57 protein-coding genes, 1 pseudogene and 2 riboswitches (2 of these 60 running past the window's edge) are annotated in these 57,179 nt (G+C 51.5%); of the genes and pseudogenes, 29 read left to right on the top strand and 29 right to left on the bottom strand.

From position 1 onward, the window contains the following. On the bottom strand, positions 1-177 hold the 5' end (the start) of the coding sequence (locus tag QNH46_RS07600) for a glycosyltransferase family 2 protein (protein WP_155609375.1). 1,062 nt of this gene lie to the left of the window's left edge; the window shows 177 of its 1,239 coding nt (coding positions 1-177); it begins with the start codon at positions 175-177; its stop codon lies off the left edge, out of view. A 559-nt stretch (positions 178-736) separates the two neighbouring features. On the opposite strand from QNH46_RS07600, the gene QNH46_RS07595 reads away from it, so the two are divergent. Continuing rightward, the gene (locus tag QNH46_RS07595) at positions 737-1,264 is read left to right on the top strand and encodes a phosphatase PAP2 family protein (protein WP_283927571.1); all 528 of its coding nucleotides are present in this window, start codon (positions 737-739) and stop codon (positions 1,262-1,264) included. 51 nt (positions 1,265-1,315) lie between these two features. Continuing rightward, positions 1,316-2,449, top strand: a complete 1,134-nt coding sequence (locus QNH46_RS07590; RefSeq protein WP_283927570.1) for an MGDG synthase family glycosyltransferase — start codon at positions 1,316-1,318, stop codon at positions 2,447-2,449. A gap of 122 nt (positions 2,450-2,571) precedes the next feature. Here the strand turns inward: QNH46_RS07590 and trmB are convergent, their stop codons facing one another. Continuing rightward, on the bottom strand, positions 2,572-3,282 hold the full coding sequence (gene trmB, locus QNH46_RS07585; RefSeq protein ID WP_283927569.1) for a tRNA (guanosine(46)-N7)-methyltransferase TrmB: 711 nt from the start codon (positions 3,280-3,282) through the stop codon (positions 2,572-2,574). A gap of 384 nt (positions 3,283-3,666) precedes the next feature. Here trmB and mnmL point away from each other — a divergent pair, with 384 nt between their 5' ends. From mnmL to QNH46_RS07565, 4 genes are all read left to right on the top strand, one after another. After that, the gene (gene mnmL, locus QNH46_RS07580; protein WP_283928381.1) at positions 3,667-4,617 is read left to right on the top strand and encodes a tRNA modification radical SAM protein MnmL/YtqA; all 951 of its coding nucleotides are present in this window, start codon (positions 3,667-3,669) and stop codon (positions 4,615-4,617) included. Between the two features lie 2 nt (positions 4,618-4,619). Continuing rightward, positions 4,620-5,201 carry a tRNA 5-(aminomethyl)-2-thiouridylate-methyltransferase MnmM gene (gene mnmM, locus QNH46_RS07575; RefSeq protein WP_283927568.1) on the top strand — a complete coding sequence of 194 codons (582 nt, stop codon included), beginning with the start codon at positions 4,620-4,622 and terminating at the stop codon, positions 5,199-5,201. A 124-nt stretch (positions 5,202-5,325) separates the two neighbouring features. Continuing rightward, entirely contained in the window at positions 5,326-5,724 is a 399-nt protein-coding gene (locus tag QNH46_RS07570; RefSeq protein WP_283927567.1) for a VOC family protein, read from the top strand. 28 nt (positions 5,725-5,752) lie between these two features. Continuing rightward, positions 5,753-6,736 (top strand): alpha/beta hydrolase, encoded by a 984-nt coding sequence (locus QNH46_RS07565; RefSeq protein ID WP_283927566.1) that lies wholly within the window; start codon positions 5,753-5,755, stop codon positions 6,734-6,736. A gap of 736 nt (positions 6,737-7,472) precedes the next feature. Here QNH46_RS07565 and QNH46_RS07560 read toward each other — a convergent pair. Both QNH46_RS07560 and recQ read right to left on the bottom strand, forming a co-directional pair. Then, a complete protein-coding gene (locus QNH46_RS07560) occupies positions 7,473-9,377 on the bottom strand; it encodes a B12-binding domain-containing radical SAM protein (RefSeq protein ID WP_283927565.1) in 1,905 nt (634 codons plus the stop codon). A 12-nt stretch (positions 9,378-9,389) separates the two neighbouring features. Further along, on the bottom strand, positions 9,390-11,225 hold the full coding sequence (recQ, locus tag QNH46_RS07555; protein ID WP_283927564.1) for a DNA helicase RecQ: 1,836 nt from the start codon (positions 11,223-11,225) through the stop codon (positions 9,390-9,392). A 218-nt stretch (positions 11,226-11,443) separates the two neighbouring features. Here recQ and rlmD point away from each other — a divergent pair, with 218 nt between their 5' ends. Together rlmD and QNH46_RS07545 are read left to right on the top strand one after the other, a co-directional pair. Then, positions 11,444-13,222 carry a 23S rRNA (uracil(1939)-C(5))-methyltransferase RlmD gene (rlmD, locus tag QNH46_RS07550; RefSeq protein ID WP_347342963.1) on the top strand — a complete coding sequence of 593 codons (1,779 nt, stop codon included), beginning with the start codon at positions 11,444-11,446 and terminating at the stop codon, positions 13,220-13,222. Between the two features lie 357 nt (positions 13,223-13,579). Continuing rightward, positions 13,580-14,161: a DUF4256 domain-containing protein gene (locus QNH46_RS07545; protein WP_283927563.1), complete on the top strand. Its 582-nt coding sequence runs from the start codon at positions 13,580-13,582 to the stop codon at positions 14,159-14,161. A 194-nt stretch (positions 14,162-14,355) separates the two neighbouring features. Here the strand turns inward: QNH46_RS07545 and QNH46_RS07540 are convergent, their stop codons facing one another. From QNH46_RS07540 to QNH46_RS07530, 3 genes are all read right to left on the bottom strand, one after another. Continuing rightward, positions 14,356-15,105, bottom strand: a complete 750-nt coding sequence (locus QNH46_RS07540) for a metal-binding protein ZinT (protein ID WP_283927562.1) — start codon at positions 15,103-15,105, stop codon at positions 14,356-14,358. A 384-nt stretch (positions 15,106-15,489) separates the two neighbouring features. Continuing rightward, entirely contained in the window at positions 15,490-15,915 is a 426-nt protein-coding gene (locus QNH46_RS07535; protein ID WP_283927561.1) for an exosporium protein C, read from the bottom strand. A gap of 105 nt (positions 15,916-16,020) precedes the next feature. Further along, positions 16,021-16,455 (bottom strand): ferritin-like domain-containing protein, encoded by a 435-nt coding sequence (locus QNH46_RS07530; protein WP_283927560.1) that lies wholly within the window; start codon positions 16,453-16,455, stop codon positions 16,021-16,023. Positions 16,456-16,594: 139 nt separating this feature from the next. Further along, positions 16,595-16,677: riboswitch (ZMP/ZTP riboswitch) on the top strand. Between the two features lie 57 nt (positions 16,678-16,734). Between QNH46_RS07530 and QNH46_RS07525 the strand changes: the two genes are divergently transcribed. Further along, on the top strand, positions 16,735-17,307 hold the full coding sequence (locus QNH46_RS07525; RefSeq protein ID WP_283927559.1) for a DJ-1/PfpI family protein: 573 nt from the start codon (positions 16,735-16,737) through the stop codon (positions 17,305-17,307). Positions 17,308-17,389: 82 nt separating this feature from the next. Here the strand turns inward: QNH46_RS07525 and QNH46_RS07520 are convergent. Then, a pseudogene (locus tag QNH46_RS07520) lies at positions 17,390-17,617 on the bottom strand (VOC family protein); the annotation flags it as partial. A gap of 39 nt (positions 17,618-17,656) precedes the next feature. Here QNH46_RS07520 and QNH46_RS07515 point away from each other — a divergent pair. The 5 genes from QNH46_RS07515 (at position 17,657) to QNH46_RS07495 (ending at position 20,584) form a co-directional block, all read left to right on the top strand. Continuing rightward, the gene (locus QNH46_RS07515) at positions 17,657-18,190 is read left to right on the top strand and encodes a DUF4269 domain-containing protein (protein WP_283928379.1); all 534 of its coding nucleotides are present in this window, start codon (positions 17,657-17,659) and stop codon (positions 18,188-18,190) included. Between the two features lie 136 nt (positions 18,191-18,326). Further along, positions 18,327-18,755: a MarR family winged helix-turn-helix transcriptional regulator gene (locus QNH46_RS07510; protein WP_283927558.1), complete on the top strand. Its 429-nt coding sequence runs from the start codon at positions 18,327-18,329 to the stop codon at positions 18,753-18,755. Between the two features lie 20 nt (positions 18,756-18,775). Beyond that, positions 18,776-19,411 (top strand): nitroreductase family protein, encoded by a 636-nt coding sequence (locus tag QNH46_RS07505; RefSeq protein ID WP_213589113.1) that lies wholly within the window; start codon positions 18,776-18,778, stop codon positions 19,409-19,411. A 25-nt stretch (positions 19,412-19,436) separates the two neighbouring features. Next, a complete protein-coding gene (locus QNH46_RS07500; protein WP_283928553.1) occupies positions 19,437-19,592 on the top strand; it encodes an NAD(P)-dependent oxidoreductase in 156 nt (51 codons plus the stop codon). 392 nt (positions 19,593-19,984) lie between these two features. Then, a complete protein-coding gene (locus QNH46_RS07495; RefSeq protein WP_283927557.1) occupies positions 19,985-20,584 on the top strand; it encodes a DUF2087 domain-containing protein in 600 nt (199 codons plus the stop codon). 411 nt (positions 20,585-20,995) lie between these two features. Here QNH46_RS07495 and QNH46_RS07490 read toward each other — a convergent pair whose 3' ends face one another. Beyond that, on the bottom strand, positions 20,996-21,913 hold the full coding sequence (locus QNH46_RS07490; protein ID WP_283927556.1) for an aldo/keto reductase: 918 nt from the start codon (positions 21,911-21,913) through the stop codon (positions 20,996-20,998). 125 nt (positions 21,914-22,038) lie between these two features. Between QNH46_RS07490 and QNH46_RS07485 the strand changes: the two genes are divergently transcribed. The 3 genes from QNH46_RS07485 (at position 22,039) to QNH46_RS07475 (ending at position 25,502) form a co-directional block, all read left to right on the top strand. Continuing rightward, positions 22,039-22,419: a MerR family transcriptional regulator gene (locus QNH46_RS07485; protein ID WP_283927555.1), complete on the top strand. Its 381-nt coding sequence runs from the start codon at positions 22,039-22,041 to the stop codon at positions 22,417-22,419. A gap of 79 nt (positions 22,420-22,498) precedes the next feature. Further along, entirely contained in the window at positions 22,499-23,017 is a 519-nt protein-coding gene (locus QNH46_RS07480; RefSeq protein ID WP_347342962.1) for an ankyrin repeat domain-containing protein, read from the top strand. Positions 23,018-23,426: 409 nt separating this feature from the next. Beyond that, the gene (locus QNH46_RS07475) at positions 23,427-25,502 is read left to right on the top strand and encodes a glycosyl hydrolase family 18 protein (protein WP_430691891.1); all 2,076 of its coding nucleotides are present in this window, start codon (positions 23,427-23,429) and stop codon (positions 25,500-25,502) included. 60 nt (positions 25,503-25,562) lie between these two features. On the opposite strand, the gene QNH46_RS07470 is transcribed toward QNH46_RS07475, so the two are convergent. The 3 genes from QNH46_RS07470 to QNH46_RS07460 form a co-directional block, all read right to left on the bottom strand. Continuing rightward, positions 25,563-26,555: a zinc-dependent alcohol dehydrogenase family protein gene (locus tag QNH46_RS07470; RefSeq protein WP_283927553.1), complete on the bottom strand. Its 993-nt coding sequence runs from the start codon at positions 26,553-26,555 to the stop codon at positions 25,563-25,565. 88 nt (positions 26,556-26,643) lie between these two features. Further along, positions 26,644-28,455 (bottom strand): serine hydrolase domain-containing protein, encoded by a 1,812-nt coding sequence (locus QNH46_RS07465; protein WP_283927552.1) that lies wholly within the window; start codon positions 28,453-28,455, stop codon positions 26,644-26,646. 201 nt (positions 28,456-28,656) lie between these two features. Then, positions 28,657-29,235 carry a TetR/AcrR family transcriptional regulator gene (locus tag QNH46_RS07460; protein WP_283927551.1) on the bottom strand — a complete coding sequence of 193 codons (579 nt, stop codon included), beginning with the start codon at positions 29,233-29,235 and terminating at the stop codon, positions 28,657-28,659. A 399-nt stretch (positions 29,236-29,634) separates the two neighbouring features. Between QNH46_RS07460 and QNH46_RS07455 the strand changes: the two genes are divergently transcribed. Further along, a complete protein-coding gene (locus QNH46_RS07455) occupies positions 29,635-30,228 on the top strand; it encodes a 50S ribosomal protein L25 (protein ID WP_283927550.1) in 594 nt (197 codons plus the stop codon). A 59-nt stretch (positions 30,229-30,287) separates the two neighbouring features. Here QNH46_RS07455 and QNH46_RS07450 read toward each other — a convergent pair whose 3' ends face one another. Further along, entirely contained in the window at positions 30,288-30,737 is a 450-nt protein-coding gene (locus QNH46_RS07450; RefSeq protein ID WP_283927549.1) for a GNAT family N-acetyltransferase, read from the bottom strand. Between the two features lie 124 nt (positions 30,738-30,861). On the opposite strand from QNH46_RS07450, the gene speD reads away from it, so the two are divergent. Continuing rightward, the gene (gene speD / locus QNH46_RS07445; RefSeq protein WP_155609403.1) at positions 30,862-31,671 is read left to right on the top strand and encodes an adenosylmethionine decarboxylase; all 810 of its coding nucleotides are present in this window, start codon (positions 30,862-30,864) and stop codon (positions 31,669-31,671) included. Positions 31,672-31,681: 10 nt separating this feature from the next. Here the strand turns inward: speD and QNH46_RS07440 are convergent, their stop codons facing one another. The 5 genes from QNH46_RS07440 to QNH46_RS07420 all read right to left on the bottom strand — a co-directional run bounded on the left by QNH46_RS07440 (position 31,682) and on the right by QNH46_RS07420 (position 35,921). Then, positions 31,682-32,875 carry a metal ABC transporter substrate-binding protein gene (locus tag QNH46_RS07440; protein ID WP_430691890.1) on the bottom strand — a complete coding sequence of 398 codons (1,194 nt, stop codon included), beginning with the start codon at positions 32,873-32,875 and terminating at the stop codon, positions 31,682-31,684. Next, complete coding sequence (locus QNH46_RS07435; RefSeq protein WP_283927548.1) at positions 32,872-33,753, bottom strand: metal ABC transporter permease; 882 nt, start codon at positions 33,751-33,753, stop codon at positions 32,872-32,874. Before QNH46_RS07435 ends, QNH46_RS07440 begins: the two co-directional genes overlap by 4 nt. Continuing rightward, on the bottom strand, positions 33,690-34,406 hold the full coding sequence (locus QNH46_RS07430; protein WP_283927547.1) for a metal ABC transporter ATP-binding protein: 717 nt from the start codon (positions 34,404-34,406) through the stop codon (positions 33,690-33,692). Before QNH46_RS07430 ends, QNH46_RS07435 begins: the two co-directional genes overlap by 64 nt. A 101-nt stretch (positions 34,407-34,507) precedes the next feature. Beyond that, a complete protein-coding gene (gene rpmG, locus QNH46_RS07425) occupies positions 34,508-34,657 on the bottom strand; it encodes a 50S ribosomal protein L33 (protein WP_283927546.1) in 150 nt (49 codons plus the stop codon). A 46-nt stretch (positions 34,658-34,703) separates the two neighbouring features. After that, positions 34,704-35,921 carry a GTP-binding protein gene (locus QNH46_RS07420; RefSeq protein ID WP_283927545.1) on the bottom strand — a complete coding sequence of 406 codons (1,218 nt, stop codon included), beginning with the start codon at positions 35,919-35,921 and terminating at the stop codon, positions 34,704-34,706. A 212-nt stretch (positions 35,922-36,133) separates the two neighbouring features. Between QNH46_RS07420 and QNH46_RS07415 the strand changes: the two genes are divergently transcribed. Genes QNH46_RS07415 through QNH46_RS07405 form a run of 3 tightly spaced genes read left to right on the top strand, consistent with a single transcriptional unit; the run spans position 36,134 to position 38,074 of the window. Next, the gene (locus tag QNH46_RS07415; protein ID WP_283927544.1) at positions 36,134-37,177 is read left to right on the top strand and encodes a permease; all 1,044 of its coding nucleotides are present in this window, start codon (positions 36,134-36,136) and stop codon (positions 37,175-37,177) included. Positions 37,178-37,213: 36 nt separating this feature from the next. Continuing rightward, positions 37,214-37,705, top strand: a complete 492-nt coding sequence (locus QNH46_RS07410) for a DUF1980 domain-containing protein (protein ID WP_283927543.1) — start codon at positions 37,214-37,216, stop codon at positions 37,703-37,705. Further along, positions 37,706-38,074: a TIGR03943 family putative permease subunit gene (locus QNH46_RS07405; RefSeq protein WP_347342991.1), complete on the top strand. Its 369-nt coding sequence runs from the start codon at positions 37,706-37,708 to the stop codon at positions 38,072-38,074. A 102-nt stretch (positions 38,075-38,176) separates the two neighbouring features. Here the strand turns inward: QNH46_RS07405 and QNH46_RS07400 are convergent, their stop codons facing one another. The 4 genes from QNH46_RS07400 to QNH46_RS07385 form a co-directional block, all read right to left on the bottom strand. Next, entirely contained in the window at positions 38,177-38,971 is a 795-nt protein-coding gene (locus QNH46_RS07400) for an ABC transporter ATP-binding protein (RefSeq protein WP_283927542.1), read from the bottom strand. Continuing rightward, positions 38,971-39,888 carry an ABC transporter permease gene (locus QNH46_RS07395; protein ID WP_283927541.1) on the bottom strand — a complete coding sequence of 306 codons (918 nt, stop codon included), beginning with the start codon at positions 39,886-39,888 and terminating at the stop codon, positions 38,971-38,973. The genes QNH46_RS07400 and QNH46_RS07395 overlap by 1 nt, the downstream gene beginning before the upstream one ends. A 31-nt stretch (positions 39,889-39,919) precedes the next feature. Beyond that, a complete protein-coding gene (locus QNH46_RS07390; protein WP_283927540.1) occupies positions 39,920-40,987 on the bottom strand; it encodes an ABC transporter substrate-binding protein in 1,068 nt (355 codons plus the stop codon). 291 nt (positions 40,988-41,278) lie between these two features. Continuing rightward, a complete protein-coding gene (locus QNH46_RS07385; protein ID WP_283928375.1) occupies positions 41,279-42,763 on the bottom strand; it encodes a copper amine oxidase N-terminal domain-containing protein in 1,485 nt (494 codons plus the stop codon). Positions 42,764-42,941: 178 nt separating this feature from the next. Next, a riboswitch (PreQ1 riboswitch) is annotated at positions 42,942-42,985 on the top strand. 140 nt (positions 42,986-43,125) lie between these two features. On the opposite strand from QNH46_RS07385, the gene queC reads away from it, so the two are divergent. The 5 genes from queC (at position 43,126) to QNH46_RS07360 (ending at position 46,620) form a co-directional block, all read left to right on the top strand. Beyond that, positions 43,126-43,794, top strand: coding sequence for a 7-cyano-7-deazaguanine synthase QueC (gene queC / locus QNH46_RS07380; protein ID WP_283927539.1), 669 nt, complete (start codon positions 43,126-43,128; stop codon positions 43,792-43,794). Then, positions 43,791-44,285: a 6-carboxytetrahydropterin synthase QueD gene (queD, locus tag QNH46_RS07375; protein ID WP_283927538.1), complete on the top strand. Its 495-nt coding sequence runs from the start codon at positions 43,791-43,793 to the stop codon at positions 44,283-44,285. The genes queC and queD overlap by 4 nt, the downstream gene beginning before the upstream one ends. A gap of 58 nt (positions 44,286-44,343) precedes the next feature. Continuing rightward, complete coding sequence (gene queE / locus QNH46_RS07370) at positions 44,344-45,018, top strand: 7-carboxy-7-deazaguanine synthase QueE (RefSeq protein WP_283928374.1); 675 nt, start codon at positions 44,344-44,346, stop codon at positions 45,016-45,018. Between the two features lie 53 nt (positions 45,019-45,071). After that, positions 45,072-45,569, top strand: a complete 498-nt coding sequence (gene queF / locus QNH46_RS07365; RefSeq protein WP_283927537.1) for a preQ(1) synthase — start codon at positions 45,072-45,074, stop codon at positions 45,567-45,569. A gap of 79 nt (positions 45,570-45,648) precedes the next feature. Further along, a complete protein-coding gene (locus QNH46_RS07360) occupies positions 45,649-46,620 on the top strand; it encodes a 2-hydroxyacid dehydrogenase (RefSeq protein WP_283927536.1) in 972 nt (323 codons plus the stop codon). A 95-nt stretch (positions 46,621-46,715) separates the two neighbouring features. Here the strand turns inward: QNH46_RS07360 and QNH46_RS07355 are convergent, their stop codons facing one another. Together QNH46_RS07355 and QNH46_RS07350 are read right to left on the bottom strand one after the other, a co-directional pair. Next, on the bottom strand, positions 46,716-46,958 hold the full coding sequence (locus tag QNH46_RS07355; protein WP_283927535.1) for a YczO family protein: 243 nt from the start codon (positions 46,956-46,958) through the stop codon (positions 46,716-46,718). A 61-nt stretch (positions 46,959-47,019) separates the two neighbouring features. Beyond that, on the bottom strand, positions 47,020-48,549 hold the full coding sequence (locus tag QNH46_RS07350; RefSeq protein ID WP_283927534.1) for an MDR family MFS transporter: 1,530 nt from the start codon (positions 48,547-48,549) through the stop codon (positions 47,020-47,022). 369 nt (positions 48,550-48,918) lie between these two features. Here QNH46_RS07350 and QNH46_RS07345 point away from each other — a divergent pair, with 369 nt between their 5' ends. Then, positions 48,919-50,004, top strand: coding sequence for a M24 family metallopeptidase (locus QNH46_RS07345; RefSeq protein WP_283927533.1), 1,086 nt, complete (start codon positions 48,919-48,921; stop codon positions 50,002-50,004). A gap of 146 nt (positions 50,005-50,150) precedes the next feature. Here QNH46_RS07345 and QNH46_RS07340 read toward each other — a convergent pair whose 3' ends face one another. Further along, the gene (locus QNH46_RS07340; protein WP_283927532.1) at positions 50,151-50,849 is read right to left on the bottom strand and encodes a queuosine precursor transporter; all 699 of its coding nucleotides are present in this window, start codon (positions 50,847-50,849) and stop codon (positions 50,151-50,153) included. 221 nt (positions 50,850-51,070) lie between these two features. On the opposite strand from QNH46_RS07340, the gene QNH46_RS07335 reads away from it, so the two are divergent. Beyond that, entirely contained in the window at positions 51,071-52,759 is a 1,689-nt protein-coding gene (locus tag QNH46_RS07335) for a methyl-accepting chemotaxis protein (protein WP_283927531.1), read from the top strand. A 70-nt stretch (positions 52,760-52,829) separates the two neighbouring features. Here the strand turns inward: QNH46_RS07335 and cobS are convergent, their stop codons facing one another. The 4 genes from cobS to QNH46_RS07315 form a co-directional block, all read right to left on the bottom strand. Further along, the gene (gene cobS / locus QNH46_RS07330; protein WP_283928373.1) at positions 52,830-53,639 is read right to left on the bottom strand and encodes an adenosylcobinamide-GDP ribazoletransferase; all 810 of its coding nucleotides are present in this window, start codon (positions 53,637-53,639) and stop codon (positions 52,830-52,832) included. 152 nt (positions 53,640-53,791) lie between these two features. Continuing rightward, positions 53,792-54,382 carry a bifunctional adenosylcobinamide kinase/adenosylcobinamide-phosphate guanylyltransferase gene (cobU, locus tag QNH46_RS07325; protein WP_283927530.1) on the bottom strand — a complete coding sequence of 197 codons (591 nt, stop codon included), beginning with the start codon at positions 54,380-54,382 and terminating at the stop codon, positions 53,792-53,794. Continuing rightward, positions 54,379-55,458 (bottom strand): nicotinate-nucleotide--dimethylbenzimidazole phosphoribosyltransferase, encoded by a 1,080-nt coding sequence (gene cobT, locus QNH46_RS07320; RefSeq protein ID WP_283927529.1) that lies wholly within the window; start codon positions 55,456-55,458, stop codon positions 54,379-54,381. The genes cobU and cobT overlap by 4 nt, the downstream gene beginning before the upstream one ends. A 1,173-nt stretch (positions 55,459-56,631) precedes the next feature. Then, positions 56,632-57,179: the 3' portion of an ABC transporter ATP-binding protein gene (locus QNH46_RS07315; RefSeq protein WP_283927528.1), read on the bottom strand. The gene runs 238 nt beyond the window's last position; the window shows 548 of its 786 coding nt (coding positions 239-786); the start codon falls outside the window, past its right edge; the stop codon is at positions 56,632-56,634.

Raw genomic sequence — 57,179 nt, 5'->3', positions numbered from 1 at the left:
CAAGGCCCCGACTACAGTCTCCTCGTTATGCGCTGCGACAAGCACCGCAAAAGACTTCGTCGGCGGGAAGTGTACCTTTTTCTTTTTCTTGTACATCCCGAACAATGCCAAACCAAATTGATACACCCCAACAATGGCCAGTACGATTTGCAACGATATCAAAATGGTGTCCATCATGATTTCGCATACCCCCTTACCCCTTTTGAATTTTCTTTTTTTCTCTAAGCGGTTTTTTTAATTTTCTCTAAACCATGACCCTGCGCCACCGTTTCTGATAAAAATCTTAATTCTTCTGCAGCGCATTAAGATTTTCCATGACTTTTCATCATTTGTCAAAGCTAATCTCGCGGCATCCTTCACGAAATACCTGCAAAGTCGCCGTATAATCGCACAGGACTCTCCCGCTACCTGCACATGAGTGCGGTTATTTCTTATTTTCATCAATTTTGGCGTTTTTTATTTCATCTGCACCTCATGAAAATGAGCGTAAGCAGCTTGGATATATAGCCCTTTGTAAACATAGACGAAAAATAAAGCATAAAAGTTTACTAAATTGCTCATTTTACTTTAAACTTTTTTGCTATGATTTGAATCATTGTATAAGCTGGATAGCGGCAAAGTCAAAATCGGGTAATCAGATTAGACAAAAAAAAAGGCCTCCATCCTTGAAATGATCACGGATTAAAAATATGATTAGTCTAACCTGAAAATGCCTTGCTGCGCGCGGAGGGATCAAATGACTCGATTTATTCAAACGTTAAAACAACTGGATCAAAAGCTTTTTATGGGAATTAATGGCCGCCTGCACGGCAGCTTTCTAAATTTCTGGCTGTATTACCTGACTCATCTGGGGGGAGCCACGTTTACGATCAGCTCCTCGCTGCTCGTGTGGATCTTCGCGCCCAAGCCTTGGAGCACTGCAGGACTTCAGTCCTGCGTAGCACTGGCTGCCAGCCATATTCCAGTAGCGCTTGCCAAGAAGACCTACCCGCGGGTTCGCCCTTATTTGACCCTCCCGGGTACGAAAACATTCCGCAATCCGTTAACGGACCACTCGTTTCCATCCGGGCATACAACGGCTATTTTCTCCGTTACAATGCCCTTCATGCTGACCGAGCCAAGCCTCGCATTTATATTGGGACCGATCGCGCTGCTGGTTGGAATATCAAGAATATATCTGGGCTTGCATTACCCTTCGGACGTGCTGGCAGGCGCCGCCGTAGGCACGCTAACGGCCTTTGGCACGGTTGCATTATGGCCATAAAGGGGATATTGTTAAGTAGAGGGAAAACCTTCTGAGAAAAGGTGAAACTAAGTGTCTAAACAAAGAGTCTTGCTTTTATCTGAGGGATTCGGAGCCGGTCATACCCAGGCAGCCTATGCGCTTTCCAGCAGTTTACGCAAGCTGGCACCTCACATTCAGACGAAGGTACTGGAGCTTGGCAGCTTTCTGAATCCTAAAATGGCTCCATTGATCATTACAGCATACAAAAAAACGGTATCATCGCAGCCCCGTCTCGTACGCATGATGTACCGCAGCAATTATAAGAGATCCTTGAACCGATTGACGACGGCGGCGCTCCATCGGATATTCTATACCCGCACGACCCAGATTATCCGCCAGCTCCATCCCGGTGTCATTGTATGCACACACCCGATTCCCAGCGCGGTCATCTCGCGCATGAAACGGCTTGGGCTGAACGTCCCCCTCTGTACCGTCATTACGGATTATGACGCGCACGGGACATGGGTCAGCCGGGAGGTGGACTGTTACCTGGTCTCTACCGAGCAGGTCAAAGAGAAGCTGCTCGAACGCGAGGTTGAGGAGAGCAAAATTCGAATCACCGGCATACCCGTTCATCCGAATTTCTGGGAGCGCCACAGCAAAGAGGACATCCGCCGCCAATTCGCTCTCAAAAACATGCCCACGGTCCTAGTGATGGGCGGAGGCTGGGGGTTTATGAAGGATGAGGCGGTCAACTCGCTTCTTGCAACGCACAGCGATAAGATCCAGGTGATTTTCTGCTTCGGCAGCAATCAAAAATCGCTGGAGAAGATGAAGAAAGACCCGCGCTTCATCCATCCGAACATCCGTCTTCTCGGCTTCACCCGGGAAATCGACAAGCTGATGGAAGTATCCGATCTGCTGATCACGAAGCCGGGAGGCATGACCTGCACCGAGGGGCTGGCCAAAGGAATCCCCATGCTGTTCCACAAACCTCTTCCCGGACAGGAGGAAGAGAACTCCCACTATTTTGAATCGCAGGGATGGGGAACCTTAATGAACTCCCTCGATGATATAACCAAATGGATTCATCGCCTGACGGACCGGTACGATGAGGTTGCGCTAGCCCGGGAGAAGGTGCTTGAGCAAATCGCCAAATACCATCCGATGCAAAGCGCGCAGGCGATCATGGACTTGCTGGAAGAGAACAAAGTCCATTCCTAAGAGCAACGAAAATCAAACACTGAGGCTGCTACTCTGCTTCTTAAAGCGGCAAATGGCTCCTCGCCCCAAGTCAAACAGGCCACCGATAATTCGGTGGCCTGTTGTTATGATTGGCGATATGCCTATTGGAACTGCTCCATTTTATGATCGTGATAACGCGCCAATGCCGCTTCTCCAATGATGACCTCACAGCGGTGAATATTCACGCCCTGATTGACGAATTTCGTCTCATACTCCGTCATGACATGCTCTTCATTGATGCCCCCTTGATGCAAGTCCAGCGAAATATCATTCAGCTGCAGCCCGCATGCCGTAAAGGCATTCAAAGAGAACTGGAACAGCTCGCGCGAATCCGTCTTGAAATGAATTTCCCCGTTCTCGTTAAGCAAAGAGCGGTATTTCTCCAAAAATCTCGGATGGGTCAGCCTGCGGCGACCGTGCTTCTTCTTTGGCCATGGATCGCTGAAATTCAAGTATATCCGCTCGATTTCGCCCGGTGCGAAAAACTCCTCGATCGACTCGATATTCCCCAGCGCCAATCTGACGCTCTGAGGCTCCTCCTGTCCCTGCTCCTGCCATATTGCGCGCACCTTCTCGCTGGCCCTGCGAACCAGCTCATCGTACATATCCATGCCTATAAAATTAACATCCGGGTATTTCACGCTCATCCCGCTGATGAATTGTCCTTTGCCCATCCCCAGTTCGATATGAACCGGACGATCGTTGCCAAAAACCTCGGACCAGCGTCCCTTGTATTCCCGTGGATCCAGGACAACAAGATGTTTCTGCTGCTCCAGGTTTTCCCGAATTCCTTTTCTGCCGCGTAAACGCATGTGTATTCCTCCGCTTTCTGTACATCCCTGCGGCTTAAGTCCGCAAAGTTTTCTGATACTGCAATTATTGTGCCGAAGTTCGTCCCTCTTGTAAAGGGGAGAAGTGAGAAAAAGGAATCTTGCGGCCGCCGGGGAGACGGTTTACGCAGATTCCTTTTTCATATATTTGGAATTGGGGTCCAAACCATATTTGTATTACATTCAAAATAACATATTATGTAATCTATCGCAAGAAAGCAGCGGGGCCCAGTTCCCATTTTTCCACATATTTTGATACAATAAAATAACGGCAATCCCCTGTTAATGCGGCTTAGCGGGGATTGTACCGCTCGTAATTTTTTTGTGACAATATAAAAAAAATTGCGACATTGTAAAGGAGTTATGATGAAGATTGAAATGATTTCCTCTCCGAAGCTGTGGGGAGATAAACGTTTTCACACCTGGAATTACGAAATGCGCGAGGAATTTGGCGAAAAAGTGTTTAAGGTGATGCTTGATGCCGGCTTCACTTGTCCGAACCGCGACGGCTCCATTGCTAAAGGCGGTTGTACGTTCTGCAGCGCTCGAGGCTCCGGCGATTTTGCGGGAAGCAGACGCGACGACTTAGTGACACAATTCAACAAAATTCGCGACAGACAGCATTTAAAATGGCCTCAGGCCAAGTACATCGGCTATTTTCAGGCCTATACGAACACCTATGCTCCGGTCGAGGTATTGAAGGAGTACTACGAGGCCATTCTGGAGCAGCCCGGCGTCGTCGGCTTGTCGATCGCCACCCGGCCGGATTGTTTACCCGACGACGTAGTCGACTACTTGGCCGAGCTCAACGAGCGAACTTACCTATGGGTTGAAATGGGACTTCAGACCGTCCATGAATCCACGTCACAGCTCATTAACCGGGCTCACGACACGCAATGTTACCTGGATGCGGTCGAGAAGCTGCGGAAGCGGGGCATCCGCGTCTGCGCGCATATCATTTACGGGTTACCGCAGGAGACCCATGAAATGATGCTGGACACCGGCCGGGCCGTGGCAGCGATGGATGTGCAGGGGATCAAGATCCACCTGCTGCACCTGATGCGCAAGACACCGATGGTCAAGCAATACGAAGCTGGCCTGCTCCGTTTTCTGGAGAAAGACGAATATGTGAAGCTCATCGTCGATACGCTGGAATTCCTGCCTCCGGAGATGGTCGTTCACCGTCTGACCGGCGATGCTCCAAGAGATCTTCTGATCGGCCCGACGTGGAGCCTGAGGAAGTGGGAAGTGCTGAACGGGATCGACGGCGAACTGAGACAGCGAGACACCTGGCAAGGGAAATATTGGAGGGGATAAATATGGGCTTCATGTCTGTACTTAGCTTTGCCCATAAGCTGATTGGCGAGCGGCTGCAGCCGGGCGAGCCGGCTATTGATGCTACGGCAGGGACTGGCCAGGATACCCTCTTGCTCGCCCGGACCTCCGGCCGAAGGGGACAAGTCTATGCCTTCGATATTCAAGCCGAGGCGCTGGCTCTCACTCGGCAGAGGCTGGACCGGGAGCAGGACAGCCGGCTGGCCGAGGTTACGCTGCTGGAGCGGAGCCATGCCGAGATGGAAGCGGCGCTGCCTGCAGCGGTTCACGGTACGGTGGGCGCGATCATGTTCAACCTTGGTTACCTGCCGGCTGAGGGCGCCGATGCCACCGTCATCACGCTGACGCAAACAACGCTTGCAGCGCTGGAAGCCAGCCTCAGGCTGCTGCGGCCGAAAGGGATCGTGACGATCGTTCTCTATCCCGGGCATCGGGGAGGCGATGAGGAAGCAGGCGCCGTCGAGAGATGGGCGGCCTCCCTTCCTCCTTCCGCCGGGCAAGCGATCGTCTACCGGCAAATCCAGAAGCCGGCCGCTCCCTATTTGATCGCCATCGAGAAAAGGTAATGCGGTAAGGTTTCTGAGAATGATACTCTGTGAAAGATAACCTGTGATAAGTGTTATGTGGTTAGTAATTTAAATTACGTTTGAAGCGTATTTGCCAAATTAACTAGGATTAGAGGGATTGAATATGACCATTCGGAAAATCGAGCATATCGGCATCCGCGTCACCGCGCTGGAGGATTCCATCGAGTTCTATGAGCGGGTGATCGGTCTTAAGCTGCTACATATCATCGGCGAAGTGGAGGATGAGCTGCGCCTCGCTTTTCTAGCCTTCCCGGGTCAGGAGAACGTCGAAATTGAATTGATTTACGTCCGCGGGGGCGAAGCCCTGCCAAGTGAAGGCCGGGTGCATCATATCGCATTTACCGTCAGCCATATCGAGGAGGAGTACAAACGGATCGCCGAGCTCGGCCTGTCGGGCATGGACCCCGAAATCCGCGCGATCCCAAACGGCAGCCGCCTCTTCTTCTTTAACGGGCCTGACGGAGAACGGATCGAGTTCTTTGAACCGGTGCATTTAGCGTAAGTAACGACTTGAATAAGGGGTGATGCGGTTGCTGGAGCAAACTTTCACTTTCACCAATGATGCGCAAAATGAAGTGTTCGTCTATCAGTGGTCCCCGATGGAGATGGTCGGCGTGCCTCAGGATATGGTGCAAGGCGAGCTGAGTGTGCTGCAGAACAGGCGGCAAGGCGAACTGCAAGGTGTGCTGCAAATTGCCCACGGCATGGCCGAGACGGCCAAGCGCTACGAGCGCCTGGCTGAAATGCTTACCGCGCGCGGTTGGATTGTCTTCGCGGGCGACCATAGAGGGCATGGCAAGACGGCCGGAACCGACGCTGAACTGGGCTGCATCGAGAAAGACGGCTTCGACGGCATGGTGCGGGACATGAGTACGCTCAGCGGGATCATCCGGGATCGCTACCCCGATTTGCCCCTGTTCCTACTTGGCCATAGCATGGGATCTTTTCTGACGCAAAAAATGATGTATACCGCGCCGGATCCCTACTCCGGCTTCATCCTGTCGGGAACTAACGGTCCGCGCGGGATGATCGGGTTTGGCGAGAAGCTGGCGCGGCTGCAATGCCTGGTGCAGGGCGAGCGGCATCCCAGCCTCATGCTGAACGCACTTGTCTTCGGTTCCTACAACAAACGCTTTCTGCCGCCCCGTACGCCGTTCGACTGGCTCTCCCGGGATGAAGCGGAGGTAGATAAGTACGTGAACGATCCGCATTGCGGATTTCTGTGCAGCGCCGGTTTCTTTCAGGGCTTCTTCTCGTTATTGCAGGAAATTCATCGTCCGAACCGGATGAGAGCCATTCCAAAGGATAAGCCTATCTATATTTTTGGCGGCGACGAGGATCCTGTAGGCCTGCGGGGAGACGGCGTGAAAAAGCTGGCCTCGCTGTATAACCTGCTGTTGATCCGGGACGTCGAGCTCAGGCTCTATCCAGGGGGCCGCCATGAGATGCTGAACGAGATAAACCGGGAAGAGGTCATGCGCGATCTCGCCGGTTGGCTGGAGCGGCACAAATAAAAGAACCGTCCGGAAAACTACCGGACGGTTCTTTGCGCTGTTCTTGATTTAGCTTGCTCGCTCAAACCGCTCAAAATCGGCTAAATGCTGCGCGTTGATGTATTGTTGCATGGATTCAATTTTAGATTGTTGAATTTTTAAATGGTACGTTGCTATTTGCCATGTTGCTATGTTTGGTATGTTACTTTGGTGGCATGATGCCATCTTGGTATGTTGCTTTGTTGCTATTTGCCATATTACCTTGTTGCTTGTTGCCACGTTGCTTGTTGCCACGTTGCTACGTTGCTACGTTGCTATATTGTTACAATTGCTGTGCTAAATTACACATCGCTACGCTGCCTGAACTAAATGCATTTCTTGCATTTATTTAGCTCTATTACAGCACTTATTTAAAGATAGCTGTATTTCATGCATCTAAAATGTTGCTTCTAGTCATTACTCCCCTTTAGACTGCAATCTAGCTGCAAGAAATCCATCTAGTCGGATGGTTCAGCAATCAACTGCTGCTTTTAAATGCATCAAATGCATTTAGTATCGCTTACTGCTATCGTAATGCTTGATACATCATGCTCAATGCCATTGCTAATGCTTATGCCTAGTGCCCAATGCTAGTGCTAATCGCTAGTATTCAATGCTAATTCTCAATGCTTAACGCTTATGTCCATTACTCAATGTCCATTACTCAATGTTCATTACTCAATGGTTCATGTTTATTCTAAAATCCACCTATTCCAGGTTAAGCCCTCGCTAGCGGCAACGAAAAATAGAGCGGCTTCTCATCCACCGTCTGCTGATACAGCACGACCAGCAGGCTCGGCTCCATGCTCTCCGCAGAAAGCTCCTTATTCTGCAGAGCATGTTCTAGCCGGAAAGGCAGCTCCTCCAGGACGGCGAACTTCTGCAGTTCGCGTTCGCTCAAATTCCGCCCGGCTAAATGGAACAGGAGGCCCTCCTGCTGTGCGACAAGCTGTTCTGGTTGACTCAGCGGACGCTGGGCAAACTGCTCAGACTGCCCCCCCGGCCGCCCGGCAAGCTGCTCCTGCTTACCTTCTGGCCGCTCGGCAAGCTCTCCAGACAGATCCTTTGACTGCCAGGCAAACTTCTCAGCCAGCATGCTAAGGTACCTTCCGCGCGAATCCTTCCCGATGCGGTCTTCCCACCAGATTTTGCGCGGCTTGTACTTGTGTCCGAGGAAGTAGTCGAGCTTCATAAGGCCGAGCACGACCTCGGGCGTCTTCAGCTTGCGCTGGCCCAGGAACTCATGCAGGCGGAGGAACAAATCCTCCAACTGGTGCCCAATGCGCTGCCAGCCCTGTTCTTCCCAGTAATCGCCGAATTCCTGGAAGAAATCAAACGGGGAGTCGAATTCGACCCTCATCAAATAATTCAGCGTATGATCCATTCGGTGCGCGTTCCAGTATTTTTCCAGCACATCCTCCAGCCGTTTCAGGCGGACGACGTCGGCAAAAGACAGCACATCGTTGCTAAGCATTTCGTAAGGCGCATGCTCCATGTAAACGTAATTGTATTTCGCCGCGTCGTTCCGCAGGCCGGTGCCGCGCAGCATTTTCAAGAATCCGAGCTGCAGCTCCTCTGGCCCCAGCGCGAATACATCGTTAAACGTCTTGCGGAATGTAGCGTAATCCTCCTGCGGCAGTCCGGCGATCAGATCGAGATGCTGCGCGATTTTGCCGCTCTCCTTGACCTTGGTCACGGTGCGGGTCAGCTTCGTGAAGTTCTGCCGTCGTTTCACCAGCTCATTCGTCGGATCGTTCGTCGACTGCACCCCGATCTCGAAGCGGAATATGCCGGGAGGCGCATTCTCAGCGAGGTAATCCAGCACCTCGGGCCGCATGATGTCCGCGGTGATCTCAAACTGAAATACGCAGCCGCGATGGTTCTCGATCAGGAATTCGAACATTTCCATTGCATAGCTGCGGTTGATGTTGAACGTCCGGTCGAGGAACTTGATGATTTTGGCGCCGTTGTCGATCAGGTACAGGATATCTGACTTCACACGCTCGATGTCATAGTAGCGTACCCCGACCTCGATGCTGGAGAGACAGAACTGGCAGCTGAACGGGCAGCCCCGACTCGTCTCGAAATAGACGATGCGCCTGCTGAGGTTTGGGATATCCTCGGGAAAACGGTGCGGCGAAGGCAGCGTGTTCAGATCTGATTTTGGCCGTCCCGGATTGATGATCACCTCGTCTCCTTTACGGTAGGCGGTGCCGAAAACATAGTGGAACTTCCGGTCCCCGGACAGCTCCTGCAGCAGATGGTGGAATGTCTCCTCCCCGTCCCCCATCACGATGAAGTCCACGCTCTTAACGCGTTCCATCCAGTACTGCGTATCGTAAGACACCTCAGGCCCGCCAAGGACGATGGTCGTCTCGGGCATGACTTTTTTGAGCACGTCAATAACGCGGATTGTCTCTTCGATGTTCCAGATGTAGCAGGAGAACCCGATTACATCGGGCCTGCGCTGGAATAAGTCGGACACGATGTTCATCGTCGGGTCCTTGATCGTATATTCGGCGAGCTCGATGTCAAAATCGTTCCCGCTATAAGCCTTGAGCAGGCGGATTGCCAGAGAGGTGTGGATAAATTTTGCATTCAGCGTAGATAGAATAACCTTCATGATTTCACAGCCCTATTCCATATTTTGAAAAAATTCAAGAAATGCCCGTCCGTATTTGCGGTACTTCACTTCCCCGACCCCTTTAATGTTCAGCATTTCCGCTTCACTCGCCGGGCAAACAACGCTCATCTCGCGAAGGGTCGCATCGTTGAAAATGATGTACGACGGCACGCGCTCCTTCTCGGCCAGATCCCGGCGGATCAGACGGAGCTGCTCGAATACCGTCTCATTAACAGCAGACGGACCGTCGTCGTACGCCCCTCTGCGACGACGGCTGCTTCCGGCGGCCTGGCTTGCTGCCGGCTCGGGCTGGCGCATCATCACTTGATGCTGTCCCTTCAGCACATCAACCGCCAGAGGCTGCAGCCGAACGACCGGGTACTGCCCCTCGGACAGGGCCAAATAGCCCTCGGCTATAAAAACGTTGATCAGCTCCGAGATCTCCTTCTCGGTGCGCCTTGGCATCATGCCGTAGGTGGGCAGGCTGTCGAAGCCGTATTGCAGCACCTTCTTATTGCGCGAGCCTTTAAGTACGGAAGCAACCAGCGAGACGCCAAAGCGTTCCCTCATCCGGTGGATGCAGGAGAAGACGATTTGCGCGTCCCGGGTCATGTCCACCAGCTCGCGTTCATCCGTGCAGGAGCTGCAGATGCCGCAAGGCTTGCGGTCGTGCTGCTCTCCGAAGTAGTCAAGCATCCCCCAGCGCAAGCAGCTAGTCGAGTAGCAGTATTCGATCATTTGCTGCAGCTTGCGGTATTCATTGCGCTTGCGCCCTTCGTCCTGCGGATTCTGCTCGATCAAGAATTTCTGCGTCATGATGTCCTGGGGGCTGAACAGCAGAATGCACTCGCTCGGCTCACCGTCCCGCCCGGCACGGCCGGCCTCCTGCACATAAGCCTCCATATTCTTCGGCATATTATAGTGAATCACGTAACGGACGTTAGATTTGTCGATCCCCATGCCAAAAGCATTCGTTGCGACCATGACGCGAATGTCGTCATAGAGGAACGCTTCCTGGCTCTCCTCCCGCTCCTTGTCTGGCAGCCCGGCGTGATATCGTCCAGCCGGAATGCCGCTCTGGCGCAGCCGCTCATACAGGTCGTCGACCTCCTTGCGGGTTGCCGCATAGACGATGCCCGGCTGGTGCCCGTGCGCAGTCGCATAGTTCAGCACGAACTCGCGCTTGTTCTCGCCGCGGAGTACGGACATGGCCAGATTGTCGCGGCCTAGGCCCGTGACGAATACTTCCGGTTCGCGCAGCTGGAGCAGCCGGGTCATGTCATCCATAACCTCCGGCGTAGCCGTCGCCGTAAAGGCCGCCACGATCGGACGCTCAGGCAGGCCGTTCACAAACGGCGCCACCGCGAGGTAGCTCGTGCGAAAATCATGGCCCCACTGCGACACGCAGTGGGCCTCGTCAACGGCGACACAGGAAATCTGCAGGCTGCCCATCTCCTCGCGGAACCAATCAAGCTCCAGCCGCTCCGGCGCGACGTACAGCAGCTTCAGCTCGCCCCTTCTCGCCGCGCGGATGCGCTCGTTCACTTCCTTGCCAGACAGCGTGCTGTTGATATAAGCCGCGGATACCCCGGCCGTCGTAAGCGCGTCCACCTGGTCCTTCATAAGCGAGATGAGCGGCGATACGACGAGCGTAAGACCGGGCAGCATGAGCGCGGGAATCTGGTAGCAGATCGACTTCCCGCCGCCCGTCGGCATAATGCCGAGCGTGTCAGCGCCAGTCAGGACGCTCTCTACGATTTTGCGCTGGCCCTCCCGGAAATCCGGGTAACCGTAATATTTTTGCAAATATGACTTGGCTTCTTCCATTAAAGAGGATTGCATATTCATTCGAAAATAAGCTCCTTACTTCTCACTATCATTTGTTGCATGTATTCCTTATCCAGTTTACCGGGAGTGAACGCGTTGGGCAAACGATTTTGCAATTTGCGGGAATTTTACGGGAAAGCCGAACGTTTCCGGCGCTTTTCGTCTCTGCGTGGTGGTTGTCCGTTCAGCATGGTATATTGGATTTGTACAATTCACATAAGGATGGAGCTAAATTACTCATGAAGGAATCGTCAAGATCCCATAATCAACATAAAAATAACAACAGCGCTGCAAAAAGCAAGCATGCCGCAAGCGGGAGCAAGTCTGCCCCAGGCGGGTATGCAAAGGCCGGAACTTCCCGGAACGCACAGCATCAGGCACCGCGCGACACGAAGAACGAAGCACGTACAGGGGAGAAGACCTCGCCTAGAGGACAGCAGGGACCGCTTGACAGACAGCAGGATGTTCACAACGCCCGGACGCATAAACCGCGCCAAGCCAAGCCTCATGGATCAGGTGCTGCCAAACAACACGCAACCGGCAATGAAAAGTCACACCAATCCCGCAATGTAAAGCCAAAGGCGTCGCGCGATGCCAAATCGTATACGCCACGCGATGCCAAGCAGCAAGCGCCTCGCCTTTCTGGACACGAGCATGCCGAGGAGCTGCGCATCGGCGATCAAATCGTCGTCACAATCAAACGGCTGGGCATCAATGGCGAGGGCGTCGGATACTACCGGCGCAAGGCGGCTTTTATCACGGGAGCTTTGCCGGATGAAGTTGTTCACGCCAAAGTGACCCGGGTCCAGGACAAGTTCATCAACGCAGACATGGTGAAAATCGAAAAACGTTCGCCTCAGCGAGCTGATGCGCCATGCCCGGTATTCGGTATTTGCGGCGGCTGTCAAATCCAACATATCTCTTATCCAGGCCAGCTAAAGGGCAAGGAAGAGATCGTACGCGAAGCGTTCTCTCGCTATGCCGGATTACCGGAGCTTCGCATGAAGCCGATTCTCGGCATGGAGCACCCTTGGGGCTACCGCAACAAGGCCCAGCTTCAACTTGGCCTGCAAGAGGAAGGCGTCATCGCCGGACTGTATGCCGCGGATTCACATAGGCTGATCGACATTACCGGCTGTCCGATCCAGCATCCGAAGGTGAACGAAGCTGTTGACAAGACGCGCAACGTCCTGCAGCGGCTGGGTATTCCTGTCTATCAGGAGAAGAGCAATCAGGGAATCGTGCGGACAATCGTTGTGCGCTGGGGCTTCCAGTCCGGGCAGCTGCAGGTGACGCTGGTAGCCGCGAACGACCGCATCCCGAGGCTGGATCAGCTTGTGAAGGAACTGCGGCTGGCCATGCCGGAGCTAACCAGCATTGCACTGAACGTCAATCCAAAGAACACCTCGCTTGTGTTCGGCAACAAGACGACGATCCTCTGGGGTGCGGACAGCATCGAGGAAGCGCTAGGTGATCTGGAATTCACCCTCTCCCCTCGTGCCTTCTTCCAGCTCAACCCGCTGCAGACGGTCAAGCTGTATGAATCGGTTCGCACGGCGGCCGCGCTCACAGGCAAGGAAGTCGTCGTGGACGCCTACTGCGGCACGGGCACAATCGGGCTGTGGCTGGCCCCTTACGCCAGCGAGGTGCGCGGCATCGAGTCGATTCCCGAAGCGGTAGAGGACGCCAAGGCAAACGCGGCCCGCAACGGACGCGACAACACCTCTTTCTACGAGGGTAATGCCGAGGAACTGCTCCCCCGCTGGGTGAAGTCCGGCTTCAAGGCTGACGTCATCATCGCTGACCCGCCTCGCACCGGGCTTGACCCGCGCTTTATTGAGGCGGTGCTGCGCACGAAGCCAAAGCGCTTCGTATACGTTTCCTGCAATCCTTCGACCTTGGCGAAGGACTGTAAAGAGCTGCTGGACGGAGGCTACTCGCTGGAATGGGTGCAGCCTGTGGACATGTTTCCGCAGACGGCACATGTGGAAGCGGTGGCATTGCTCGTAAAAGAGTGATACAGAATGTTGAGACCTTATCAAGGTAGGCTTTAGTCTGTAGAGAACAGTATTAGCAATACCGGTAGTAAAGAGGACTGGACAGTAGTCGTCTATTGTCCAGCTCATTCTAGTCGAATATTCATATATAAACTCGCTCAGGGAGAGAAAATCTGTAAATGTATATGAAATTTCATATATATTCAACCGTTTAACCGTAATTTGGCTTATTATATTCGAAATATCGAATACATTCTCAGGAGAGCAACGGGTTTACAGCTACCTTGTTCATCCTTGTTTGGGTGCTGCTTGCGTTTTGGACTGCATCATATGTCTATAATAAGTTCAGTTAGACAAAATAGAAAAGGAGAAACGAACATGACAAAAAGCAGTGAAATCAGCAATAACAAAGAGCTATCACCAGAGCAACGCGAAGTACTACTCAACACATTGAAAGCCCGTTTTGACAAAAACATAGACCGCCATAAAGGTCTAGAATGGGCTAATGTACAAGCAAAGTTGGAGGCTAATATAGAAAAACTGTGGTCGCTCCACGAGATGGAACATACCGGGGGCGAACCGGATGTCGTCGGTTTTGACAATAAGACGGGCGAATATATTTTTTATGATTGTTCCGCGGAAAGTCCAAAGGGCCGCAGAAGTGTCTGCTATGACCATGAGGCGCTGGAGTCAAGGAAACAACACAAACCAGAAAATAGCGCTGTGGGGATGGCAGCTGCCATGGGTATTGAGCTGTTGACGGAAGAACAATACCGGGAGCTGCAGAGGCTTGGAAATTTCGATATGAAAACATCAAGCTGGATAATAACACCTGCCAGCATTAGAAAACTCGGGGGAGCCCTCTTTGGCGATCGTCGCTACGACACGGTCTTTATATACCACAATGGAGCAGAATCCTACTATGCCGCAAGGGGATTCCGCGGCTCGCTAAGGGTGTAAATCTTGAACAGACACTGAAGCGGTATGTTCCAAAATGGAGAACAATATATTTATTCCATATTGCTCATTTATTTTCATATCGAAAGGCTGATGGAAAAACAATACCGGCGCGGCAGAAACCTTGGAAAAACTGAATATGAAAACATCGGCCGGGTGATCACGCCCGCCCCTCCATCCTTACGCAGCCCGTCGGTTTAATGCGCAATCATTTCATTCGCGATTTCCTCTCCGCTTAAATTTGACGGATAGTAGGTCGGCCAATTTGATAACTGCTTCAACAACGTCTCATGGTTCGCATCCCCGAAATACATATGATAATGCTCTGCCTTTGTCGGATAAATGCTATGGTCGCTGAATTGGACATGTGCCGGCAAGCCGTCTGCTTCCCCGGCAAGGTCAAATAAATAGCGAACGCCTCTGTTTCCAGAATCATAAGTCAATATTTCATATCCATGATATTTATATTCTCCGGTTTTTCCTTCTCCATTTTTATAAAAGGTTATCGTGTTGTCCTGAATGACGATGCGTTCAACCTCTGTCTCATACCCAATTGAATAATATTCCTTATATTCTTCAAAGGATTTATCTTGGTTTGTTTCAACTTTTTTATGTAAGACCGCATCTAAGCTCCCATCCAGCAAGTATGGATATACCGATTGCCAATCCCCTTCCCAGTCGGACAGTTCCCGGTCACTAATTTCCTTGTCTTCAAATTTTCCTGCATATATTTCTTTTAGCTTCTCATCGTCATGATGATTATTATGGTCGTGGTCATGGTTGTGCTCATGGTTATGACCATGGCTATCGTGATTTTGACGGGTACCTTCTACTAACTCAGAAGATGTAGATGCCTCTTCGATTAGAGCACCTGTTTCTTGACAAGCAGTAAGCAGCGCAACTACTAAGAAGAACACAGCTATAGATTTGATAAATCCAAATTTCATAAAATAATCTCTCCTTTACCTGTTTTTTATAAATCGTAATAATTACTATTTACGCAATAGCGAATATACTATGTTTTGAATTTTATGTCAATATAAATTGTAATCGTTACGATTAATGGGCTGCACCAAGCAGAATATGCGACAATGCCATCTAAAACCTAACATTTATGACCAAATAAACTAACCGTGCAAATATTAAGGTGTGCCGCGTACCGCCTTTAGGGATTATTGTCCTTGAAAATTTGAATATTACAGGAATTGAAAATTAATCGGAGATGTATTGACGAAGCGAGGGACAAATGTCCCTCGCTTGTATTATGCCCTTAAGGATAAGGAGACTGTTCAATGCCAGTCGCTTTATGTTGAAAACAAGAACTACCACCGTTAGTTCCTGGTTTTAACAGCTAACCCGCTAAACGATATAGGTCCTACAACATCCACTCTTGTTTTTGCAGTAAGGTTTTCTGCTGTGACTGTGTAACTATGGGTCCCCGCTCTTACATTTCTATCTTCAGCCTGGAAGGTAACTACATAATTTTGTTCTGAGCCCGCAGATTCGATACCTTGCTGTGTGTTGTAAATTTCTTTTCCATCGCGGAAAATTCTAAACCGAATCTGCCCAATGCCTATAACTCCTCTGACACCAACGGATACGACCAAATCTACCCGGTTTGGTTGAGAATTTACTGGAATCCGAATTGCAATCGCTGCTATGCCCGATTTTGCCGGGGAACGCCGAATCGTAAACGCTTTAGCCGGGTTGAATCTGCGACGCGGCTGTACGGCTGCTTTATCAAGAATACGTACCAAAAATATCAACTCCTTTTTTTTGATACTTCAAGATATGTAAGAGATAGAGAGAATGATTGGACAATCATATAACTTTGATATTCACAAAAAAAAGACCGCGCCTCATCAACGCGGTTTATATCCTGATGTAATGAAGTAAAGAAACCATACCGCATGATTTTGTTCATCGGCCGATGCGCGTTTGAAGCGCTCTTTAATATTGGGATCAGTAGTTTTGTCTGCGATATCCAAGTAAAAATCCACCGTGTTTTGTTCGTCTTTGAATGCAAAGTGGAGTCCGGCAGTATATTCTGAGGGGCATTTTTCATTAACGTGAGGTGTAGGCTGCCTGCCCGTTAACGAAGTATATATCTGGGAGAAGGTTTGAAAATGCCTAATCTCATCATTACGGATCTCCAGAATTTTGTTCCGTTCCTCCTCATTCGGAGCCATCCCTGCCAGCTGCTCATAACATGCAATAGCGGAGTATTCTCCATTAATTGCTCGTGCAATGTCTGCAACTAGTCCGGTATCCTTTCGGTAATAATTCGTGTAATACATGTTCCAACCACCCTTCCACAGTATTCTGACTTAACATATGCTGTACATTAGGCGATGGTGTATTTTTTCGGGATCATCGAAGTTGAAGCAAAAACAATTGTAAAATACAGGAATACTTGATATAAATGTAGTAGGTAATAAATGTATGTGTGACTGGCGTGAACGTGGATAACCACGAGGGAGCACATATGTTCATATTAGCCGTACGCCTGGGCAAAGTATTTGGTTTAGTGACCAGATGCTTTTTTTTATTTCATGCGAAAGGTCAGGTGTTGATTTATGAAAATGGCTTTCATTTTGTTTGACCAGATGACTTCGCTTGATTTGGTTGGCTTCTATGATGCTGTAACCCGAATGAGAATTCTAAACGCCATGGACAATGTGCAATGGGATTTTTGTGCCAGCAAAGAAGAGATCACAGATGACCGGGGATTAACCCTCAAAATTGAACATGTATCCCCAGACCTGTCGGGGTATGATTTAATCTTTATCCCTGGAGGCTTTTCCACAAGGCAGCTTAGGTATGATTCCGAGTTTATTGCATGGATTCAAACCGCGCGGGAGGTAGAATATAAAGTGTCTGTTTGTACGGGGGCTTTGATTTTAGGGGCAGCAGGGTTTCTGGAAGGCAAAAGAGCAACTACCAATCCCTCCGCTTACGAGCTGTTGGCTCCTTACTGCGCTGAAGTCGTGAAGGAACGTTTCATCAGGGACGGAAACATATTTACAGGCGGCGGAGTATCGGCTTCCATCGACTTGGGGTTATACTTAGTGGAATCACTTACGGGCAAAGAGATTGCCCGGGAAATTCAAGAGCAAATGCATTACCCCTACTACAATTCGCCATTTTGAAGCATGCGGCGGCGGATCACTTCCACTGCTGTAAGCCGCCGCCGTATGGACACCATGTACTTCTCAGTCCATCTACAGCAGGTCACTTGCTCTTCTCCATGACAGCAAAGTCATTGTCTTCATCATCCGCAAAGTTGAACACTCGGCCGCTAGGCATATTTACGATCTCTCCGACCTTGATATTTTTACTGATCAAGTCTTTGTGCAATTCATCGAGATTCGCCGTGAAGAACATTAAGGACGGCGCACCCAGATTCAGGACCGGTGACATCTTGGCAACGAACTCTTTATTGTGAAGAATGAGGCTAGAATTGTCATTCCATTCATCTCAAGCAAGTAGGAATTCCACATCTTTAAGACGATAAGCTATTTGCAGTTTGGCACCCCTGTTCAGCGTCAAGCCTATAAGGCCATAAATGAACTGAGCATTATTAACGATATGGCTAAATACAATCCCGTTTTATGCGGAACGATCCCTATTTCCATTGATGTACGCCATTCGGATTTGGATATGATCATGGAAGTTCATGAGCCTGATATTTTCAAAGAAGAGGTCCAGCTTCTGTACGGCCATTTGTCCGGATTTGTCCTCCACGAATTGACCGTTAGTCATATTCCGACGATTATGGCCAACTTTCGCTTTGGGGGCTTTGAATTCGAACTATTCGGGCAGGCGAAACCGGTAGAACAGCAAAACGCCTATCTTCATATGATTGTGGAACACCACCTTCTCACTGAAAATCCCCACTACAGAGCAGCTGTCATCCGCTTAAAAGAACAAGGCATGAAGACGGAACCGGCATTCGCTCAGGTTCTTGGCCTGGATGGCAACCCTTACAAAGAGCTTTTAACCTACGGAAGGGCATTAGGGATCATCCGCTAAAAAATATCCTATTGCATTTCTTGCTGTTTTGTAATACATTCATTGAGGAGTCAATCATTGACCCCTCAATGAATGATAGCATGTATATCCAACACCAAGGCAGGACCATGGGTTATAGCACCTAGGAGGTCATTACATGAGTTGCTCCGTTTCGGATCAAGAACGCGTTTTATTTCTGCTAAGAGAACTTTGCAATCAGTTTGGCCCAAAGTTTGAGCGCAACACCAATATGAGCTTGTCTCGATATGAGCTGCTGCATCAATTGTTTGAGACGGACGAGATGACGCAGTCCACACTGCAGAAATCGGTCAATATCGACAATGCGGCCATCACCCGTCATTTGAAGCAGCTGGAGTCCCAGGGAATGGTGGCCAGACGGAGAAACCCTTCCGACCATCGGGAGACCTTTGTCAGCCTGACCAATGAAGGCCGGGAGCAAATTCTGAGCTGCAGCGCGGAAAAACGTTGTTTTGTCGATCAAATGCTGCAGGGGTTCAGCCCGGAGGAGCTCCGTGCATTAACCGGCATGTTGACGCGGATTCAAAGCAATATCAGTAAATATTAAAGAGATAGGAGAGAAATTGTATGAGTACAATTACTGCTAAAGATTTTAAAGAAATCGTCCTCGGACGCCGTTCTGTAAAAAACTATGACCCTGCCGTAAAAATCAGCCGCGAGGAGATGACCGAAATTCTGGCGGAAGCGACCACCGCTCCTTCCTCGATCAATATGCAGCCTTGGCGCTTCGTTGTCATCGATACGCCGGAGGGCAAAGCTAAGTTGGCTGAACTTGCGATGTACAATACGAATCAGGTCAACACCTCAGCAGCTGTGATCGCCGTATTCGGCGACATGAAGTGCATTGAAAATGCCGATGAGATCTATGGAAAATCGGTAGAGCTTGGCTATATGCCCGAGGATGTTAAAGAGAAGCTGGTCGCTTCCTTCAAGCCGATGTATGAAAATTTGCCCGAACAGAATATGCGGGACATTGTGCTGATTGATGCCAGTCTCGTATCGATGCAGCTGATGCTCGTTGCTCGTGCCCATGGCTACGACACGAATCCGATCGGCGGATATGATAAACAGCGGATTGCCGAAGCCTTTGGTCTAGAGAAAGAGCGCTATGTTCCTATCATGTTAATTTCCATCGGCAAGGCAGCCACTGAAGGCCGCCCTTCCTACCGTCTGCCAGTTGAGGCGGTAACGACCTGGAAGTAATCTTGTCCTGAAAAGTGTGCTCCCTATGAACATTTCCATATTAGGCGCAACAGGCCGCGTAGAACGTGATTTCCTGCCTGAAGGCGGATCGGAAATATCGGTTGCGGATAAGGCAGAATTCGTATACCGGCAAATCAGGGATAAGACCTATATCCGGGCACGCGCCGGAATCGCTTACTAATATGACGAAAAAAGGATAGAGTCCTTAGCAGCTCGCTAACGGATTCTATCCTTTTCTAAATGCCCCATCCATTTTAATGGACGGGCCCCCTTTTTTTCTTTTACCTAAATAAAAGAAAAGTCAAGATAATCGCTCCGCCAATGAACAGCGTCATCAGCACAAACGGCAGCGCTGTCAGCGTAATCCCGGCAATCGCCATCCCTCGCCCTTTAGTCGAACGTCTGGCCCGAATTCCCAGGATAAAACCGACGGTATTAACGATTAATGTATGTAGAATTAAATTACAGGCGCTTTGATTTATGAATTGACATTGGCCTAAAGTATCATTAAAATCTAATTTAACGCATATCTAATTAGATAATCATTAAATCGCAGATGGAGGTGTCTTGCTATTGCAATTAGATAAGGTCGTGGCCTACCATAAGGCGCTTGCCGATCCGACTCGAATCCGAATATTGATCCTGCTCGGAGACGGTGAACGAAATGGCCAGGAATTGGCCAAGAAGCTGGGCGTAACCCCGGCCACCATTACACACCATGCTGCAAAGCTGCGGGAGGCGAGCTTGATTAACGAGCGCAGGGATAAGAATACGATCTTTTTCTCGCTGAACTACTATTTTCTAAAAAACAGCGCCGACGCCACCGCCAACCTCATTTATCGGGCGTCCGAAGGAGGAATAAATATGCTGGATGATCAGCAGCAGCGCATCAAGGAATCCGTCATCAAGAACTTTTTTACCGCCGAGGGCAAGTTGAAGAGCATTCCTGCCCAACTAAAGAAGAAGCTGATCATACTCGAGCATCTGGTATCCCGGCTGGAGCTTGGCCGCAAGTACAGCGAACCGGAAATCAATGCGTTCATCAAGAACTATCACGAGGATTTTGCGACGATCCGCCGGGAATTCATTATGCACCAGTTCATGTTCAGGGAGAACGATATTTATGAGCTGAATCCGCAGGAAATGTGGGCGAAGTGGGAGAAGCTGTCCTAACAGTGAATAGCAGCGAAGGTCTTCAGTCTGTGAGCAAAGATCATACTGGACACTGCTCACCCGCTAACGGACAGGAGATTCGCTATTTGTTGAAATCGGCCCTTTTTCTCTATATTACGGACACTGGTTCCGTTATTGAACCAAATTGACGGCAATTAACAGGTTTTGGGGAGCCATAGCGGAACACAGGTCCGTTAACTCTCAAGATTCCTCGTTATATCACATATAGCGTCCCCTGTGTCCGTTTAGGCTTGGATATATTAAGTTGCCTAGCCGGCAACCAACAAAAACAGAAATGTAAAAAAGTTGAACGGAAACACGCGATGTTTTCCGTCCAACCTTTATTTTAGGGACTTATGGTACAGCCCTTTGCTATTGCTCAAAACAAATACTTTCGCTTTGCCGCACCGCTTAAGGAAGCACATTCCCCGCAGCGCGGTAAATTTCATACCACTCTTCACGCGTCAGCGTGATGTCAGCGGCTTTACAGCAGTCCAGAATTCTCTCCAGATTCATTGTACCGGTTACCGGCTGCATTTTGGCCGGATGACGGAGAAGCCATGCAATCGCGATCGTCGTGTTGGAAACCTCGTATTTGGCGGCGATTTCATCGATTTTGCGGTTCAGCTCAGGGAATTTCTCGTTGCCGAGGAAAACCCCTTCAAAGAAGCCGTATTGGAACGGCGACCAGGGCTGGATCGTAATATCATGCAATCGGCAATAGTCGAGAATACTGCCGTCACGGTTAACCGCTGCAGCGTTCTCCATGTTCACGTTGATTCCGCTGGAAATCATCGTTGCATTCGTAATGCTCAGCTGCAGCTGATTCGCAACTAGCGGCTGCTTCACATGCTTCTTCAACAGCTCGATCTGCATGGGATTTTGATTGGAGACCCCGAAATGGCGCACCTTGCCTGAGCTTTCCAGCTTGTCGAACGCCTCTGCTACTTCCTCCGGTTCCACCAAGGCGTCAGGACGATGCAGCAGCAGCACGTCAAGATAATCGGTTTTCAATCTTTTCAGAATACCGTCTACCGAATTTAATATATGCTCTTTGGAAAAATCAAACATGCCCTGGCGAATGCCGCATTTGGACTGCAGAATGATTTTCTCGCGCACATCGTCATTCATATGGATCGCGTCTGCAAAAATCTCCTCGCATTTGCCGCTGCCGTAAATATCCGCATGGTCAAAAAAATTCGCACCTGCTTCGAGCGCCGTCTGCACAAATTTCTCCGCCTCGGCTTGTTCCAGCGAATTGATGCGCATGCAGCCAACAGCAATCACCGGTACCTCCAGGTTGCTGGTTCCAAGTTTCATCGTTCTCATGATTCATATCCTCCTTGTCTAGACCTTTTGAATCATTGGCTTGTATTGTACAATAGAATCTTAAAGCTTAAAGTAAACTTCAAGTCAAGAGCTGCACACCAAATTATATTCGGGAGAGAAATAAGATGGCGATGATCTACTCCATTAAACAAGTATCGGAAAAAACCAATTTACCTAGTCACACGCTGCGTTATTATGAAAAAGAGGGGCTGCTGCCGTTCGTGAAACGGAGTGAAGGCGGCATACGCCGCTTTACCGACGACGATTTGGAATGGCTCGGATTAATCTGCTGTCTGAAGGAAACGGGCATGCCCATTAAGCAGATCAAGGAATTCGTCGATTTAAGCGTGCAAGGCGGCGGCACCCTGAAGCAGCGCTGCGAAATATTGATCGAGCACAAGAAGAACGTCGAGAACGAAATCCAAACGATGCAGAAACATCTGCAAAAAGTAACGATGAAAATAAACCATTTCAGCGCGCAGTACGAAGAACACGCTTGCCGGTGACCTGTTGCATTAAAGCCAGCTCTCTGAAATAATAAAAGAACACTAGTCTTCCATATTTATGCAAAGGAGGAGATTGACTTTGGATTCATCCATGATTCATGAATTTTTTGATGCTGCACAGGCAGGCGACGCAGCCCGGTTGGAGGAGCTCATGAAAAATCATCCTCATTTGGCGAATACGGCTAACAGCGACGGTCTCACCCCGCTAGGATATGCAGCGCATTTCGGCCAGAGGGAAGCAGTGCGGGCGCTGCTCGATCACAACGCTGATGTGAACGCGGTCTCTCGCTCCAAAATCTCTTATATCCCCTCGAACACGGCTCTGCATGCTGCCATCTCAGGGGCAAGAAATCTGGAGGTCATCCGCCTTCTGCTTGCCCGCCATGCCAAAACTGATCTGCTGGACAGCAATGGCCATACCTGTCTGCATACTGCAGCCTTTCACGAGGATAATCGAGAGATCATTGAGTTATTGATCGAGCACAGCGCCGACGTCAATACTCGGACGAAGGACGGCGAAAGCCCGCTGTCTCTTGCCATCAAACAAGGGAATCACCTTGTGGCAGAGCTTCTTCGCGAACATGGAGCCCTGTTATGATTCATAACAGAGCTTTTTTTAACCCCGCTTTCTCCTGGCCTATCCCCGCTTTATTGCTGGTTGCGGCCCACCGCTCCGTACAAGTTTCCCTGGAATTGCAGCTTTTCTCCCCATAGCAGCATGCTCCGGTTTGCAGCATTTATTTTATTCGCAGATGGCAGATTTTTCTCCCCGGATCACATAAACCTCCCCCTTCATACAAATCTATCTATCAATTACAATAATTAGGTAGCTTAGGGTGATAGATACGGTATTCCGATCCCTTGTATTGAAAACGCTCCATCACGGCCGTTCGACTCTCTGTTTCCGGTTTCCCGCTGATTATCTCATGAAGGGGGTGATAGATTCTTAGATTTGCCTGCAATCTTCATGCACTACAAAACTATGGGACAAGAGGTGGATTTAAGTAATGGCACTACGCAAACAATGGTTTTCAAAGAGCAGCATCCTGCTGCTGGCTGTCGTCACGACTCTATCTATGTTTTCCTCATTAGCTTACGGGGGGCAAAAAGCGGAGGCGGCTTCGGATTACAAAATCATCGGATATTATCCATCCTGGGGGGCGTATGGAAGAAACTATAACGTCTCCGACATCGATGCCAGCAAAGTGACGCATATCAACTATGCGTTCGCGGATATTTGCTGGAACGGCATTCACGGAAACCCGGATCCTACCGGACCTAACCCGGTCACATGGTCCTGTCAGGACGAGGCCGGCACGATCAGCGCTCCGAACGGAACGATCGTACTCGGCGATCCCTGGATCGATGCCCAGAAATCCTTCCCGGGCGATACTTGGGACAAACCGATTAAAGGGAATATCGGCCAGCTGATCAAGCTGAAGCAGGAGAATCCCGGACTGAAAACGATTATATCCGTCGGCGGCTGGAGCTGGTCGAACCGCTTCTCCGATGTGGCGGCAAACGCGCAAACCCGCGAAACCTTCGCCAACTCGGCGGTTGATTTCCTGCGCAAATACCAATTTGACGGCGTGGATCTGGACTGGGAATACCCCGTTAGCGGCGGACTATCCGGCAATAGCGTCCGACCTGCGGATAAGCAGAACTATACGCTGCTGCTGCAAAAAATTCGCGAAAAACTGGATGCGGCAGGCGCGCAAGACGGCAAAACCTACCTGCTGACGATCGCCTCGGGCGCTAGTCCATCATTTGTACAAAATACCGAGCTAGCTGGCATCGCCTCGGTTGTTGACTGGATCAATATTATGACCTACGATTTCAACGGCGGCTGGCAAACCATTAGCGCGCATAACGCTCCTCTGTACTACGATCCTGCCGCTGCTGCCGCAGGAGTGCCCGATGCAGCGACATTTAATGCCGCTGCCGGCGTACAAGGCCATCTGAATGCGGGCGTTCCAGCCAGCAAAATCGTGCTGGGCATGCCCTTCTACGGCCGCGGCTGGGCCAATTGCGGCTCCGGCAGCAACGGACAGTATCAAAGCTGCTCCGGCGTATCGAATGGAACATGGGAGTCGGGGATCTTCGATTTTAGCGACCTGGAAGCGAAGTATATCAATAAAAACGGGTATACGCGGCATTGGAACGATACGGCTAAAGTGCCGTACCTGTATAACCCTTCAAACCGGACTTATATTTCCTATGACGACGTAGAGTCCTTCGGCCACAAAACGGCCTTCATTAAGAGCAATGGCTTAGGCGGAGCCATGTTCTGGGAGTTCAGCGGCGACCGGAACAAGACGCTCCTGAACAAGCTGGCGAGCGATTTATCCATCGGCGCAGGCGGTCCTGGCAACGGTTCTGATACGACGCCTCCAACGGCACCGGCGAATCTTCAGGTCACTGGAAAGACATCGAGCAGCGTTACCCTATCCTGGAGCGCATCCACCGATAACGTCGGCGTTACGGGTTATACGGTCAGCTACGGCTCGAACGAGCTGAACGTATCCGGTACGAACGCCACAATCAGCGGACTTGCACCAAACACGACGTATACGTTCACAGTGAAAGCACGGGATGCCGCAGGCCATGTCTCCGCCCCTAGCAGTCCATTATCCGTCACGACGGACCCGGCTTCCGGCGATACGATACCGCCAACGGCACCGGCGAATCTTCAGGTCACCGGAAAGACATCGAACAGCGTTACCCTATCCTGGAGCGCGTCGACCGATAACGTCGGCGTTACGGGTTATACGGTCAGCTACGGCTCGAACGAGCTGAACGTATCCGGTACGAATGCCACAATCAGCGAACTTGCGCCGAACACGACGTATACGTTCACGGTCAAAGCCCGGGATGCCGCGGGCAATGTATCGGATGGCGCTGCCGTAACAGCAACGACCGATGCAGACGGCGGCAGCCCCATCGCTCCTTGGGCGCCAAACGTCAACTACAAGACTAACGACCAAGTAACATACGAGGGCAAAACATACTATTGCATCCAAGCCCACACTTCCCTGCCGGGCTGGGAACCGGCAAACGTTCCGGCATTATGGGGTTTGCTGTAAAATCAAATACAAAACAGCAGCACGGAGCAGAGCTCTTGGCTGCTGTTTTTTTATGTGGTGTTACATAAGAAAGTATTTCCCCGGATTCCTCCCGGAAGCTTCGGCGGCGCGCACCGCTGCGCTTGCCTTCTGCAGCTCAAAGCGCGACCCTGGCGGCTGCAGCGCCAGCTTCTTCGCCTGAATTAAGGAAATCAGCTCCCTGAACGTATCCTGCCACACTTGAGCGCTAACCGTCTGATTCCATTGCCGCAGATGAAACATCGTCGCTGAAGCATTCGTGCTGCGCCTGATTTCAGCCCAATCCAGCGGCACGCCCGACAGAAGCCCCACCGTGACGAACATTCCATCTGTACGCACACAGCAAGCCAGCTCCGTACCAGGACTGCCGCCGATCATATCCACCGCAGCGTCTGCCCCCAAGCCGCCGGTCAGCTCCATGACAGCCGGCTTTAGCGGAGTCTCGTCCGTATTGATCACAGATTCCGCGCCCAGTTCAAGCAGCTCTTTCGTATGATGATCATTTCTCGTCACAGCGATAAGTCTTATTCCAAGGAAGGTGCACAACTGGGCCAATACCCGCCCGAGCGCAGAGCCGCTTGCATTGACGACAAGGACGGACCCCGGCCGCAAGCTCAGTATATTCCGGCAAATAAGCCAGGCAGTTACCGGGTTGATATACAGCTGCGCTGCCTGATCATCCGTGACGGCATCGGGAATCACAACAGCCCAGGACGCCGATGCCTTCACAAGTTGCTGCCAGGTGCCTTCGCCCCGCAGCGGCAGCACCCGCTTGCCGATCAGCTCCGGGGTGACATTCTTTCCCACGTCCTCCACAATGCCGACGCCTTCGTACCCGGGAATGCAGGGAAGCGATATCCGGTGCGAATACGCTCCCCGGATCGGAATAAGATCCGAAGGATTGATCGGCCGTGCGATCATTCGTACCAGCACCTCGCCCTGTCCGGGAGCTGTAACGGGCCTTTGCTCGACCCTCAGGACGTCTTCAGGCTTTCCGAATTCATGAAAAACGAGATATTGATTATCTACACCCATCGCCTAGCCCCCTCTTGCCGAAGCCTATCATATTTATGTTCTAACCATTTCATATCTTGTCTAGCATCCCTTGGTCAAGCGTCCGCCGCTAAATCAGCTGCCAATACATGAACAGCGATAACAGCATCCAAGCCGCGGTCGTAAATAAAATGTAATGGATGCGCCCGGACATTCTCCAATACTTTCTCCTCACTACGATAACAGCAAATATAAGCATGGATATTCCAATGATCATCAGCAGCCAGGGAAGTACATCCAATAACGAATTCCATGAAGGCATTATGCCAAAAGCTGCCTTCGGCAAGCCATACACAGGATCGATTTGGCCGTTTATAGCCACTCCGGTCAGGATAGCCAGGGTCAGTACGCCAAACGCTATGGCGGCTCCTGCTGCGGCACGCGCCAGCTTAGCAGATGGCGTTCGGGCTTTAGACCGTCTTAAGAGCCGAAGTACTGCCCGAATACTCCAGACGATGAGAGTGATGATGATAAACAGTACAATAGCGATCATCGTCAGAAACGTAAATGAACTGGACGCATACCAAGGGGCCTTTGAATACGTCATCGGGCCGTCGGACATGAGCATCGTATTGCCGTAAGGGTCAGCCCCGAACACGATCGTGCGGAAGCCGCCATAATAATCCTGTGTTCGCTGCTCCCTTAAATTAAGGTAAACGCCAGGTTCTATTTCCACAAAACGGTTTACTTCTCCTGCATGGCTGACGAGCAGGTATCCCTCTTTATCCAGCTGTACTTGAATCAGTCCCATTGTTAAGCTCAGAAACCGTTCAGAAGTCGTGAAGCTGCGCCTGTTCTGCTGATATTCCCCGACATATTGGCGGGAACGTTCAATCGTCCCTTCAGGCGGCAGCGGATGATCTGCAGGAGGGGCAGGATAGTAATGATCCATGAATGCTTGAAACAAGCCGAGATGGGCCAAATAACTGCCCCCGCTGTAGGAAACGAACAGGCCGAGATTTCGCTCGGGAACCAAATACAGCCCCGTATCGAACAGCATTGTACTACCGCCATGAAAAAGCGTCCGCTCTCCATTAAAGACTCCTTCCATAAATCCGAACGCTGTGCCGGACAGCAAGGGATGCTGCGTAAATTGCTGATTCCGCATGGAACGGATCGTTTCTTCATGAAGTATGCGCCCTCCTTGCCCGTTCTCGCCTGGTAAATAAGCCAGCATAAATTTGGACATGTCGGCAGCCGAACTGCTCATGCCGCCGGCCGGACCAGGAACGAATTCAAATCTGCCTTCTTCGTATTCCCCTTGCGCAAGCCGATACGCCCGAGCCATATGCGGCTGCAATCGTTCCGGCAGCGGCTGGCGGAAGCTGCTGTATTCCATCCCAAGCGGCGCAAAAATATGCTGTTCCACATAATCTTCGAATAACTGGCCCGCTGCCCTCTCGACAATATAGCCGGCCAATGCCGTGCCATAATTGGAGTACGCTACGACCTCGCCAGGAGGAAATGCCCGCTGCGGCATATAAGTACGCACATAATCTGCAAGCGGAAGCATTTGCTGCTCATCCAGCCTGAAAATCCTGTCGGGATAGTCCTCAAACCCGGCGGTATGAGTCATAAGATGGGTCAAGGTAATCGGCGCGACAGCAGGCTCCCTTGCTGATTGTGCATAGAGTCGGTCCGGCATTTTAAAGTCCAAGTATGTATTGATATCGGCTTCAAGGTCAAGCTTCCCCTGTTCGACAAGCTGCATGACGGCGGTCCAAGTCAGCAGCTTGGAGGTTGATCCCATCCGAAACAGCGTTTGCTCCGGGTTTACGGGAACCTCCTTCTCCCGATCGGCATAGCCATATCCATGGCTGAAGATAACCTCCCCATTAGCGACAACGGCTACCGCGGCATTCGGGATGTTGAACTTTTGCATCTGTATTTTCATTTCTTGATCCATAAAAGCTTCAATGTCTGCATATTTCGCTTTGCTTGTCTGAGATTGATTGCCAGCTTGAACAACTGGACCGAAAAGCAGTGTGCCACACAATAAAACGAATAACATGAAATATACCCGCATTACTCCCATAACCTCCTCTTTTTTTAAAATATGCGGTGACATGACCACCCGCTTTAGCTAAAGCGAGCCTTGCTGCCGCAAGCGTGCCCCCGCGATCACATCGCCAGCAGTCTGATCCAGCAGCGCTATAGCCTGCTCCTCGCTGAAGGATTCGGGAAGCAATCCGTTTGCGATCATGACCGAAAGACCGAGCTGAAATATTCTCATTTTCAATAAAATAAGCCGCAATTCCTCATCCTCGAAACCGGCTAAATCAGCATCCTCCTTCATCTGCTCCATGAGGAATGGAGCCATGTCCTGATCGTAACCCTTCATGTGATCGTTCTGCTTCATGACAAGATCCCTGAACAATACGCTGTATTCCTTGGCAAACCGCAAGCTGGCTGCGCCGATATCGTGAAACGGATTCCCCGTATCCATGTCCATCAATATTTCCCTGCTAAGTTCAGAGATTTTTCCAATGACAGCCTGGATCAGCTCCTCTACGTTTGCAAAGTTAACGTAAATCGGGGCGATAGAGCTGCCGAGCCGGCTGGCTACTTTTCTAATGGTAATGTGATCTAGCCCCTCCACTCGAGCAATTTCAAAGGCGACCTGGATAATTTCCTCTCTGGAGAATTTTTTTTGCGGCGGCATTTCCTTGTCACTCCTCTTATATAACACTTGATATGTATCATATGATATATATTAAACACAGAAACAGGTTTCCGTCAACATGATCTTTATCCATAATAAATGCGGGAGGTGATGATTGAGCATAATTATGGTAATTGATACAATATGATGAATAACAGCTGTCAGTTGTCGACAGGCCAACAGGTTTATGCTATCGTTACTTTATAAGGCATTTCGCTTCCTACGGAGCGAAGTGCCTTCATGCATATATACATTTATTAACATTTAATGTTAACCAGGGCGGTGATGTCATGGTGCTCTTTATATCCCCCGCGCAGGGGGCGAAATCAATGTTCACGGACGGATAGGGATTTTGGGAGCACAAAATATTATGGTTGAATAACAAGGAGTGTTGTAGTGATGAGAGCATGTTTTGCAGCGGAACAAAGATCACCCATGAACAGGTCGGGCCTGAAGCGCCTGCGCCAAAGCGGACGTCTTCCGGGCGTAGTTATGGGATTGAACAAAGAAAGCGACATGATTCATATTTCCTCGCAGGAATTTCAACGTTGGGTCAGAGGCGGAGGATCAGGGTTATTGGAGGTCCAAGTGGGAGGCTCCGATAAAGTCCCTGTACTGCTCGAAGGATTGCAGCGGGATGCTGTGACACGCGAATATATTCATGTGGATTTCCTCCGTGTAAAGAAGGATGAACTCGTTCGTACGAGAGTAACGCTTGATTACGTCGGTACCCCGAAGGGTACGAAATTGGGCGGCATCGTGCAGACACAGAGCACATTCATCGAGGTCGAAGCATTGCCTCACCAGCTGCCGTCATCCATCAGCGTCGATATTAGCGAGCTGGATGTTGGCGATTCACTTCTAGTCGGAAATGTAGAGCTTCCGCCTGAAGTTACGCTGCTGTCTTCGGAAAACGAGCTTCTCGTTTCTGTCGTTACTCCGAGAATCCAATCCGAGGATCTCGAGTCCCAGGACGAGTCGGCGGAAGAATAATTATAAATGCGAAAGCACAAAGCGGCGGGTCCGGCATAATACCGGGCCTGCCGCTTTTTTTAATTGGATGAAGATGATACATATTCCTCTCGCAAAATGCCGTAGATCTCCAGATCAACCACGCCCTTGCCGGACCATAAATGAGCTTGCCGCAGGATGCCTTCCTGCCTAAAGCCGTTTTTGAGCAGCACCTTCTTGGATGATTCGTTGGGCGGCAACACTTCTGCCTGGATGCGGTTTACATGAGCTGCTTCAAATAGAAATTTGACCAAAGCCTGTACCGCCTGCGTTGCAATCCCTTGTCCCCAATGCGATTCCGCCAAAAAATAGCCGATCATCGATTTGACGGTTTCTTTATTATGCTTGGGTATAATTCCGCAATACTCGAATACATTGTCATTGCTGTATATGGAATATACCTCGTCAAGATGGCCAGGCTCAATCCTCTTCATGATTAGGTCTCTCGATTCCAACAGCGGAAATGCATCAAAAATAGCTTGCATATTCATCGGACCGCTCCTCTGCAAATAAAGTGCCAACTCCACTATAATCCATATTTCTTTCGGCCGTTAGGGATATGGAAGAATGGGTATAAAGATAATTAAGGCATATCATTTCTTAACGGAGGCTGCTATGACACTGACACCGAAGCAGCGTGTAGAGCTGCACGAATTCAACAACCTGACCAAATCGCTAAGCTTTAATATGTATGATATCTGCTACACGAAAACGAAGGAAGAACGGCAGGCCTATATAGAATATATCGACGAGCAGTATAATTCCGACAGGCTGACCCAGATTCTGATAGCCGTGTCCGACATCATTGGAGCCCATGTGCTCAATGTGGCCAAGCAGGATTACGTGCCGCAAGGGGCGAGCGTAACCGTGCTTGTATCGGAGGGGCCTGTCGTCGAGGTGCCTACGGAATCTTTTGAGGAATCGCCTGGGCCGCTGCCTGACAACGTAGTGTTGCAGCTCGACAAGAGCCACATTACGGTCCATACGTATCCCGAATATCACCCGGACGAAGGAATCAGCACGTTCCGGGCTGATATCGACGTGTCGACCTGCGGTGAAATTTCGCCGCTCAAGGCGCTGAATTATTTAATCCATTCCTTTGATACGGACATTATGACGATCGATTACCGGGTCCGCGGGTTCACCCGGGATATCAACGGGCATAAGCTGTTCATCGACCACGAGATCAGCTCCATTCAGAATTACATCCCGGATGAAGTTGTCGATGCGTACCATATGATTGATGTAAACGTCTATCAGGAGCATATTTTCCATACCAAATGCAAGCTGAAGGAATTTGACCTGAACAATTATCTGTTCGGCTATACGAAGGACAAGCTAAGCCCGCAGGAGCAGGCGGAAATCACTGAGCTGCTGAAAACGGAAATGGATGAGATTTTCTATGGCAGAAACATCTCATCCTAAGGCTTTAAAGCTATTCGTTAAGCGCTAATTTTAACGCGTCTAAATTTTGCCGCATCAGTACGATGTAATCCCGGCTGCTGCTCAAATCTTCCTCCGTCAACCCTTCGATCGGGTTAAGAACGGCCGTTTGGGCGCCGATTTCTTTAGAGATGGCTTCGGCTACTTTGGAGGATACCAGAGTTTCGAAGAAAATCGTTTTTACATCATTTTCCTTAGCAAACTTGACGATTTCCGCCATCTGGGCTGCCGACGGCTCCAGCTCCGGCGACAGCCCGGCAATCGGCACCTGCCGGAGCCCGTAATCCCGGGCGAGGTAACCAAATGCGGCGTGCTGCGCAATGAAATCCTTGCGCTTCACGCTTGCAAGCGTCTCTCTGAACTCCTGATCCAATACCTCCAGCTTCGCCACGTAGGCGTCCGCATTTTTCCTGAATAGCTCCTGATGCTCCGGTGCAGCCTGGGACAGACCTGCTTCAATATTGCGAACCTCTGTGATCGCAAGGGCCGGAGAGAGCCACACATGCGGATCCAGCCCGCCGTGATCATGATCGTGATTATGGTGACCGGCTGCTTCATGTTCATGGTTGTGATCGTGATCCTCTTCATGCGCCTGCTCGCGGTCATGCTCGTGGTCGTGGTGATGCGCCTGGTCATGCTCGTCGTCATGCTCGTGAGCCCCTTCTTCAGCAGGTTCATGCCCATCTCCGTCATGATGATCATGGCCTTCAGCATCCTCGATCATGTCGAGACCTTGGCTGGCTTCGATTTTCACGAGCTTCTTGCTGCTGACGGCGGATAGAACCTGCTCTACCCAGCCCTCCATGCCAGCGCCGTTATAGACGAACACATCGGCCTCCTCCAGCTTGGCGATATCCCGGGGCGTTGGCTCCCAGTCATGCGGCTCCACGCCGCTTGGAACAAGCATCTGTACATTAGCCGCATCTCCCGCCACCTGTTTCGTGAATTCGTACATCGGATAAAAGCTGACCTGAATATCGAGTTTATCCTTGCTGGGAGAATCAGGAGCCGCCGAGGCGGGAGACTCCGCTTCTGCTCCGCCGGCGCCTGCTCCCCCCTTAGCGCCGCAAGCCGCAACGACCATGATGACTGCAAGCAGCAGTGCGGCGGCAGCCAGCCCTTTATTCCCTTTGTTCCATACTCTATTCCTGCCTGCACTTCCTGTTTGAATGCGATGTTGATTCAACTTTCCACTCCCTCTCGAAGATTTGAAATTCTGCTCCCTTGTCCCATAAGCAGGGCTTGTTGTTTGTACCTGCCCTGCCTTCGCCGCAGCTTCTGTACGAGCATGGCGGACAACAGCATCAATAGCAGCATGAGCGAAATCGTGCCCCCAGGCGGTACGTTCACATAATATGAAATGGTCAAACCGCTGAAGATGCCCAGCCATCCGGCCGCCACCGAAATCAGAATTGCCATCGTGAACCCGCTGGCTATACGCAGGGCCAGCGAGGCTGGCAGAATCATAAGCGAAGAGATGAGCAGGACGCCGACGATTGGCATCGCTGCGGCCACCGTCATCCCGGTCAATATCGCAAACGAGAATGACAGCCGCTTCACCTGCAAACCGCTGATCTGCGCCGTCTCTTCGTCAAAGGTCATATTATAGAGCGGCCTGCGCAGCACGAACAAATAAATCATGCCTGCAGCCGTCACGGTGCCAATCAACCACAGTCCCGCATCATTCACCGCGACGATCGAGCCGAACAAATAGGAGCTGAAGCTTTTGCTCCAATTGGTACGCAGGCTCATGAGCACGATGGCAAGGGCAAGACCCGAGGTCATAATGATCGCTACGGACATTTCGCTATAGGTCCGATAAGCCCGTCTCAGCCCATCCACAAGAGCTCCGCCTAGCACCGCAGCTGCAATTCCGGTCACGGCAGGATTCATTCCAAGGAGGGAGCCAAGCGCCACCCCGGCCAAAGAGACATGGGACAGCGTGTCCGCCATCAATGCCTGCCGCCTGAGCATCAAATAGACGCCTAAGACGGGAGCGATTATTCCAAGCATAGCTCCGGCCCAAAACGCACGCTGCATGAACTCGTAGTCAAACATTGCCATCCCTCGCTCTCCCGCTGTTCCAATGAAATGATGCGATCCAAGTATTTTCCCGACTCCTGAAGCTCATGCGTCACCATGATAACGGTCATGCCATGCGATGTAACATAATGGCGCATAAGCTGATAGAAGCCCAATCTTCCCTGCTGATCCATTCCCGCCGTAGGCTCATCCAGAACAAGCACATTCGGCTGCCCCGCCAAAGCCCTGGCAATGCAGATCCGCTGCTTCTGCCCCCCGGACAGCTCCCCGACTTTACGATGCTGGTATTCCCACATCCCGACCTGTTTCAAGCTCTGCTCGACGATCTCGTGCTGTCCCGCGGCAAACCGCTTGAACAGGCCCAGCCGGGAATAACAGCCTGACCTGACCAGCTCCAGTACGCGGCTGGGAAAACCGCTATTGAAAGACGCCACGTTCTGCGGCACATATCCGATACTCAAACATTCCCCTTCCAATGCCTCGGTGTGAATATGCACCGAACCGCTCCATGGCTTCAGCAAGCCGAGCAATAGCTTTAGCAGCGTTGTTTTGGCGGCGCCATTAGGGCCGGTAATCCCGACGAATTCTCCTTGATGAATATCCACGGAAATGCCGCTTAGCACGGGCGTATCCCCATATCCGAATACGACATTCCGCATGGAAGACAAAATCATGCAAATCCCTCATTTATACGTAAATATTACGATTAAACAAAACGGCATTGCGCCCTTTCATCCGTCGATGTAAGACGCTGCAGCGCGTTTATGTCCTCACCCTATCTAGTTTCGCGATGAATCGTATATTTCTTTAGACGCGGCGAGTACTTTCTTAACTCTAGGCGTTCGGGATGCGTTTTTTTGTTTTTCGTTGTGGTATAGTTGCGATCCCCACATTCTTTGCATGCCAGCGTTACGACTACTCTCATTCGATACCCTCCCTTCAATCCGCCAGCTCTCTGCCTGGTATGCTCCCTACCTAAGGCCTGCTGCCAAATATTCCCCATCGCTGATCCACGGCAGCGGGTTATGGAAGCTGGCCCAATCCAAGCTCATTTCTTCCTCAGTTAGCAGGCATTGATCCAGCGATTCTTCTATCTCGGCACGGTTCATATGTATGCCGATAAAGACGATTTCATTGAGGCGGTCACCCCATACTTCATCCCATTTCCGCCTCATCTCCGGCTCGCTGCGGAAGACCTCCTCCTGCTGCTCTGGAGGAAAGGACGCCAGCCACTGCCCCGCCGGACCGAATTGAATCGACGGCCCGGCCTGGCTCAAGCTAGCCGCCAAATCCGTCTTGGCCGCGATCCAGGCCAGGCCTTTCGCCCGTACGACCTCTTCAGGCCAGTCGCTCATAAAGCCAGCCAGCCGCTCCGGATGAAACGGCCGCACCCTGCGGTACACGAAGGAACTGATGCCGTATTCCTCCGTCTCGGGGGTATGGCTCTCCTGCTGAAGCTCCTTGATCCAGCCCGCAGATAGGCTCACCTCATCGAAATTGAACAAGCCTGTATTCAATATTTCCGCAGGATCAATGCTGCCATGCTGCGTTCGGATGAACCTGGCAGTAGGCTGCAGCTTCCTGAGAACTCTCTCCAGCTCATCCAGCTCCCCCTCTCCGACCAGGTCGCATTTATTCAGGACCAACACATTGCAGGTTTCGATTTGATCGATCAGCAGATCCACAACATCCCGTGTATCCCCTTCACCGCTGGCTTCGCCTCTCTCCAGCAGCGTCTCTCCGGAGGAGAAGTCATGCCAGAAACGATAAGCGTCCACGACAGTTACCATGCAGTCCAGCCTAGCCAATCCACGCAAATCAATCCCTGTCTCCGTACCCTCATAAGTGAAAGTCTGGGCAACCGGAATCGGTTCGCTTATGCCAGTAGATTCAATGAGGATATAATCAAATCTTCCTTCCTCCGCCAGCTTCTGTACTTCCTTCAGCAAATCATCCCGCAGGGTGCAGCAAATGCAGCCATTGGACATCTCCACCAGCTTCTCCTCTGTCCGCGACAGATTCGTTTCTGCGCTAACCAGCTCTGCGTCGATGTTTATTTCGCTCATATCGTTGACAATGACGGCAACTCTCAGCCCTTGGCGATTATTCAGCACATGGTTCAGCACCGTCGTTTTTCCTGAGCCCAAGTACCCGCTGAGTACGGTAACTGGTAATGGTCGATCAGTCATTCTACCAACTCCCTCCGCAGTTCAGAATAATTTCTTAAAGTGATATTTATTCGTAATAATTACGATTAACAAAACCTAATATAATGCCTACTCCCCGGTTTGTCAATGCTGGATGACCGGCAAAATTCATGATTTTTTGTTCTGAACCTCGTCCGTTATTAATAGTAATTATTATGATTAAGATAATCGTATGAAAAATAGAGGAGATTGCTATGAACCCATTGCCCCTAACCCGATGGCTTCCCTTTTTGCTTCCCGCAGCCTTTGTGCTGGCCTGTCTCATGGTCATCGCGCCCGCTCTGCCGCTTTTGGTATCGTTCGACCTCAATTATCTCCATCTGTTCAAGACAAGCTTTATCGGCATACTGCTGGAGGCGCTCCCTTTCGTGCTGATCGGGGCCCTGCTCTCCTCGCTCGTACATCTGTATATTTCCGAGGACACGTTAAGCAGATGGATTCCAAAGCACCCTGCCGCCGGCATTTTGTTCGCCTGTACGCTGGGCTTCATATTTCCGATGTGCGAATGCGGGATGATCCCCTTAATCCGCAAGCTCATTCAAAAAGGCATGCCCGTATACATGGCCGCCGTGTTCATTCTGGCCGGACCGATCGTGAATCCGGTTGTGTACGGAGCAACCTATATGGCGTTTCGGCTGCATCCGGAAATGGTCTATGCCAGAATGGGATTAGCCTTCCTTGTCGCCGCAGCGATCGGCTGGATGATCTACGCCACCTGGAAAGGAGATCCGCTAAGAAGCAAACTCCTTTCCGGCGCAGCTTCAAGCCACCATCATAATCATTACCATGAGCACAACCATGACCATCATCACGGCCCTTCCCGGCATGGCGGGAAAATAACAGCGATATTCGTTCACGCGGCCGACGAGGTATTTGATATGGGAAAATACTTGATCATGGGCTGCCTCATTACGGCCGCGATTCAATCCTTCGTTCCCAGGGAGAGCCTTCTCGTCATCGGCGGAGGTCCTGTTGGTTCCTACGCCTTCATGATGGGCTTCGCTTTTCTATTATCGCTGTGCTCAACCTCCGACGCGTTTGTCGCTGCCGCGTTCACGCATACGTTTTCCGCCGGCTCCCTGCTCGCCTTTCTCGTGTTTGGACCGATGCTGGATCTCAAGAACGTCCTCATGCTCCTGTCCGTCTTCAAAGCCAAATTTGTCATATATTTCGCCTTTCTCATCTGTACTGTCGTATTTATTGGTTCTGTCCTCGTAGGCAAACTCTATTTAAGCTAATGTCCAATTCTTAAGCGATGAAAGGAGGTTACCGGAATGACAAATCCCCGCACAACGCTGCGGCGGCAGCAGCTGGCACGAAGCTTCATTTTGCTGGCCTTTGCCTTATTTATCGCCCATCTGTCCAGAAGCGGCACGCTGCATTACTACATCGCCCCGAAAATGGAGCCTTGGCTCCGCTACAGTGCGATCCCGCTTACGGCCATGTCCCTGAGTCTCGCCTGGGAGGCGCTGTTTCGCAGCGCTTCTCCCGCCTGCGGCTGTGAGCACCATGATGCCCCTGCATCCCCGTTAAAGAATGCCGCTGTTTACACCCTCTTCCTTGTTCCGCTGCTGCTCGGCGTTGTTATGCCGGATCAGGCGCTGGGCAGCATGGCTGCAGATCAAAAGGGCATGCAGCTCTCTTCACCTGCGCTGAACGCGGAGCATCTGAGCGATATTTTCACCGCCCCGGATAAGTACAACACGGAATTCGCCGAGCTCGCCAAAAAATTATACCCTCAAGACATTATCGAGGTTAAACCGTAAATTTACTCTGAAACGATAGGCGCCTTCGAGCTGTTCAAGGATCAGTTCCGGGGTAAAACCGTAAAGCTGAGCGGTTTCGTCTATGAAGATCCCGGCTCGGACAGCGCGCGTGAATTCGTTGTTGGCCGCTTCCTTGTCCAATGCTGCACCGCGGATGCCTATCCGTTCGGCGTCGTCGTTTCCTCTGTGCGGCCTCTTCCCTGGTTTGAGCGGGACGCCTGGATCGAAGTGCAGGGAACCCTGCAAACGGCGCTCCGGAACGGCCGGGAGATCCTCGCTGTCTCAGCGGAGGAAATCCGCGAAATCCCCCGCCCGGCGACACCTTACGTTTATCCGAATGATCATCCCCTTGATGCTTTCGACAAATGATGCGAAAAAAAGCCACCATCCCCCAACCGCATTTGCATGCGTCAAGGGAATGGCAGCTTTTATGTGGTGCGCACAATCTGCTGAGCAGACGGCGCATGATTTCTATCCGAGCACGACGCGGTCGTCCGACAGCTTGTGCCCGCTGATTCTCTCGAATTCGCCGAGCAGCTCTTCGATCGTCAGCGTCTTCTTCTTCGCTTCATTTACGTCAAGAATGATGCGGCCCTTATCCATCATGATGAGGCGATTGCCGAGACGTATGGCCTGCTCCATATTATGCGTCACCATCAGCGTCGTCAGCTTCATCTCGTTTACAATGCTCTGCGTAAGCTGGGTCACCAGCTCGGCACGGGCCGGATCAAGCGCGGCGGTGTGTTCGTCCAGCAGCAGAATTTTCGGCTGTGTGAAGGTCGCCATCAGCAGGCTGAGCGCCTGGCGCTCACCCCCGGACAATGTGCCAACTTTGGCCCGCAGTCTGTTCTCGAGTCCGATGCCAAGCCGGCTGAGCTGCTGGCGGAACAGGACGCGTCGCGAGGCGTTAATGCCCAGCCCTAATCCTCTGATCTTCCCCCGTGAATACGCCATCGCCAAGTTCTCTTCGATCGTCATATTCGGCGCCGTTCCGGCCATCGGATCCTGGAACACCCGGCCGATCCAGCGGCTTCTCCGGTGCTCGCTCAAATGACTGACCTTGCTGCCCGCGATGCGAATTTCACCAACGTCAGGTTTGAGCACGCCGGAGATCATATTCATCAAGGTGGACTTCCCGGCGCCATTACTGCCAACTACGGTGACAAAATCTCCTGGCTGTAAATGCAGACTAACGTCAGCGAGCGCAATCTTCTCATCCGGTGACCCGGGATGAAACAGCTTGGATACATTCGATAGCTCCAGCATTAACGCCCACCCCCCAAACCTGCATGTTCACCAAGCGACTCCGCAACCTCTGTTGAACGTTTCCGGGCAAGCGAGCGCTGCTTCGATGCGCGGCGCGCGGATGGAAGCACCAATGCAACGATGACGATCACCGCAGTAATCAGCTTCAAATCCGAAGACTCGAACCATGGGATACGAAGAGCGAGAGCGACCACTACCCGGTATACGATTGAACCTACAATAGCGGCCAGCGTAGCAAAGAATACGGTTCTCGCCCCCAGAATGGCTTCCCCGATAATGACGGAAGCCAGCCCGATCACGATCATGCCAATCCCTGAAGTAATATCGGCAAAGCCGGACTGCTGGGCGATCAGCGCACCCGACAAGGCAACCAGCCCGTTCGACAAACTTAGGCCAAGAATAATCGTATTATCGGTATGCGCACCGAAGCTGCGAATCATGCGCTTGTTGTCTCCGGTCGCGCGCAGCGCAAGCCCGAGATCCGTCTTAAAGAACAAGTCCAGCAGCAGCTTGACCACTACAACGACAAACGGCATCAGCAGCAGCGGAGAAATGGAGCTAAAGAGCGTTGTTTCACCCAGCAGCGCAACGTTTGGCTTGCTCAGAATCCGCATATTAATCGAGTACAGCGCGATCATCATCAATATCCCTGAGAGCAGCCCGTTAATGCGGCCTTTCGTATGAAGCAGCCCCGTCAGCATTCCGGCGATAATCCCGCCGAAGCAAGCGAGCAGGGTAGCCGTTACCGGATTGGCTCCTTTCGTAATCATAACCGCAGCGATCGCGCCGCCCGTCGTAAAACTTCCATCTACCGTTAGATCCGGAAAATCCAAAATACGAAAAGTTATATATACTCCGAGCGCCATCAACGCATAGAGCAGGCCGGATTCAAGGGCTCCGATTAACGAGTTCACCATGATGAGTACCTCCTAAATGATTGAAACCAGCCTATTCAAGCAAGTTATTCTCCTTGTCGTTAACCAAGTCCTTCATGGCGTCGGTAACCTCGATTCCTTGCTCGGCGGCTGCCTTGAGGTTCAGGATCAGATCCAGCTTGTCAGGGAAGGTAACCGGCATGTCGCCAACTTTCTTGCCTTCCTTCAACACTTCAACGGCCATTTCGCCCACCTGGTAGCCATGATCGTAATATTTAAAACCAACTGTGGCAAAAGCACCCTTCTCTACCGTATCGCGGTCGCTGGAGAAGAACGGGATATCATGCTCATTCGCAATTTGAATGACGGTGCTAACTGCTTCGACAACCGTATTGTCCAGCGTCGTATACAGTGCATCGGCACGGCCAACGAGCGATTCTGCCGCCTGCTTCACTTCAGAGGTGTTCGTTACCGGCGCTTTGATCAGCTTAATGCCATGTTTTTCAAGCGCTTTTTCCGCATGATCCGCCATGATCACGGCATTCGGCTCGCCTTGGTTAATCACGACGCCAACCGCTTTTACTTCCTTGAAGTTCTCAGCGATGAAATCCATCAGCTTGACAATGGCTTCCGGGTTCGTGTCAGATGCCCCCGAGACATTTCCGCCTGGCTTCTCCAGATTATCGACCAGCTTGGCATCGAGTGGATCGGTAACACTCGCGAACAAAATCGGCGAGTTCTTAACCTGGCCTACAAGAGCTTGAGCAGGAGGAGTAGCAATCCCGAGTACAAGATCGTATTTCACTCCGGCAATTTTTTGCGCAATCGTCAAGTTATTGGTTGGGTCTCCCTGCGCGTTGTTATAGTCGAGCTTCAGGTTCTCGCCCTCCACGATGCCCGCATCTTTCAGCGCAGCGAGGAACCCTTCACGAGTCGCGTCCAAGGATGGATGCTCGACGATTTGCGAAATCGCAACTTTGTAGCTCTCCTTGCTCGTATCGGCCGGAGCCCCAGCCTCAGCATTGCCTTGGTTGGCCGCATTCCCGGTGTTGCTGCCGCCTCCGGCATTATTGCTGCCGCAGCCGATCACCGTAATCAGCATAGCGGCAATGACCATGAATACTCCAATCTTCTTTTTCATACCGACAACCCCTCTCTCAAAACAATAATAGATAACCCCCATAAAGATTTAGGCCACGAAAGCATGATCTTGCTAACGCTTTCCTATATGAAAGTGTTAAAGCACATAATCATGACGGGCTGCTCTTTTTGAAGTAAGTATTATTCCTATCTTAAATGGAGGTTTATGGTACGTCAATTATTAAATAGCGGTCAATTTGCTAACCAAAAAAAGAACTGCGAGCCTATCCGGTTCCCCCGAACAAGCCGCAGTCCTTCTCTGCTGAATCTGGTTCACGCCGACGACTGGCAATTAGTCGCGCGTTACCGTAATCCAGCCATCCTCGTCTACATGCACCTTCGCTCCCAATGCTTCAGAGATGAAACGAAGCGGCACATACGTCTTGCCGTCCGTATGGATGAACGCCGGCTCGGATAGCACTGCTGCCTGCCCAGCTACTTTGGCTTGGCTGGAGCCGACCGTCAGCACAATCTCCGCTTGCGTGATATCATCAATGATCGTAATTGTCTTCGTTTCCTTGTTCCATTTGATCTCTGCGTCCAGCTCAGCGGACATATAGCGGAGCGGCACGAAGCTGGTGCCGTTCTTCTTGATCACTTCATAGTAATCGCCCGGATAACCGATCAACACATATTTGGAAGTGATCTGCATCTCGTCCTTGAGCAGCTTATAAATGATCGAGCCCGGCTCGAAATTGCGCAGGATTTGCCCCGGAGTGATCTCCTCGTCCGCAAGATCCAGCTTGCCTGCGCTTAAGTCAACTTGATCGACAGCTACAGTTCCGCCAATATTCCACATTTCAGCTTCACTGCTCACCTTAACCGCTTTGACAGGCACGCCTTCGCCTTGAGGGATCGCTACCGTCAGCTCCATGTTCTGTTTGCGCGTGTTCAGATCGCCATCGAAGTACAGATCTGTTTTGAGTACAGTGTCTTTGCCAAGCACGGTGCTGAGCTCCGGCGATTCTTCAAACAGAGCAGCAGCCTGCTGGTCGTAATCCTTCAAGATCTCTTCCAATGCTTCCTTAACTACGCCGTACATGGCGGCTACGGCGAACTCTTTGGAGGTTGCCGGTTCTTCATCAAAAGCGTCCGTTCCCAATTGGGCGCTAAGAATCGGATACATGGCGTCATAGAAAGCGCCAATCTGCTCCTTCAAGCCCGCTTCGTCCTTCGCAACATTCGTCAGCAGCGGCTTGGCCAGCTTCACCAGCTCATCGCCGCGAATTTCGGCATGCAGATGAGTCAGACTGAGTGTTTCTTCATTGACTTTCTCCTGCACTTTTTTCACAGAAATCGTGGAAGGGTTCGGCATATGCTTCAGCAGGAAGCCAGCAGCCTTAACCCCAAATTCCTGAACCTGCTCATTGTATTGCTCAAGGTCAAGATAGTCAGAGGAATCCTCTAAGGATATGTACAGCGGCTGTTGTGCCCCTTCAACTTGGATCGCCATGCTAGTGGCGTCCATGGAAATATGGTATGGAAGCTTCTCTCCGGAAAAACCGACCGAGCCTTTGAGCGACATCGTCGAAGCATCCTTGATAATAGCATGATCTACCGTTAAAGAAATGGAATTGATCAAATCTATAATTTCCTTGTCTTCCGCGGACACGTTATCCGCAGGGACAACCTCGACCGAAACCTTCTGTCTGGATTCGCTGGACTGAACTTCCAAGCTCTTCTGCAGAGCTTTGTTGACGTCAAAGCCCCCTACAGCCTGGCAGCCCGTTAGAAAAACTAACATTAGCACTAGCGGCAGCGCCAGCCATTTGCTCATTTTCTTCAAAATATGACCTCCTATGAATTAATATATTCTATTATCCTGTATCCACAGCGCCTTGTAAATAAGAGAAAACAACTACTTGACAGCTCTTGGAACAACAGCTTCCCCTTTATTTATGCTATAATGGCATCGAACATTAAGCACAATTGAAGAAGATCCATGCTGCTAAGGCATGGGAGAGGTTCGCGAACTCCCTCTATAAAAAACTAACGGCGCTATGCGCTTTTTTGCCATGCCCTTTTAGGGTATTGTGCAGTTTTTTCATAGTGTTCCAGTTCAAGAACTCTCTTTCTTCTATTCGTAAAATGATGCACCTCGCATCCTTTCGCAAAATTCAGAAGAAGAGAGGTTTTTTTATGCTTCAACACGAAAAAGCCGTCGTCGTATTCAGCGGCGGCCAAGACAGCACCACCTGCCTGTTCTGGGCATTGAAGCAATTCCGCGAAGTTGAGGTCGTAACCTTCAATTACGGCCAGCGCCACAAGCAGGAAATCGAATGCGCCCGCGGAATCGCCGATGAGCTCGGGGTCAAATTCCACCTGCTCGACATGGGACTCTTGTCTCAATTAAGCCCGAATGCGCTGACTCGCCACGACATGGACATCGTCCATGAGGACGGCGAGCTCCCCAACACGTTTGTGGAAGGACGCAACCATCTGTTCCTCAGCTTTGCAGCAGTCCTTGCCAAAGGAGTCGGAGCAAGGCATATCATTACCGGCGTATGCGAAACGGATTTCAGCGGTTATCCGGATTGCCGGGACGCCTTCGTCAAATCGCTGAACGTTACGCTAAATCTGGCCATGGATCATAATTTCGTCATCCATACCCCGCTCATGTGGCTAGATAAGGCCGCCACATGGCAGCTTGCCGACGAACTTGGCGCCTTCGACTATATCCGGGAACGCACGCTCACCTGCTATAACGGCGTCATCGGCGACGGCTGCGGGGAATGCCCAGCCTGCAAACTAAGGCTTGCCGGCATGGAAGCTTATCTCCAGACGCGAGCCAAGGGGGCGACATCATGAGCTTCGTACCCGGCGAATTTCGCATCGTCGACAAGCTGCAGAAGCTTGGCGAGGACATCCCTCGCTCCAAATTAAGATATCATCAGCGGCGCGTGCTGGTGAGCAAAGAGTTCACATTCGACGCCGCACACCACTTACATGCATATGACGGCAAATGTAAAAACTTGCATGGTCATACCTATAAAGTCGTATTCGGAATCAGCGGAATCCCGGACGAACTCGGCCTGACGATAGACTTCGGCACGATCAAGACGATCTGGAAGCAGGAGATCGAAGGGTATCTCGATCACCAGTATCTGAACGAGTCGCTGCCGCTGATGAATACAACGGCGGAAAATATGGCCGTATGGCTGTATGAGCAAATGGAGCAGGCGCTGCAAAAAGATGCTTACCGCGCCCCCGAGCTGCAGGCCCGAATGGAATTCGTCCGCCTCTACGAGACGCCGACCAGCTACGCCGAAGCGAGACGGGAGTGGATGAACGGTGAGTAACCAGCATCAGCCGATTCCCGTCCTGGAAATATTCGGGCCAACGATTCAAGGGGAAGGCATGGTCATCGGCCAGAAGACGATGTTCGTCCGCACGGCGGGCTGCGACTACCGCTGCTCCTGGTGCGATTCGGCCTTTACCTGGGACGGCAGCGCCAAGGATGATATCCGCACGATGACGGCCGAGGATATTTATGCCGAGCTGCAAGCTCTGGGCGGCGGCCGCTTCTCCCATGTGACGCTGTCCGGCGGCAACCCTGCCCTCCTCGGCGGGCTCGGCGCATTGGTGACACTGCTCCATGAGAATGGGATTGCCGTTGCCGTCGAGACGCAGGGCTCCCGCTGGCAGGACTGGCTCGCCGAGATCGACCAGGTGACCCTGTCGCCGAAGCCGCCCAGCTCGGGCATGACGACCGACTGGAGCGCACTGGACGACGTTGTATCGAGGCTGGCAGACCGGGCTCATCCTTACGGCCAGAGCCTGAAGGTCGTCGTCTTTGACGAGGCGGATCTGGCCTACGCGAAAAAGGTGCATGCCCGCTATCCGGACATTCCGTTTTTCCTGCAGGTCGGCAATCCAGACGTCAGAAGAATGGATATTCAGCAGCATACCGCCGACCTTCTGGAGAGATACGAACAGTTGATCGATCAGGTCGTCGCTGATCCAGAGCTGAACGATGTCCGCGTACTGCCTCAGCTTCATGCTCTCGTATGGGGAAACAAACGCGGCGTCTAGCGTTCTCTATTATTGCTGAAAATAAGAAACAATCCGCTTAGGAGGAATTAAATATGACTGGAAGACAAAACGAAGAGCTTCAGGATTTAACGCTGCTTGGCAATCAAAAGGTGCCGTATTCTTTTTCCTATGATCCAGGCATTCTTGAAAGCTTCGATAACAAGCATCCCTACCGCGATTATTTCGTGAAGTTCAACTGCCCGGAGTTCACGAGCCTGTGCCCGATTACGGGACAGCCCGATTTCGCGACCATTTATATCAGCTATATTCCCGATATCAAAATGGTTGAGAGCAAGTCCCTGAAGCTGTATCTGTTCAGCTTCCGCAACCATGGCGATTTCCATGAGGACTGCGTGAACATCATCATGAACGATCTGATTAAACTGATGGACCCGAGATATATTGAGGTCTGGGGCAAATTTACGCCAAGGGGCGGCATTTCGATCGATCCATACTGCAATTATGGCCGTCCCGGCACGAAATACGAGGCCATGGCCGAGCAGCGCCTGATTCAGCATGACATGTATCCGGAGAAAATCGATAACAGATAAATCAGGGTTCAGACTGCTGCAATCTGTTACAATAAATAAATAGACGATTGCAACCTATTCCGGAGGGGAGAGAACTGCCTTGAAGCCGAAAGTATTCATTGCCCGCAACGTGCCTAAGGAAGTAGAAGACTATATTGCCGAGCATTGCATCTATGACAAATGGGACCGCCCCGAGCTGATCCCGCGTGACGCCTTGCTGGCCAGCCTGTCCGATGCGGAGGGGCTGCTGACCTTTGGCGGCAAAATCGATGCCGAGCTGCTGGATCATGCGCCGAAGCTGAAGGTGGTCAGCACGATGAGCGTGGGCTACAACCATTTCGATCTGGATGCGATGAAAGCCCGCGGGGTCATGGGAACCAATACGCCGGACGTTCTCAACGAGACGGTCGCGGATCTGATCTTCGCCCTGATGCTGGCTGCCGCCCGCAGGGTTGCGGAGCTTGACCGCTACGTAAAGGAAGGCCGATGGAAACGCGGCAACAACCAGGATTTGTTCGGCCTGGATGTCCATCATAAGAAGCTGGGAATCATCGGCATGGGCGGCATCGGGGAAGCCGTTGCCCGCCGGGCCAAATGGGGCTTCCAGATGGACGTCCTGTACCATAACCGCAGCCGGAAGCCCGCTGCCGAATCGGAGCTTGGAGCCAAGTATTGCTCCATGGATGAACTGCTTCAAGAAGCCGACTTCATCGTGCTGATGACGCCGCTGACCCCGGAAACGCAGCGTCTGATCGGCGAGCGGGAATTCGGGCTAATGAAGCCGAGCGCGATCTTTATCAATGCTTCCCGGGGGCAGACCGTCGATGAGCAGGCGCTTATCCAGGCTTTGGAGCAACGGACCATTTACGGGGCTGGCCTGGACGTCTTTGAGCGGGAGCCTATTTCTCCGGACAACCCTTTATTGAAGCTGCCGAATGTCGTTACCCTGCCTCATATCGGCTCGGCAACGAGCAAGACGCGCTTCGACATGGCGATGCTGGCCGCCGAGAACCTGGTCGCCGCCCTCAGCGGTAAAATCCCGCCGCAGCTCGTCAAGGAGCTGCGCCCGTAGGCTATGTTTAGAGCAACTGCTGCGGTTTTTGCCTAACAACAACAAAGGATGGATCAGGGCCGCTGATCCATCCTTTTCCTTTTGCCGCATGACGGCTATTCGTTGTCCTCAAAGCCGGTATGATACTTGCCTTCGCTTGAAGATCGATGCTTGGTTACCGCCTTTTCCCTTTCCTCCCGAACTTCCAGCCTCAAATCCTCCACGGGGATCGGGTCGACATGCATTTCGCTTTCATGCATATCAAACAAGCTTGGCCTACTCGTCGGGTACTGCTCGGGATGATCCCACCCTCTTGCCTGGTCACCGGGCTTAGAACCACGTTTGGACTTGTCCACCATGTCATCACCTCGTACGCGTTGTAATCTTTTTATACCTCAAAAAGCTGCAAAATAAACGTACCTACGAGGAATGCTGCGGCTGCTCCTCCCTTTTGCCCTTCGGAGATATACGGTCATTCGGCATGCACAGCACAACGAGAACCGCTAATCCAGCGGGAATCAGAGCCCACATAAACGTATGCGCGATGGATGAGGAGAGTGCTTCCGTTATTGTCTCCAGCACCGGCGGCGGAATTTCTCCCCTCTTCTCCGGGGACAGCACTTCCCTTATATCCCCGAACGACTGCCCGGATTGACCCATTCCCATCCCTTCGAATGCCCGCTTCATTTCACCTGCAACCAGATTTCTCTGCACGATTCCAAAAATCGTGATCCCCAGCGTCATGCCTAGCGACCGCAGGAACGAGTTCGTGGACGTGGCCGCTCCGCGCTGGCGCATATCAAAATGATGCACGGCCGCCATGCTCAGCACGGAAAAGGAATAACCCACCCCGAATCCGGTCAGGATGCTGTACAACGTAAGCAAAGTACGGGTCGTATCGATGGACATCGTGCTTAAGGCGAATATTCCGCTCACGAAGCAAATGACGGAAATAGTCATGATCGTCCGGTAGGACAGCCGCGTGGACAACATCCCGCCCAGCATGCTGCCTACGACCGAGCCGATCATCATCGGCATCAGAATGAGACCCGAGTTCGTCGCCGAACCGCCGAATACGCCTTGAACGTAAATAGGAATGAATACGGTCGCCACGATGAACACGCTGCCATAGAGCAGGGCCAGTCCGCTGCTCGTCGCGTAAAGCCTGTTCTTGAACATGCTAAATGAAATGATCGGCTCCTCCGCCCGCGTTTCGATGAACAGAAAAGCGATAAATAAAACAGCAAAGCCCGTGAATAGGCCGAGAATGGCCGTGGAATCCCACGGATAAGTTTCACCGCCCAATTCAAGCGCGAACATCAGGCACACGACAGCGCCGACAAGTGTAGCTGCGCCGCCCCAATCGATGCGCTGCTTGGAACGGGATAACGATTCACGATAGAACAAAATAATCAGCACGAGACAGACCAGGCCGATCGGCACATTGATGAAGAACACCCAGTGCCAGCCCAGCGTATCCGTAATATAGGCGCCAAGCAGGGGGCCGAAAATGCTGGAGGTTCCAAACACCGCGCCGAGAAGACCGGTCATCTTTCCCCGCTTCTCCAGAGGAAAAATGTCATATATAATCGTAAAAGCAATCGGCATCAGCGCTCCGCCGCCAATCCCCTGAATGGCCCGGAAGATGCTCAGCTGCGCAATGCTGCCAGCGATGCCGCACAGCACCGAGCCGCCCAGAAATGTAATGATCCCGAAGATAAAAAAACGCTTGCGCCCATACATATCGGACAGCTTGCCAAAAATCGGAGTCCCGGCCATTACGGCAACCATATAGGCCGAAGTGACCCAAACGAACTGCTCCATGCCGCCAAGCTGCGACACAATCGTCCCCATAGCCGTAGTAACGATCGTGTTGTCCATCGCCGACATCAGGATCGCCAGCATCAAGCCGATCAAAATGAGAGATGTGTTGTCCTTCTGTTTGGTCATCAAATAGGTATGCTCCTTTAACTAATTCAAATTGGAAATACTTGCTTCTGTTGTTTATTTTATTGAAAGCAGGCGGAATGTAAAGCTGCTCCTCCTGATTCGCTCTCTCCTGCCTCGGCTCGACAAATAATTATAATACGACAAAGTACGAGTATTCACTTACAAATATTGTAATAATATGATACAATAATACCGTGATCACAACCTCATCTATTTCAAGCTTGATTAGATAACTTCACATGAGGATGTCCTGAATGAGGACGTCTTTTTTCTTGAAATACTTGCCCCGAGAAGAGCTGCTAAACTATCTGCATTGAATCTTTTACCCTATAATAAATAAATAGTTTTAAAGAGAGGGTGGTTCGCCATATGAACTCCAAATGGACCATACTGGAACAAAAAATGCGGGAGGTGGGCATACAAACTCTAATCATTACGGATCCCAAGCACGTCTATTATCTGACAGGCTTTCTCAGCAATCCTCACGAACGGTTTCTGGGCGCCGTATTCTCCATGGGCAAACAGCCCTTCCTGCTCGTTCCCGAGCTGGATGAAGAGAACGCCCGCGCGTCAGCCGACATCGCCGAAGTCGTCACGCACAGTGATACGGATAACCCTTATGATGTATTGAAAAAAAATCTGAAATCCTCAGTCGGTACGATCGGGTTTGAAAAGGACCATATGTCCGTAGCCCGCTTCGAGCAGCTCCAGGACTCCCTATCCTTCGCTAGATATCTGGATGTCGGGCCTTGGCTGCGCCAGCTCCGCAACCGCAAATCGCCAGAGGAAATCGAGAAAATCCGCCATGCGGCCAACCTGATCGAGCAAGTATTGCAGGACACTTTGCCCCGTGCAGCAATAGGCGTTACTGAAAACGAGCTCGTTGCCGAAATTGAATACCTCATCCGTAAAGTAGGCGCCGAAGGCCCGGCTTTCGATTCCATGGTGCTTACCGGCAAAAAAACCGCCCTCCCCCACGGAGTGCCAGGTAGTCAGGCCATCGCGAGCGGCGATTTGCTAATGTTCGATATCGGCCTATACGCTGGCGGTTACGCTTCAGACATTACCCGGACCTATGCTGTCGGCCATTTGGACGAACCGCTGCAGCGCATCTATAATACGGTCCTCGCTGCAAATGAAGCCGCGATCCAGGCCATTAAGCCCGGCGTGTCCTATGCCTCGATTGACAAAGCCGCCCGCGACGTCATTGCGGACGCCGGATACGGGCCCTATTTCATTCACCGGCTCGGTCACGGCCTCGGCATCGACGTTCACGAGTTCCCTTCCGTCCACGGCGAGAACGAGCTGCTGCTGGAAGAAGGCAACGTATTTACCGTCGAACCGGGTATTTACGTTCCAGGACTGGGCGGCGTCCGGATCGAGGACGATGTCGTGGTAACGGCTTCGGGAGTCGAAGTGTTAACGACGCTTCCAAAGGAGCTTACCTATTTGTAAACCACTTTATGAGGCCATAACCAACCTGAAGCAGCCTTCGTCGTCAAGACGGAGGCTGCCTGTGCATTTGCAATATTTTTACGTGAACAACCGCCTCGGCGGAGCCGCCCTGCCATTGTTCCCCGGACACGCCGAATGAATTCCGGCTACCTGGTTTGCGCCGTTTCAACCTCATCGGGATGATAGTTTCGAGCGATATACAGGAATGGGGTACCAGCAGCCGTAAGGATAAACTTGATGACATAAGTGGTGAGCAAAATTTCCGTCCAAATGGGCAAGCTGTATTGCCCGGCAAAAGCGATGGTGCAGAAGATCAGTGTATCGACAAACGAGCTGACCATCGTGCTGAAATTGTTGCGAATCCACAGCTGACCCCGGCTCGGATAGAACTTCCTGATCCATGCAAACAGCCGCACATCCAGAAATTGACTGATGAAGTAGGCCGTCAGACTTGCGAGCGCAAGCCGCGGCATCCAGCCGAATATGCTCTTTAGCGATTCTTGAGCAAAGTCCCCGGGTTGGGGGGTAAAGACCAGAGCCATCTGCATCAGGACGGTCGTCATAATCAAAGTAAAGAAACCGAACCACACCGCTTTTTTGGCTTCGCCGCGGCCGTATTTTTCATTGAGCAAATCGCTGGTCAGATAGAGGCTGACATACATCGTATTGCCGAGGGTCATCACGATCCCGAACATTTCGATCGTTTTCACCACTTGAATATTGGCGATGACCGTAGCTACACCGATCCACGCATAAAGGCCTTTTTTACCGAACCATCGATAGCATATCAAGAAGAACGTAAAGTTCACGAGCACGAACAGAACGCCCCATCCGAAATTGAACATATGACTTCCTCCCTATGTTTATGTCGCTTAAATGAAAAATAAGTGAAAATTTTATGATAGAAGGCAGAAATCACCAAAATCCCTATTTTCAAATGGGAGAACTTGCTATATTATATTTCTAATAGACCAATGGTTAATATTTCGCTTGGGTGAACGGAAGGAGACCAATAGCAGCAGCGACCAACCAACACGGTTTAAATAGATTAGGAGGATTTTTTGTCATGCTCGGAATCAAGCATTCTATCAGCCGTAAATTCATGACAACCTTTGCCGTCGTCATTGTATTGTCTTCGCTTTTATTCAGTATTAGCTTTTATTACGTATCCATGGGCATTATCAATCATAACGTCTTGCCCCAGTTTGATAAAGTTCTACATACGAGTACGCAGGATATATACCGCAGACTCGATACTACCATGTCCCTCCAGCTGCTTAAGGGCGGAGAAAATAACCGGTTCGGCGTGGAGGCTTACTTAACAAAGAGCGCAGAGGATTTTCAACTAGATACGGTTTATCTCATTCACCTGCATGATGAGCAGGCTACCGTCATTGCGGCGAGCACTGGCTCTGCCGTACAAGCCTCCGAAGCGATCGCCGTTCAAAATGCGATGAAGCAGGCGTCCGCAGGCAAACTGGCCATTAGCGACCTGTATTCGGACAAATTCGGCTACCATAAGACGGCTTATATCCAAGTTCCGGGCAGCGAGCTAATGCTGGCTGTTGGCATGGATGCAACCTTCGTCAAGGAGAAGCAATCGGAAATCTTCTGGATCTGCTTCGGCATTACCGCCCTCATTATCATTGTCGGATCTGCTGCAGCCTTTTGGATCAGCAAACGGATTACACGGCCGTTAAAGAGCCTGACCCAGGTGACCGAGGCCATGGCCCGCGGTGATTTGCGCCAATCGATTCAGGTTCAGGGTCACGACGAGCTGGCCCAGCTCGCGCTAAGCTTCCGTACGATGACAGAACAGTTGAAAGGAATGATTTCGAGCGTACACCATACCTCCCAGGCTGTCGTTAACACTTCGGATAGCTTGCTGAGCTCGGCGCAAACCTTCGAGCAATTGATTTACAGCTCCAATGAAGCGGCACAGCAAGTGGAAACAGGCAGCACGGCGCTCGCCTCGACTGCAGCAGAGAATGCGCGGGCCATGGAGGAAATCTCCAAAGGCATTCAATATATCGCGTCCTCCTCCGCCGACATCACCGAAAAAATCGGCGAAGCCTCGCAGAAGGCAATCACAGGCAATGAACTGGCGCACGGTGCAGTCGACGGCATGCTCCTCGTTGAAGAAGCCGCGGCCGAATCGATGAACCATATTTCCCTGATGAACGAGCGCTCCGAAGCGATAGCCCAAATCGTTGGAACGGTTAAAGAATTCAGCAAACAGATCAACATCCTGGCGCTCAATGCCGCCATCGAGTCGGCCCGCGCCGGCGAACAAGGCAAGGGCTTCGCGGTCGTAGCCGAAGAAATACGCAGGCTTGCCGAACAATCCCGCATCGCTACCGATGAAATCGGCGATTATCTCCTCGCCATCCAGGAGGAGTCCGGCAACTCGGTTCGTGCCATGCAGCGGGTCAGCGAGGAAATCCAGTCCGGGACGTCCCGCGTCAAAAACGCGGAAGAAGCCTTCTCCCAGCTGACAGAATGGATTCAATCGATAAATTTGACCATTCAATCGATCTCCTCTTCGACCCAGCAGGTTTCGGCCAGCGCGGAAGAGGTCACCGTCTCTGTAGAAGACGCTGCCAACATCACAGCTAAATCGCTCGAGATGATCGAGGAAATTGCCGGCAACTCTACAAGACAGGCGGAGAAAATCAAGGATCATGCCAGCACTGTGCGCAACCTGCATGAAGGCGCACTCTCCCTGCGGGAATCCGTTAGCAAATTTATCATCTGATAAATGGATAAAAATTATTTACTGCCTCAGCAAAGCCGTGATACTCAAGGTACCACGGCTCTGCTGTTTTTTACCCCAGACAAATCACCGCTGCTAGCAGTACCACTGCCTCAATGCCCTCGTTCAAAGCGCCGTAGACATCCCCCGTTAATCCGCCTAGCCGCTTGCTGATCCTGCTGGCAGCCAGTGTGCCTGCGAGCCAAGCGATGCAAGGCGCAACACAGTATAACAGCACAAGAGAGCCTAGGACAGTTCCCTGTTCCAGTGAGGTTATTGCCGTTAATCCTGCGGCGGATAGCAGCAGGGCGGCAGCCGTGGAAACAGCAATACTGCCCGGCTTCAGCCCGCGAAAATTGCCCGCAAGCCCTTCACCCTGCCGCGCCGTCGGCCATGCTTGCATAGCATAGGTCATGAACCAGCGGCTCCATATCGCTGCCGTCAGAAGCGCTGCACCCACCTGGGTAAAGCCATAGCCGATCAGCGTGTAGAGGAGAGACATTTTCAGCAGAAGCAGCAGCACGCAAGCGATGACTCCCATGGCGCCGACCCGGCTGTCCTTCATGATTTCCAGCATTCTCTCCCTGCTCCGGTAGCTGAGCAGCGCATCCGCTGAATCCATCCAGCCATCGAGATGCAGCCCCCCGGTCAGCCAAATCCATAAAGCGAGGATGAGCACTGCAGCCGGCATTGGCGGGAGCACCCAAGCACAGCCTACAGTAGCCAGACCGAGCGCAGCACCTATAGCGAAGCCGACCAGCGGATAGTATTTGGCACTGCGCCGCAGCACCCCCGGCGTAAAATCCACCTCAACCGGCACAGGAAACCGCGACAGAAATTGAAACGCCGCCGCCAGCGGCCAATCCTTGCCGGTATCCTTAATGGAACTGGCATCGGGCAAGACCGGACTGTTGGTGCTGTTAGTGATGATGGGGTTATTGACGCTGTTGGTGCTGGATACGCTGTTATTGTTGCTGTTTGCGCTGTTCGTGCGGGGATCGTCCACAACATTTCTTTCGCTTTCGTTGCTTCTGCTCACAGCTTATACTCCCTGCTTTTCAGCTCAATCGGAATTCCCGCTGTAACAAGAAATACCTGATCAGCTATAGCGGCTACACGCCGGTTCAAAATCCCCGCCAAATCCCGGTACTGCCTGCCCAGCGGATACGCGGGAACAATCCCGCTCCCCACCTCGTTAGTTACAATTACAAGCGTGCCCCTGTAACCTGCGATTGCCTCAAGAAGACGATCGATTTCCTTCATCATCCTGGATTCGGCATCAACCTGTTCGCCAACAGCGAGCAGCATATTAGACAGCCATAGCGTTAGGCAATCGATCAGTACGGCAGGAGAGGTATCGATTTCAGTTTCTGTGTTCGCTTCTTCAAGCTGACCGCTTCCCAGTTTAATGAGTAGATTGCTTAGCTGAAGCGGCTCCTCGATCGTCCTCCACGTATAACCTGCCGCTGCCCGATCCTGACGATGCAGGGCAATTCTCTGCTCCATCTCTTCGTCGAAAGCCTGTGCCGTGGCGATATAGTATGACTTGGATGCGTGCTTCATACACCAGCGTTCGGCAAAGCTGCTCTTCCCGCTCCGGGCGCCGCCAGTCACCATAACGATCACTTCGCATCCTCCTCGACAGCCGGTTCACCCGCAGAGATTCCCGCACTTTCGAAAGTAGCCATTTCCTTCATGATCCGGCAAGCTCCGTCAATCAGTTGCAAAGCAAGCGCACCGCCCGTTCCTTCACCGAGCCGCATATTTAGCTCCAGCATCGGGGAAAGTCCAAGCTCGCGCAGCACCTGAATATGCCCCGGCTCCTGCGAGTGGTGGGAAGCCACCATATAACCCGCCGTCTCCGTGCATAGCCTTTGAGCGACTAAAGCTGCAACGCTCGAAATAAATCCATCGATAACGACCGGGCACCGATGGGCGGCTGCGCCAAGTATAACCCCAGTCAATCCGGCTATCTCCAGTCCGCCCACCTTGGAAAGCACATCGAGCGGATCATTGGCGTCCGGCTGATTTACCGCAATGGCCCGTTCTACTACGGATGCTTTATGCTCTAGCTTGCGTTCGTCAATTCCGGTGCCGCGGCCGACGCATTCGGCTGGAGCAATGCCCGTAAGCACACTCATGATAGCGGCGCTAGCCGTTGTGTTGCCAATGCCCATTTCACCGGTGACGAACAATGTTGTTCCTTTATTCACAGCCTCCTTCACGACGGCAACCCCGGCCAAAATAGCCGCTTCTGCTTCCGCACGGCTCATCGCCGGTTCAAGGGCCATATTGGCCGTTCCCATCCTCACCTTCCGCTCCAACAGATCCGGATGACTCAGCTCGGCATTCACGCCGATATCGACACATAACACTTCCGCCGAAGCCTGACGGGCAAATACATTAATTGCCGCTCCGCCAGACAAAAAATTCAACACCATTTGCGGGGTAACCTCAGCCGGAAAAGCGCTAATTCCTTCCTCGCAAACCCCGTGATCCGCAGCCATCACAATGATCGCGCGCTGCGGAAAGCTTGGTTTAACCTGCCCGGTTATACCGGCAAGCTGAACCGCCAGCTCCTCCAGCTTGCCAAGACTGCCCGGCGGCTTGGTCAATCGATCCAGGTGCTCTGCCGCTGACTCTGCCGCTTTCTTTTGCAGCGGCGCAATTAATCCAATGATGTCCGAAATGGAATAGCTCATCCATCAGCCCTCTTCTCTAAATTAATCTAGTAATATGTCAACAATTGTGCGGTTACCTTTGATTACGGACACAGAAGGCGCTATTTGACCTGTTTGCGTAGTTTTCAGCGACCTAACGGACTTAGGAGACCTTATTGGCACCAACTCTGTGCAAAAAGCCATGCTTAGAGCACATTAGCGGAACCACGGTCCGTTAGCTGCCCGTAAACCGAGATTTTCGTGAAATAGCGGAACCTGTGTCCGTTACGCTGTATGGGAGTTTCAACACTACTATTCAGGGCACCAGTAAGCCTAAGTTGCTGCAAACTCGCTGGTTGCTGGCTCGCTTACGGACACAGAAGGCGCTACTTGATCTGTTTGCGTAGTTTCCAGTGACCTAACGGACATAGGAGACCTTATTGGCACCAACTCTGTGCAAAAAGCCATGCTTAGAGCACATTAGCGGAACCACGGTCCGTTAGCTGCCCGTAAACCGAGATTTTCGTGAAATAGCGGAACCTGTGTCCGTTACGCTGTATGGGAGTTTCAACACTACTATTCAGGGCACCAGTAAGCCTAAGTTGCTGCAAACTCGCTGGTTGCTGGCTCGCTTACGGACACAGAAGGCGCTACTTGATCTGTTTGCGTAGTTTTCAGCGACCTAACGGACTTAGGAGACCTTATTGGCACCAACTCTGTGCAAAAAGCCATGCTTAGAGCACATTAGCGGAACCACGGTCCGTTAGCTGCCCGTAATCCGAGATTTCCGTGAAATAGCGGAACCTGTGTCCGTTACGCTGTATGGGAGTTCCAACACTACTATTCAGGGCACCAGTAAGCCTAAGTTGCTGCAAACTCGCTGGTTGCTGGCTCGCTTACGGGCACAGAAGGCGCTACTTGATCTGTTTGCGTTGTTTCCAGTGATTTATCGACACAGGAGACAGGCACAGATACAGATACAGATACAGATACTGGTACACATACTCACGCCTCATGCCTCATGCCTCATGCCTCATGCCTCATACCTCATACCTCATACCTCATACCTCATACCTCATGCCTCACGCCTCATACCTCATGCCTCATGCCTCATGCCTCATACCTCATACCTCATACCTCATACCTCACGCCTCATGCCTCATGCCTCATGCCTCATACCTCATGCCTAGCTTCTCACGCCTCGCTTCTCCCGACTCACGTCCCCTGTTCACTACGCAGTAGCAGTTGGGGCACGCCGCGATCCGGATGCATGACCGAATAAGCATCCACTTCAAACAGCGACTTCACTATTTCCGGGGTAATAATTTCGTTTGGCGTTCCCGTTGCAACGATTTTGCCATCCCGCAAAGCAAGCAGCTTGTCGCAATACAAGGCCGCCAAATTCAAATCATGCATCACGGCAACGACCGTTAAATGTTCGGCCCGCTGCCAGCTCGAGACCAGTTCCATGAACTGCATCTGGTAGCGGATGTCGAGGTAGGTCGTCGGTTCATCCAGCAGCACAAGCTCCGGCTGCTGCGCCATCACTTTGCCGAGGGCAACCCGCTGTCTTTGCCCGCCGCTAAGCACATGCAGCGGCTTGTTCTCCAGCCCTTGCAAATCCAGACGGCTTACAATTTCATTGAGCAAAACCTCGGCACCGTTTCCTTCTTCCTTTCCGCGCCAATTTTGAAAAGGGAACCTCCCCATTTCCAGCACCTGGCGCACCGGAAAAGCCATCGGCGGCAAGCCGTCCTGCTGAA

This window comes from Paenibacillus woosongensis (genome assembly GCF_030122845.1).
GTDB lineage: Bacteria > Bacillota > Bacilli > Paenibacillales > Paenibacillaceae > Fontibacillus > Fontibacillus woosongensis_A.
Note: the sequence above shows the minus strand (reverse complement) of the source record. Positions and strands in the feature narration are given on the sequence as shown.

Excerpts from the sequence above, each read along its gene's own strand:
- QNH46_RS07595 (WP_283927571.1), top strand. The coding sequence starts at position 737 with ATGACTCGATTTATTCAAACGTTAAAACAACTGGATCAAAAGCTTTTT.
- trmB (WP_283927569.1), bottom strand. The coding sequence starts at position 3,282 with ATGCGTTTACGCGGCAGAAAAGGAATTCGGGAAAACCTGGAGCAGCAG.
- mnmL (WP_283928381.1), top strand. The coding sequence starts at position 3,667 with ATGAAGATTGAAATGATTTCCTCTCCGAAGCTGTGGGGAGATAAACGT.
- mnmM (WP_283927568.1), top strand. The coding sequence starts at position 4,620 with ATGGGCTTCATGTCTGTACTTAGCTTTGCCCATAAGCTGATTGGCGAG.
- QNH46_RS07570 (WP_283927567.1), top strand. The coding sequence starts at position 5,326 with ATGACCATTCGGAAAATCGAGCATATCGGCATCCGCGTCACCGCGCTG.
- QNH46_RS07560 (WP_283927565.1), bottom strand. The coding sequence starts at position 9,377 with ATGAAGGTTATTCTATCTACGCTGAATGCAAAATTTATCCACACCTCT.
- recQ (WP_283927564.1), bottom strand. The coding sequence starts at position 11,225 with ATGAATATGCAATCCTCTTTAATGGAAGAAGCCAAGTCATATTTGCAA.
- rlmD (WP_347342963.1), top strand. The coding sequence starts at position 11,444 with ATGAAGGAATCGTCAAGATCCCATAATCAACATAAAAATAACAACAGC.
- QNH46_RS07545 (WP_283927563.1), top strand. The coding sequence starts at position 13,580 with ATGACAAAAAGCAGTGAAATCAGCAATAACAAAGAGCTATCACCAGAG.
- QNH46_RS07540 (WP_283927562.1), bottom strand. The coding sequence starts at position 15,105 with ATGAAATTTGGATTTATCAAATCTATAGCTGTGTTCTTCTTAGTAGTT.
- QNH46_RS07530 (WP_283927560.1), bottom strand. The coding sequence starts at position 16,455 with ATGTATTACACGAATTATTACCGAAAGGATACCGGACTAGTTGCAGAC.
- QNH46_RS07525 (WP_283927559.1), top strand. The coding sequence starts at position 16,735 with ATGAAAATGGCTTTCATTTTGTTTGACCAGATGACTTCGCTTGATTTG.
- QNH46_RS07510 (WP_283927558.1), top strand. The coding sequence starts at position 18,327 with ATGAGTTGCTCCGTTTCGGATCAAGAACGCGTTTTATTTCTGCTAAGA.
- QNH46_RS07505 (WP_213589113.1), top strand. The coding sequence starts at position 18,776 with ATGAGTACAATTACTGCTAAAGATTTTAAAGAAATCGTCCTCGGACGC.
- QNH46_RS07500 (WP_283928553.1), top strand. The coding sequence starts at position 19,437 with ATGAACATTTCCATATTAGGCGCAACAGGCCGCGTAGAACGTGATTTC.
- QNH46_RS07490 (WP_283927556.1), bottom strand. The coding sequence starts at position 21,913 with ATGAGAACGATGAAACTTGGAACCAGCAACCTGGAGGTACCGGTGATT.
- QNH46_RS07485 (WP_283927555.1), top strand. The coding sequence starts at position 22,039 with ATGGCGATGATCTACTCCATTAAACAAGTATCGGAAAAAACCAATTTA.
- QNH46_RS07475 (WP_430691891.1), top strand. The coding sequence starts at position 23,427 with ATGGCACTACGCAAACAATGGTTTTCAAAGAGCAGCATCCTGCTGCTG.
- QNH46_RS07470 (WP_283927553.1), bottom strand. The coding sequence starts at position 26,555 with ATGGGTGTAGATAATCAATATCTCGTTTTTCATGAATTCGGAAAGCCT.
- QNH46_RS07465 (WP_283927552.1), bottom strand. The coding sequence starts at position 28,455 with ATGCAAAAGTTCAACATCCCGAATGCCGCGGTAGCCGTTGTCGCTAAT.
- QNH46_RS07460 (WP_283927551.1), bottom strand. The coding sequence starts at position 29,235 with ATGCCGCCGCAAAAAAAATTCTCCAGAGAGGAAATTATCCAGGTCGCC.
- QNH46_RS07455 (WP_283927550.1), top strand. The coding sequence starts at position 29,635 with ATGAGAGCATGTTTTGCAGCGGAACAAAGATCACCCATGAACAGGTCG.
- QNH46_RS07450 (WP_283927549.1), bottom strand. The coding sequence starts at position 30,737 with ATGAATATGCAAGCTATTTTTGATGCATTTCCGCTGTTGGAATCGAGA.
- speD (WP_155609403.1), top strand. The coding sequence starts at position 30,862 with ATGACACTGACACCGAAGCAGCGTGTAGAGCTGCACGAATTCAACAAC.
- QNH46_RS07435 (WP_283927548.1), bottom strand. The coding sequence starts at position 33,753 with ATGGCAATGTTTGACTACGAGTTCATGCAGCGTGCGTTTTGGGCCGGA.
- QNH46_RS07430 (WP_283927547.1), bottom strand. The coding sequence starts at position 34,406 with ATGATTTTGTCTTCCATGCGGAATGTCGTATTCGGATATGGGGATACG.
- rpmG (WP_283927546.1), bottom strand. The coding sequence starts at position 34,657 with ATGAGAGTAGTCGTAACGCTGGCATGCAAAGAATGTGGGGATCGCAAC.
- QNH46_RS07420 (WP_283927545.1), bottom strand. The coding sequence starts at position 35,921 with ATGACTGATCGACCATTACCAGTTACCGTACTCAGCGGGTACTTGGGC.
- QNH46_RS07415 (WP_283927544.1), top strand. The coding sequence starts at position 36,134 with ATGAACCCATTGCCCCTAACCCGATGGCTTCCCTTTTTGCTTCCCGCA.
- QNH46_RS07410 (WP_283927543.1), top strand. The coding sequence starts at position 37,214 with ATGACAAATCCCCGCACAACGCTGCGGCGGCAGCAGCTGGCACGAAGC.
- QNH46_RS07400 (WP_283927542.1), bottom strand. The coding sequence starts at position 38,971 with ATGCTGGAGCTATCGAATGTATCCAAGCTGTTTCATCCCGGGTCACCG.
- QNH46_RS07395 (WP_283927541.1), bottom strand. The coding sequence starts at position 39,888 with ATGGTGAACTCGTTAATCGGAGCCCTTGAATCCGGCCTGCTCTATGCG.
- QNH46_RS07390 (WP_283927540.1), bottom strand. The coding sequence starts at position 40,987 with ATGAAAAAGAAGATTGGAGTATTCATGGTCATTGCCGCTATGCTGATT.
- QNH46_RS07385 (WP_283928375.1), bottom strand. The coding sequence starts at position 42,763 with ATGAGCAAATGGCTGGCGCTGCCGCTAGTGCTAATGTTAGTTTTTCTA.
- queC (WP_283927539.1), top strand. The coding sequence starts at position 43,126 with ATGCTTCAACACGAAAAAGCCGTCGTCGTATTCAGCGGCGGCCAAGAC.
- queD (WP_283927538.1), top strand. The coding sequence starts at position 43,791 with ATGAGCTTCGTACCCGGCGAATTTCGCATCGTCGACAAGCTGCAGAAG.
- queE (WP_283928374.1), top strand. The coding sequence starts at position 44,344 with ATGGTCATCGGCCAGAAGACGATGTTCGTCCGCACGGCGGGCTGCGAC.
- queF (WP_283927537.1), top strand. The coding sequence starts at position 45,072 with ATGACTGGAAGACAAAACGAAGAGCTTCAGGATTTAACGCTGCTTGGC.
- QNH46_RS07355 (WP_283927535.1), bottom strand. The coding sequence starts at position 46,958 with ATGGTGGACAAGTCCAAACGTGGTTCTAAGCCCGGTGACCAGGCAAGA.
- QNH46_RS07350 (WP_283927534.1), bottom strand. The coding sequence starts at position 48,549 with ATGACCAAACAGAAGGACAACACATCTCTCATTTTGATCGGCTTGATG.
- QNH46_RS07345 (WP_283927533.1), top strand. The coding sequence starts at position 48,919 with ATGAACTCCAAATGGACCATACTGGAACAAAAAATGCGGGAGGTGGGC.
- QNH46_RS07340 (WP_283927532.1), bottom strand. The coding sequence starts at position 50,849 with ATGTTCAATTTCGGATGGGGCGTTCTGTTCGTGCTCGTGAACTTTACG.
- QNH46_RS07335 (WP_283927531.1), top strand. The coding sequence starts at position 51,071 with ATGCTCGGAATCAAGCATTCTATCAGCCGTAAATTCATGACAACCTTT.
- cobT (WP_283927529.1), bottom strand. The coding sequence starts at position 55,458 with ATGAGCTATTCCATTTCGGACATCATTGGATTAATTGCGCCGCTGCAA.